At 68.5% G+C, this 56,863-nt stretch carries 48 protein-coding genes, 1 tRNA gene and 2 rRNA genes (2 of these 51 cut by a window edge); 34 read left to right on the top strand and 17 right to left on the bottom strand.

The features are described 5' to 3' along the window. Both WG903_RS01895 and rrf read left to right on the top strand, forming a co-directional pair. Nucleotides 1–873, top strand: a 23S ribosomal RNA gene (locus WG903_RS01895); it begins 2,003 nt to the left of the window's first position. 119 nt (nt 874–992) lie between these two features. Then, nucleotides 993–1,105: ribosomal RNA gene (gene rrf / locus WG903_RS01890) — 5S ribosomal RNA — on the top strand. 83 nt (nt 1,106–1,188) lie between these two features. Here rrf and WG903_RS01885 read toward each other — a convergent pair. The 4 genes from WG903_RS01885 to WG903_RS01870 are packed head-to-tail and all read right to left on the bottom strand — an operon-like array spanning nt 1,189 to nt 6,184. Further along, nucleotides 1,189–2,760: a thioredoxin family protein gene (locus WG903_RS01885; RefSeq protein WP_340072496.1), complete on the bottom strand. Its 1,572-nt coding sequence runs from the start codon at nt 2,758–2,760 to the stop codon at nt 1,189–1,191. Nucleotides 2,761–2,786: 26 nt separating this feature from the next. Further along, nucleotides 2,787–3,713, bottom strand: coding sequence for an MBL fold metallo-hydrolase (locus tag WG903_RS01880; RefSeq protein ID WP_340072495.1), 927 nt, complete (start codon nt 3,711–3,713; stop codon nt 2,787–2,789). Beyond that, complete coding sequence (locus WG903_RS01875) at nt 3,710–5,395, bottom strand: AMP-binding protein (protein WP_340072494.1); 1,686 nt, start codon at nt 5,393–5,395, stop codon at nt 3,710–3,712. The genes WG903_RS01880 and WG903_RS01875 overlap by 4 nt, the downstream gene beginning before the upstream one ends. Before the next feature lie 51 nt (nt 5,396–5,446). Beyond that, entirely contained in the window at nt 5,447–6,184 is a 738-nt protein-coding gene (locus tag WG903_RS01870; RefSeq protein ID WP_340072493.1) for an FFLEELY motif protein, read from the bottom strand. A gap of 67 nt (nt 6,185–6,251) precedes the next feature. On the opposite strand from WG903_RS01870, the gene WG903_RS01865 reads away from it, so the two are divergent. From WG903_RS01865 to WG903_RS01825, 9 genes are all read left to right on the top strand, one after another. Further along, the gene (locus WG903_RS01865) at nt 6,252–6,749 is read left to right on the top strand and encodes a hypothetical protein (RefSeq protein WP_340072492.1); all 498 of its coding nucleotides are present in this window, start codon (nt 6,252–6,254) and stop codon (nt 6,747–6,749) included. Nucleotides 6,750–6,756: 7 nt separating this feature from the next. Beyond that, nucleotides 6,757–8,370 (top strand): GMC family oxidoreductase, encoded by a 1,614-nt coding sequence (locus WG903_RS01860; protein WP_340072491.1) that lies wholly within the window; start codon nt 6,757–6,759, stop codon nt 8,368–8,370. After that, entirely contained in the window at nt 8,370–9,275 is a 906-nt protein-coding gene (locus WG903_RS01855) for an esterase/lipase family protein (protein WP_340072490.1), read from the top strand. The genes WG903_RS01860 and WG903_RS01855 overlap by 1 nt, the downstream gene beginning before the upstream one ends. An 86-nt stretch (nt 9,276–9,361) precedes the next feature. Beyond that, nucleotides 9,362–10,018, top strand: coding sequence for a helix-turn-helix transcriptional regulator (locus tag WG903_RS01850; protein ID WP_340072489.1), 657 nt, complete (start codon nt 9,362–9,364; stop codon nt 10,016–10,018). A gap of 44 nt (nt 10,019–10,062) precedes the next feature. Continuing rightward, complete coding sequence (locus WG903_RS01845) at nt 10,063–10,722, top strand: Crp/Fnr family transcriptional regulator (RefSeq protein WP_340072488.1); 660 nt, start codon at nt 10,063–10,065, stop codon at nt 10,720–10,722. Continuing rightward, entirely contained in the window at nt 10,719–11,741 is a 1,023-nt protein-coding gene (locus tag WG903_RS01840) for a M4 family metallopeptidase (RefSeq protein ID WP_340072487.1), read from the top strand. Before WG903_RS01845 ends, WG903_RS01840 begins: the two co-directional genes overlap by 4 nt. Nucleotides 11,742–11,835: 94 nt before the next feature. Next, on the top strand, nt 11,836–14,973 hold the full coding sequence (locus tag WG903_RS01835; RefSeq protein ID WP_340072486.1) for an ATP-binding protein: 3,138 nt from the start codon (nt 11,836–11,838) through the stop codon (nt 14,971–14,973). Nucleotides 14,974–15,114: 141 nt separating this feature from the next. Continuing rightward, nucleotides 15,115–15,630 carry a sigma-70 family RNA polymerase sigma factor gene (locus WG903_RS01830; protein WP_340072485.1) on the top strand — a complete coding sequence of 172 codons (516 nt, stop codon included), beginning with the start codon at nt 15,115–15,117 and terminating at the stop codon, nt 15,628–15,630. Nucleotides 15,631–15,636: 6 nt separating this feature from the next. Continuing rightward, a tRNA-Met gene (locus WG903_RS01825) sits at nt 15,637–15,713 on the top strand. 35 nt (nt 15,714–15,748) lie between these two features. Here the strand turns inward: WG903_RS01825 and WG903_RS01820 are convergent. Together WG903_RS01820 and WG903_RS01815 are read right to left on the bottom strand one after the other, a co-directional pair. After that, on the bottom strand, nt 15,749–15,997 hold the full coding sequence (locus tag WG903_RS01820) for a hypothetical protein (protein WP_340072484.1): 249 nt from the start codon (nt 15,995–15,997) through the stop codon (nt 15,749–15,751). Nucleotides 15,998–16,158: 161 nt separating this feature from the next. Continuing rightward, nucleotides 16,159–16,413: a GlsB/YeaQ/YmgE family stress response membrane protein gene (locus WG903_RS01815; RefSeq protein ID WP_340072483.1), complete on the bottom strand. Its 255-nt coding sequence runs from the start codon at nt 16,411–16,413 to the stop codon at nt 16,159–16,161. 132 nt (nt 16,414–16,545) lie between these two features. Between WG903_RS01815 and WG903_RS01810 the strand changes: the two genes are divergently transcribed. Both WG903_RS01810 and miaB read left to right on the top strand, forming a co-directional pair. After that, nucleotides 16,546–16,950, top strand: coding sequence for a hypothetical protein (locus WG903_RS01810; RefSeq protein ID WP_340072482.1), 405 nt, complete (start codon nt 16,546–16,548; stop codon nt 16,948–16,950). 4 nt (nt 16,951–16,954) lie between these two features. Next, nucleotides 16,955–18,307, top strand: a complete 1,353-nt coding sequence (miaB, locus tag WG903_RS01805; protein ID WP_340072481.1) for a tRNA (N6-isopentenyl adenosine(37)-C2)-methylthiotransferase MiaB — start codon at nt 16,955–16,957, stop codon at nt 18,305–18,307. Here the strand turns inward: miaB and WG903_RS01800 are convergent. Further along, nucleotides 18,304–19,500, bottom strand: coding sequence for a serine hydrolase domain-containing protein (locus WG903_RS01800; protein ID WP_340072480.1), 1,197 nt, complete (start codon nt 19,498–19,500; stop codon nt 18,304–18,306). The genes miaB and WG903_RS01800 overlap by 4 nt on opposite strands. A gap of 5 nt (nt 19,501–19,505) precedes the next feature. After that, the gene (gene ffh / locus WG903_RS01795; protein WP_340072479.1) at nt 19,506–20,870 is read right to left on the bottom strand and encodes a signal recognition particle protein; all 1,365 of its coding nucleotides are present in this window, start codon (nt 20,868–20,870) and stop codon (nt 19,506–19,508) included. A 56-nt stretch (nt 20,871–20,926) separates the two neighbouring features. Between ffh and WG903_RS01790 the strand changes: the two genes are divergently transcribed. The 11 genes from WG903_RS01790 (at nt 20,927) to gndA (ending at nt 33,401) form a co-directional block, all read left to right on the top strand. Further along, nucleotides 20,927–21,715 (top strand): cytochrome C assembly family protein, encoded by a 789-nt coding sequence (locus WG903_RS01790; protein ID WP_340072478.1) that lies wholly within the window; start codon nt 20,927–20,929, stop codon nt 21,713–21,715. Beyond that, nucleotides 21,712–21,945, top strand: a complete 234-nt coding sequence (locus tag WG903_RS01785) for a PP0621 family protein (protein ID WP_340072477.1) — start codon at nt 21,712–21,714, stop codon at nt 21,943–21,945. Before WG903_RS01790 ends, WG903_RS01785 begins: the two co-directional genes overlap by 4 nt. Nucleotides 21,946–21,947: 2 nt before the next feature. Next, entirely contained in the window at nt 21,948–23,654 is a 1,707-nt protein-coding gene (locus WG903_RS01780; RefSeq protein ID WP_340072476.1) for a sensor histidine kinase, read from the top strand. Next, nucleotides 23,654–25,093, top strand: coding sequence for a sigma-54-dependent transcriptional regulator (locus tag WG903_RS01775; protein WP_340072475.1), 1,440 nt, complete (start codon nt 23,654–23,656; stop codon nt 25,091–25,093). The genes WG903_RS01780 and WG903_RS01775 overlap by 1 nt, the downstream gene beginning before the upstream one ends. After that, nucleotides 25,080–25,658, top strand: coding sequence for a 1,6-anhydro-N-acetylmuramyl-L-alanine amidase AmpD (gene ampD, locus WG903_RS01770; protein WP_340072474.1), 579 nt, complete (start codon nt 25,080–25,082; stop codon nt 25,656–25,658). Before WG903_RS01775 ends, ampD begins: the two co-directional genes overlap by 14 nt. A 331-nt stretch (nt 25,659–25,989) precedes the next feature. Next, on the top strand, nt 25,990–28,920 hold the full coding sequence (locus tag WG903_RS01765) for a ribonucleoside-diphosphate reductase subunit alpha (RefSeq protein ID WP_340072473.1): 2,931 nt from the start codon (nt 25,990–25,992) through the stop codon (nt 28,918–28,920). 135 nt (nt 28,921–29,055) lie between these two features. After that, a complete protein-coding gene (locus WG903_RS01760; protein ID WP_340072472.1) occupies nt 29,056–30,264 on the top strand; it encodes a ribonucleotide-diphosphate reductase subunit beta in 1,209 nt (402 codons plus the stop codon). Nucleotides 30,265–30,434: 170 nt separating this feature from the next. Continuing rightward, a complete protein-coding gene (locus WG903_RS01755; RefSeq protein ID WP_340072471.1) occupies nt 30,435–30,863 on the top strand; it encodes a histone in 429 nt (142 codons plus the stop codon). Between the two features lie 153 nt (nt 30,864–31,016). Next, on the top strand, nt 31,017–31,364 hold the full coding sequence (locus WG903_RS01750; protein ID WP_340072470.1) for a hypothetical protein: 348 nt from the start codon (nt 31,017–31,019) through the stop codon (nt 31,362–31,364). Nucleotides 31,365–31,374: 10 nt separating this feature from the next. Further along, the gene (locus tag WG903_RS01745; protein ID WP_340072469.1) at nt 31,375–31,959 is read left to right on the top strand and encodes an alpha-ketoglutarate-dependent dioxygenase AlkB; all 585 of its coding nucleotides are present in this window, start codon (nt 31,375–31,377) and stop codon (nt 31,957–31,959) included. A 20-nt stretch (nt 31,960–31,979) separates the two neighbouring features. Continuing rightward, entirely contained in the window at nt 31,980–33,401 is a 1,422-nt protein-coding gene (gndA, locus tag WG903_RS01740; RefSeq protein WP_340072468.1) for an NADP-dependent phosphogluconate dehydrogenase, read from the top strand. Here the strand turns inward: gndA and WG903_RS01735 are convergent. Further along, the gene (locus WG903_RS01735; RefSeq protein ID WP_340072467.1) at nt 33,398–34,039 is read right to left on the bottom strand and encodes a TetR/AcrR family transcriptional regulator; all 642 of its coding nucleotides are present in this window, start codon (nt 34,037–34,039) and stop codon (nt 33,398–33,400) included. The genes gndA and WG903_RS01735 overlap by 4 nt on opposite strands. Nucleotides 34,040–34,115: 76 nt before the next feature. Between WG903_RS01735 and WG903_RS01730 the strand changes: the two genes are divergently transcribed. After that, nucleotides 34,116–34,832, top strand: a complete 717-nt coding sequence (locus tag WG903_RS01730) for a DAPG hydrolase family protein (protein ID WP_340072466.1) — start codon at nt 34,116–34,118, stop codon at nt 34,830–34,832. A gap of 1 nt (nt 34,833) precedes the next feature. On the opposite strand, the gene WG903_RS01725 is transcribed toward WG903_RS01730, so the two are convergent. From WG903_RS01725 to WG903_RS01715, 3 genes are read right to left on the bottom strand one after another with little or no spacing between them, the layout of a single operon-like run. Further along, a complete protein-coding gene (locus WG903_RS01725) occupies nt 34,834–35,487 on the bottom strand; it encodes a hypothetical protein (RefSeq protein ID WP_340072465.1) in 654 nt (217 codons plus the stop codon). 19 nt (nt 35,488–35,506) lie between these two features. After that, nucleotides 35,507–36,433, bottom strand: coding sequence for a pyridoxamine 5'-phosphate oxidase family protein (locus tag WG903_RS01720; protein ID WP_340072464.1), 927 nt, complete (start codon nt 36,431–36,433; stop codon nt 35,507–35,509). Between the two features lie 3 nt (nt 36,434–36,436). Next, nucleotides 36,437–37,075: a glutathione S-transferase family protein gene (locus tag WG903_RS01715; protein WP_340072463.1), complete on the bottom strand. Its 639-nt coding sequence runs from the start codon at nt 37,073–37,075 to the stop codon at nt 36,437–36,439. A gap of 75 nt (nt 37,076–37,150) precedes the next feature. Between WG903_RS01715 and WG903_RS01710 the strand changes: the two genes are divergently transcribed. From WG903_RS01710 to WG903_RS01700, 3 genes are all read left to right on the top strand, one after another. Next, nucleotides 37,151–38,044 carry a LysR family transcriptional regulator gene (locus WG903_RS01710; RefSeq protein WP_340072462.1) on the top strand — a complete coding sequence of 298 codons (894 nt, stop codon included), beginning with the start codon at nt 37,151–37,153 and terminating at the stop codon, nt 38,042–38,044. A 127-nt stretch (nt 38,045–38,171) separates the two neighbouring features. Then, nucleotides 38,172–40,484 (top strand): DUF6600 domain-containing protein, encoded by a 2,313-nt coding sequence (locus WG903_RS01705; RefSeq protein WP_340072461.1) that lies wholly within the window; start codon nt 38,172–38,174, stop codon nt 40,482–40,484. A gap of 74 nt (nt 40,485–40,558) precedes the next feature. Further along, nucleotides 40,559–42,478 carry a DUF6600 domain-containing protein gene (locus WG903_RS01700; protein WP_340072460.1) on the top strand — a complete coding sequence of 640 codons (1,920 nt, stop codon included), beginning with the start codon at nt 40,559–40,561 and terminating at the stop codon, nt 42,476–42,478. 62 nt (nt 42,479–42,540) lie between these two features. Here WG903_RS01700 and WG903_RS01695 read toward each other — a convergent pair whose 3' ends face one another. After that, nucleotides 42,541–42,801, bottom strand: coding sequence for a hypothetical protein (locus WG903_RS01695; RefSeq protein ID WP_340072459.1), 261 nt, complete (start codon nt 42,799–42,801; stop codon nt 42,541–42,543). Nucleotides 42,802–42,971: 170 nt separating this feature from the next. On the opposite strand from WG903_RS01695, the gene WG903_RS01690 reads away from it, so the two are divergent. Continuing rightward, nucleotides 42,972–44,465 (top strand): AMP nucleosidase, encoded by a 1,494-nt coding sequence (locus tag WG903_RS01690; RefSeq protein ID WP_340072458.1) that lies wholly within the window; start codon nt 42,972–42,974, stop codon nt 44,463–44,465. A gap of 3 nt (nt 44,466–44,468) precedes the next feature. Here the strand turns inward: WG903_RS01690 and WG903_RS01685 are convergent, their stop codons facing one another. Next, nucleotides 44,469–44,915 (bottom strand): VOC family protein, encoded by a 447-nt coding sequence (locus tag WG903_RS01685; RefSeq protein ID WP_340072457.1) that lies wholly within the window; start codon nt 44,913–44,915, stop codon nt 44,469–44,471. Between the two features lie 34 nt (nt 44,916–44,949). Beyond that, entirely contained in the window at nt 44,950–45,810 is an 861-nt protein-coding gene (gene asd / locus WG903_RS01680; protein WP_340072456.1) for an archaetidylserine decarboxylase, read from the bottom strand. Nucleotides 45,811–45,846: 36 nt separating this feature from the next. Here asd and WG903_RS01675 point away from each other — a divergent pair, with 36 nt between their 5' ends. From WG903_RS01675 to WG903_RS01665, 3 genes are read left to right on the top strand one after another with little or no spacing between them, the layout of a single operon-like run. Further along, nucleotides 45,847–46,773: an ATP-binding cassette domain-containing protein gene (locus WG903_RS01675; protein WP_340072455.1), complete on the top strand. Its 927-nt coding sequence runs from the start codon at nt 45,847–45,849 to the stop codon at nt 46,771–46,773. Next, on the top strand, nt 46,770–47,564 hold the full coding sequence (locus WG903_RS01670; RefSeq protein ID WP_340072454.1) for an ABC transporter permease: 795 nt from the start codon (nt 46,770–46,772) through the stop codon (nt 47,562–47,564). Before WG903_RS01675 ends, WG903_RS01670 begins: the two co-directional genes overlap by 4 nt. Next, the gene (locus tag WG903_RS01665; protein WP_340072453.1) at nt 47,561–48,763 is read left to right on the top strand and encodes an SMP-30/gluconolactonase/LRE family protein; all 1,203 of its coding nucleotides are present in this window, start codon (nt 47,561–47,563) and stop codon (nt 48,761–48,763) included. Before WG903_RS01670 ends, WG903_RS01665 begins: the two co-directional genes overlap by 4 nt. A gap of 3 nt (nt 48,764–48,766) precedes the next feature. Here WG903_RS01665 and WG903_RS01660 read toward each other — a convergent pair whose 3' ends face one another. After that, nucleotides 48,767–48,976, bottom strand: a complete 210-nt coding sequence (locus WG903_RS01660; protein WP_340072452.1) for a hypothetical protein — start codon at nt 48,974–48,976, stop codon at nt 48,767–48,769. Then, entirely contained in the window at nt 48,973–49,170 is a 198-nt protein-coding gene (locus WG903_RS01655) for a hypothetical protein (protein WP_340072451.1), read from the bottom strand. The genes WG903_RS01660 and WG903_RS01655 overlap by 4 nt, the downstream gene beginning before the upstream one ends. A 261-nt stretch (nt 49,171–49,431) precedes the next feature. Here WG903_RS01655 and WG903_RS01650 point away from each other — a divergent pair, with 261 nt between their 5' ends. Together WG903_RS01650 and WG903_RS01645 are read left to right on the top strand one after the other, a co-directional pair. Further along, entirely contained in the window at nt 49,432–56,595 is a 7,164-nt protein-coding gene (locus WG903_RS01650; protein WP_340072450.1) for a HAMP domain-containing protein, read from the top strand. A 9-nt stretch (nt 56,596–56,604) separates the two neighbouring features. Further along, nucleotides 56,605–56,863, top strand: the start of a protein-coding gene (locus WG903_RS01645; RefSeq protein WP_340072449.1) for a response regulator. It continues 1,469 nt past the right edge of the window; the window shows 259 of its 1,728 coding nt (coding positions 1–259); it begins with the start codon at nt 56,605–56,607; the stop codon falls past the right edge of the window.

Below are 56,863 nucleotides of genomic sequence, written 5' to 3'. Positions count from 1 at the left end.
TGATGCAATCTCCCCGCGGAAAGACGGAAAGACCCCATGAACCTTTACTGTAGCTTTGTATTGGACTTTGAACGGATCTGTGTAGGATAGGTGGGAGGCTTTGAAGCCGGGTCGCTAGATCTGGTGGAGCCAACGTTGAAATACCACCCTGGTGCGTTTGAGGTTCTAACCTAGGCCCGTTATCCGGGTCGGGGACAGTGCATGGTAGGCAGTTTGACTGGGGCGGTCTCCTCCCAAAGCGTAACGGAGGAGTTCGAAGGTACGCTAGCTACGGTCGGACATCGTGGCGATAGTGCAATGGCATAAGCGTGCTTAACTGCGAGACTGACAAGTCGAGCAGATGCGAAAGCAGGACATAGTGATCCGGTGGTTCTGTATGGAAGGGCCATCGCTCAACGGATAAAAGGTACTCTGGGGATAACAGGCTGATACCGCCCAAGAGTTCATATCGACGGCGGTGTTTGGCACCTCGATGTCGGCTCATCTCATCCTGGGGCTGTAGCCGGTCCCAAGGGTATGGCTGTTCGCCATTTAAAGAGGTACGTGAGCTGGGTTTAAAACGTCGTGAGACAGTTTGGTCCCTATCTTCCGTGGGCGCTGCAGATTTGAGGAAGCCTGCTCCTAGTACGAGAGGACCGGAGTGGACGCACCTCTGGTGTACCTGTTGTCACGCCAGTGGCATTGCAGGGTAGCTAAGTGCGGAAGAGATAACCGCTGAAAGCATCTAAGCGGGAAACTCGTTTCAAGATGAGATCTGCCGGGGCCTCGAGCCCCCTGAAGAGTCGTTCAAGACCAGGACGTTGATAGGCTGGGTGTGGAAGCGCAGTAATGCGTTCAGCTAACCAGTACTAATTGCTCGTGCGGCTTGACCCTATAACTTTGATCGGACAGATCAAGGCGTTATGCCAAGGGTTGAACGCAATCAAGACAGCTGATTCGAAGCTCTATGAATTGGTCTTGCCAGCCGCTGGCTGGTGAGGCGACAAGTTAAGCCTGATGACCATAGCGAGGTGGTCCCACTCCTTCCCATCCCGAACAGGACAGTGAAACGCCTCTGCGCCGATGATAGTGCGGATTCCCGTGTGAAAGTAGGACATCGTCAGGCTATTACAGCCCGCAAACGCCGCCCTCTGGGCGGCGTTTGTCTTTGACAAGGCCCGACTGGAAGCAGTCGGGCCTTTGTCTTTTCTACGATTCGTTTTTCAGTGCGGCTGCGAAGACACTCTCGCAGTTCGCGCGTCCCGTGTCGCCTTTCGGCAGGCGCGCGCACTTGGCCAGGAGTTGCTGCTTCACACGCGCAACGACTTTCGCGCGCGACGTGTCGGCGCCCTCCCATTTCAGCAGGTAGCCTGCCATCTTCTGAAGCGACCGCTGGTTGCGCTCGAAGAACGTCTCGGCCTTCGGCTCGAGCTCGCCGATGACGGAAGCGGATGCCGAGGAAATCCTCGCGACCTCGGCCGGCGCCAGCGCCGTGAGTTCGCGCAGGTAGCCCGCTCCCCATTGCAGCCGCGTGGCCGGGCCTTCCGATTTCCGCCAGGCCAGCTCGTACCAGCGCAGCGCTTCCGCCTTGTCGCCACGCTTTTTTGCGTTCGAGGCGAGCCCGAGCATGTGGTAGTACGGAGAGACTGCCCGCGGCAACTCCGCACGCAGAAGGGCGTCCGACTCTGCCAGCAATCCTGCCGAAGCCAGGACATGCGCGGCGGAGGGCACGACGGCCTGCCGTTCGTAGCGGTCGGTCGACTGCGCCACGAGGCGCAGCGCCTCCGACCGAACCACGTCGCGTCGCGCCGGCGCCAGCTGTTCCGACCGGTCCATGGACTTCCACAGGTCCACGCGCGCATCCAGCGCATCGAGCGCATCGATCCGCGAGAGCGCGGTCACCGCCAGCATCTTCGCCAGTGCGGCATCCCATGCGGTCGCCAGTTGCGCGCGCCCATCGGGACTCGGCGCCAGGTACTTCACCAAGGAATCGGCAAACAGGACCAGCAAGTCACGCTGCTCGATCACGGAAGGCGCGTCGGCGAGCAACCGGTCCACCAGCGCGCGATCGGCCGCGCGCACTGCGTCAGCGGACGCGGGCGTTTCCTGCTGTGCCCGTGCCGCCGCTGCCTTCAGCGCCAGCCGGTCACGAAGGGTGCCCGCCGGTGCGAGCGCAGACAACTCGGAAAGACGCGCACCGAGCTCCGTCGACTTGAACACCTGCTGCTGGTCCGTCTCCCAAGAGTAGAAAGCGAGCAAACGCCATTGCTGCTCCGTGAGGGGCCGGCGCGCGAGTGCCTGCGCCACCAGCTGCTTGACCGACGCGTCCGCCTCCAGCCCCGCGGTCAGGGTCAACAGGTACCGTTCGGGATCCACTTCACCCGGCAGCCGCGTGACCTCCGTGCCATCGGGGCGGAACAACACCATCGTGGGGTAACCCGTGACGTTGAAACGCGCCGCGACTTTCTGCGCGCCGGGCTTGTCGCCGTCGACGTAGACGGGCACGAGCGTGCGAGACCGCTCGATGAAGTCCGCGCGCGAAAACAGCGTGGCCTTGACCTGGTTGCACGGCGGGCACCACACCGCGCCCCAGTAGAAGAAGAGCGGCTTGCCTTGCTGCCGCGCCAGCGCAAAGGCGCGGTCCACATCCGCATCCGTCGAGGCCAACTGCCAGGCGATGCCTGCGCGCGCATCAGGAGTCGCGGCAAATGCGCAAAGCCCGAACATCGCCGCCGTCGCGAGCGACAGCGCCATCAAACGCACCGTGGTGACCGGACGCATCGGCAACCTCCGTTGTTCGGAATCCCTCAGATGTTATAGAGCATCGCGCCTTCGCGCCGCGCTGCGCTGGCCCGCTCGAGCTCTGCGGTGAGCATCTGCAGCCATTCCTCGAAGGCAATTGAAGACGCAAACCGGCGATGCACCCTGGCCATGTAAGGCATGGAGCGCGCCCAGCCGAGGAGGTCGCTCCAAGCGATCGACTGCCACTCCAGCAGCTTGAACTTGATCAGCACCTTCATCGCATGGGCCGCGTGACGCTCCGGGTGAGCGACCTGCCCTGCCAACCGGCTGCGCGCGCGGGCCAGCGAAGCTGCCACCTGGGCACCGCCGAACGGCGTGCCATGGCCGGGGATCACGGTGCGCGGCGCGAGCGATTCGATGAGATCGAGCGTCGCGCCGACCTCCGCAAAGCCCTCTTCGCCATCGAGCTCGGGAAACACGACGCCAAAACCGTTCTCCCACAGCGCGTCCGCGGAAATGAGCGTTCGCGACGCCGGCTCGAACAGGATGACAGAGTGCGGGTCGTGGCCCGGCGCCGCATGGACCTGCCAAGCCGACTCGCCTAACCGGATGTCTTGGCCGGGCCGCAGCAGCGCATCAAACCCGAAACGGTCGCAAGACTGCCCCGTGGCGGTGTACGTCAGCACGGACTCGTCCCAGCGCGCCACGGCATCGGCGTGTCCCGGCGGGATCAGTGTGCGAGCCGACGGATATGCGGCCTTCAGCGTGGCGTTGCCGCCGCAATGGTCGCTGTGCAGGTGCGTGCTGACGATCAATTGCAGCGGCGCCGCGCCGAGCAGGTTGCGCACGAGCGCCAGCGTCTGCGCCGCATGAGCCACGTAGCCGGTGTCCACGACGGCGGTCACGCCCGTGGTGAACACCACGTTGTTCGACGACAGCCAGCCGCGCTCGAGGACGGCGACGCCGGCGGGAAGGACTGCCGCAGCGGTCATCGCGCAGTGCGCAGCTCCCGCCTCAGGATCTTGCCGACGTTGGTCTTGGGCAGGTCGTCGCGAAACTCGATGTACTTGGGCACCTTGTATCCCGTGAAGTTCTGCCGGCAGTATTTCATGACATCCTCTTCCGTGAGGATGGGGTCGTTCTTCACCACGAAGACCTTGATGGCTTCACCCTGCTTCTCGTCGGCCACGCCGATGGCGGCGCACTCGACCACGCCCGGGCACAGCGAGATCACATTCTCGAGTTCGTTCGGGAACACGTTGAAGCCGCTCACCAGGATCATGTCCTTCTTGCGGTCGACGATCTTGGTGTAGCCGCGCTCGTTCATGACGCCGATGTCGCCCGTGCGCAGGAAGCCGTCGGCGGTGAAGGCCTTCGCGTTCTCCGCAGCCTGGTTGTAGTAGCCGCGCATCACGTTCGGGCCGCGGATGCAGATCTCGCCGGACTGCCCCAGCGCGACGTCATTGCCGTCGTCGTCCTTGATGGCGATGTCGATGCTGGGCAGCGGCAGGCCGATGGTGCCCGTGAACTCGCTGCTGGTGACGATGTTGTTGGTGCCGATGGCGCAGGTCTCGCTCATGCCCCAGCCTTCCACCATCGGGCAGCCGGTGAGCTTGTGCCACTGCTTGGCCGTCCCTTCCGACGCCGCCATGCCGCCGGCCTGCGTCAGGTACAGCTGCGAAAAATCCAGGCTGCGGAACTGCGGGTGCTGCATCAGCGCGTTGAACAGCGTGTTCACCGCCGGGAACACGTTGAACGGGCGGCGCTTGAGCACGTCGACGAAGCGACCGAAGTCGCGCGGGTTCGGGATCAGCGTCATCCACGAACCCCAGCGGATCGACAGCAGGCAGATCGTCAGCGCGAAGATGTGGTACAGCGGCAGTGCCGCGATGGCGTTGGTCTTGGTCGGGTCGCCGATGCGTTTCACGGCTGGCGTGAACCAGGCCTCGGCCTGCAGGATCGCCGCGACGATGTTGCCGTGCGTCAGCACCGCGCCCTTCGACAGGCCGGTCGTGCCGCCCGTGTATTGCAGGAAGGCGACCGAATCGAGCGTCTGCTCGGTGGGCTTGAGCGACATCGACGTGCCTTCGGCGACCGCGCGGTTGAAAGCCGTGACCTTGCGGCCGTCGCCCAGCGGGATGCGGAAGGGCGGGACCATCTTCGCGAGGTGGCGCACGGCGAATGTGATCCAGGTGCCGTAGACGAAACCCAGCAGGTCGCCCATCGACGCCAGCACCACGTGCTTGACCGGCGTGCGTTCGATCACCTCGGACAGCGTCTTCGCGAAGTTTTCCAGGATGACGATCGCCGTGGCGCCGGAGTCCTTGAGCTGGTGCTCGAGCTCGCGCGGCGTGTACAGCGGATTGACGTTGACGCAGGTGTAGCCCGCGCGGAGGATTGCGGCCATTGCGACGGCGAACTGCGGCACGTTGGGCAGCATGATCGCGACGCGCGCGCCGGGTTCGAGCCCCTGCGCCTGCAGCCAGGCGCCCAGCGCGGCCGACAGCCCGTCGAGCTGGCCGTAGGACATCCACCGCTCCATGCAGACGGAGAAAGGCCGCGAGGCGTTCTTGCGGAACGACTCTTCGAGCAACTGGGTGAGCGAACGGTACTGCGAGGGATCGATCGCGTGCGGGACTTCCGCCGGGTAGCTGGCCAGCCAGGGCTTTTGCATGTCTCGGGACTCTCCTTGCCGCGCGATTCTCCGGGTGGGCGGCCCGCTCGGTTAGGGTGCTTGTCCTAAGGTGCGCGCGAGCTGCGTCTCGCAGGCGACAGCCGGCGCGTCGAACAGGTCGGCGATCAGGCGCGATTCGCGCTCCTCGATGATGCCCAGGAACGTGCGGGCGCCGTCGCCCCGCGCCATGGAGGCGAAAGTGTCGAAGCCCGCTTCGAGAAAACCCTGAAGCGATGCCAGCCCCGCGGCATGGGCGGGGCCGCGCATCATGCGCAACATCGTGCGCAGCCCGGGCGTGCGCGTGAGCCGCGCCATCTCGCGGCCGATGGCGAGCACGTCGGACAACTGCGCCTCGCGCTCCGGCCGCTTGCCCACTTCGCGCCAGGCCGCGATGTAACGAGCGGCTTCCGGCAACGACGCGTCGAGCCCCAGCCAGGCCACGCCCATGCCGTGGTCCAGCGCCTCGGTGAGCGCATGAAGGGACGCCAGGTTGACCGCCGTCTGCGCCACCTGCGACGGGAAGAAGCGTTCGATCGCTCCGGCGATGCGCGCGAACTGCGCGTCGCGCTCGGCAAAGTCGCGCTCGCTGTACAGCTCCTCGAGGAAGAAGGTCGCCGCCGCGCTGTAGGGGCCGCGGGCCATGATGTCCTCGTACGTGCCCGAGAAGCGCCGCGCCTGCAAGGCCTTGATACCGATCACCGCTTCCCGCAGGCCGGGCCGGGCGGCTTGCGCCTCGCGCAACTCCCCCACGCGGGCGACGGCATTGCGGATGGTCTGGGCGGCCTCCATGGGCTGCACAGTCTATCTAGGCTTGCGCCTCTAGTGACGAAGCGCGGGCCCATGCGATAGTGCCCGCATGCGAAGAAGGACATGGCTCGGGCTGGGCGCGGCATCGGCCCTGGTGCTGGCCGCCGGTGGCGGCGCAGTGGCGTTGCTCTCTGCCCCCGGCCTGGAGGACGGCAAGCTGTCGGCGAGCTCGCGGCGCGTGTTCGCGGGCGCAGCGCGAGGCTTGCTCGACGGGACCCTCGCCCAGGACCCGCCGCCTGCATCCGCGCTGCTCGATCGCATCGACGCCCTGGTGGGGAACCTGCCGCCCCACGCGCAGGCAGAGCTCTCGCAGCTGCTCGCCTTGCTCGCCAGCGCACCCGGCCGGCGCACGTTCGCGGGCCTGGCCCCGGATTGGCCCGAGGCCAGCGTCACCGAGATCCAGCAGGCGCTGCAGGGCATGCGCCTGTCGCAACTGGCGTTGCGGCGGCAGGCCTACCACGCGCTGCACGACATCGTGGGCGCTGCCTACTTCTCCGAGCCCGCGACCTGGGCGGCGCTCGCATACCCCGGCCCCATCGCCCTGTAGGAACGCCATGAGCCAGATCCCCGATCCGATCCGGGAAGGCCTCGCGCGCGGCTGGCACGTGCGCGGCGGCCCGTACGGCGACCCGCCGGCGCGCATCGAATGCGACGTCGCCATCGTCGGCTCCGGCGCGGGCGCGGGCATCACGGCGGAACTCCTGGCGAACGCCGGCCTGAAGGTCGTGATCGTCGAGGAAGGGCCGCTGCGCAGCAGCACCGACTTCCACCAGCGCGAGTCCGAGGCCTATCCCTCGCTGTACCAGGAAAGCGCGGCACGCAAGACCGCCGACAAGGCAATCAACATCCTGCAAGGGCGCTGCGTGGGCGGCTCCACGACGGTGAACTGGACCAGCTCCTTCCGCACGCCGGTGGAGACGCTGGAGCACTGGCGCAAGCACTTTGCGCTGACCACTTACGACAACGATTCGCTCGCGCCCTTCTTCACGCAGGCCGAGCGGCGGCTGAACATCGCCCCGTGGCTGCCGCCGCCCAACGAGAACAACGACCTCCTGCGGCGCGGCGCCGCGAAGCTCGGCATTCCCGCGGCGGCCATCGCGCGCAACGTCAAGGGCTGCTGGAACCTCGGCTCCTGCGGCCTGGGCTGCCCGACCAACGCCAAGCAATCGATGCTGGTCACCACCATCCCCGCGGCATTGAACCGCGGCGCGATGCTGCTGGTGGAAACGCGCGCCGAGCGCTTCGACATCGCGGGCGGCCGCGTGCGCGCGCTGCGCTGCGCCGCCGTCGGCGCCAACGGCCGTCCGCGCCACGCGCCCGCCGTGGAAATCTCGGCGCGCCACTACGTGCTGGCCGCCGGCGCGATCAACTCGCCGGCCGTCCTGCTGCGGTCGGAGGCGCCGGACCCGTTCGGGCGCCTGGGCAAGCGCACGTTCCTGCACCCGGTCGTCCTGTCGGCCGCGACGATGGAACAGAAGGTCGAGGGCTGGCAGGGCGCGCCGCAATCGATCTACAGCGACCATTTCCTGCATACGCAGGCGATCGATGGCCCCATGGGCTTCAAGCTCGAGGCGCCGCCGCTGCACCCGGTCATCTTCGCGTCGACCGTGACCGGCTACGGCGAGCAGCATGCCCGGCTGATGCGCGGCTTCGCGAACACGCACGTGCAACTGGCGCTGCTGCGCGACGGCTTCCATCCCGAGTCGCCCGGCGGCAGTGTCAGCCTGCGCAGCGACGGCTCGGCCCTGCTCGACTACCCGCTGAACGACTACGTCATGGAAGGCGGGCGCCGCGCCCTGCTGGCGATGGCCGAGATCCAGTTCGCCGCCGGCGCCCGCGAAGTGGTGCCTGTGCACGAACTGGCGCGGCCGTACAACTCCTGGCGCGAGGCGCGCGAAGCGATCGCGCAATTGCCGATGAAACCCTTGCTCGCCAAGGTGGTCAGCGCGCACGTGATGGGCGGCTGCGGCCTGGCCGGTGAGGAGCGCCTGGGCGTCGTGCGACCCGACGGCGTGCATTGGCAGCTCGACAACCTCTCGGTACACGACGGCTCGCTGTTCCCGACCAGCATCGGCGCCAACCCGCAGCTGTCGATCTACGGCATCGTGAACCGGCTGGCGCAGGGACTCGCGCAACGCCTCGGCGGCGGCAATGTGATACTCGCCTGATGCCATCGCATTCGGCCCTGGCCCGGCTGCAGCAGGTCATCGCGGTCGGCCTCCTCGCGGTCGCGCTCGCGTGGTTTGCGTGGCGCTGGCCCGCATCGCCGGCGTGGGCCGTGCTGGGTGCGCTGGCGATCGTCTTCTCCTATTCGTTCTTCCTGGCAGCCGAATTCGTCCTGCTGAAGACCGTCGGCGCGCGCGACCCGGCGCCGCGGCCGTCCTGGGGCGATGCCGTGCGCGCCTGGTGGGGCGAGACCTGCACCACGCCACGTGTTTTCTTCTGGCGCCAACCCTTTCGCTGGCGCGCCGAACCCGACTTCCTCGAAGAGACCGCGCGTGGCAAGCGCGGCGTGGTCTTCATCCACGGCTTCGTTTGCAACCGCGGCTTCTGGAACCCGTGGATGGCGCAGTTCCGCGCCGCGGGCATCCCGTTCGCGGCCGTGAACCTCGAGCCCGTGTTCGGCTCGATCGACGCCTACCGGCCCATCGTCGACGAAGCCATCGAGCGCGTGCGCGCCGCGACCGGGCTCGCACCCGTCCTGGTGTGCCACAGCATGGGCGGCCTCGCGGCACGCGCATGGCTGCGTGGCGCGGGGGATGCCGGCCGCGTGCACCACGTCGTCACCATCGGCACGCCGCACCACGGCACATGGCTCGGGCACTTCAGCCACACGGGCAACGGGCGGCAGATGCGGCTGGATGGCCCGTGGGTCGAACAGCTCGCGCAAGCCGGCGTCGCCGCGCCCTTCACGTGCTGGTATTCCAACTGCGACAACATCGTGTTCCCCGTGTCCACCGCCACGTTGCCGGGCGCCGACAACCGGCTGGTGCCCGGCATCGCGCACGTGCAGCTCGGCTTCCGCCCCGAGATCGTTGCGGCGACGCGCGAGCTGCTGGCTGCGCCAAGTTAATTTCTCACACGAAAGCGCGGCCCGTTTTCATACCGGCGGCGCGCCCTCCGTTCCTATGCTCGGGCCCATTACACATGGGAGCGCACATGGAACTGGTTGCAGAGAAGGGGGAGCAGGGGGGCGTAGCCGCTGTCGCAGGCGCGGCCGGGCCTGAATCGGGCCTGGCCGCGCTGGTCGACGAACTGGCGCACGGCGTGCTCCTCACCACTTTCGACGCGCGGCTGCTGCATGCCAACCAGGTGGCGCGCCACGAGCTGGTGCGCGGCGGCGCCATCGGCCTGTGGGACGGCGGCTTCGTGCAGGCCTGCCGTGCCGAAAGCGACCGCGAGCTGCAATCGGCACTGGCCCGCTCCGCGCACGGCAAGCGCTCGCTCGTGCACCTCGAATCGATGGAAGGCGCGCCGCTGCCCGTCGCGGTGGTGCCGATCAAGCCCGTGCCCGGCGATCCCGCGCGCTGCGCCATCCTGTTCTCGCGCCGCACCGTCTGCGACGCGCTGATGCTCGGCTTCTTTGCGCGCCGCCACGGCCTGACGCCGACGGAGGAACAGGTGCTGGCCGTGCTGTGCGAGGGCCTGTCGGCGCCGCAAGCCGCGCTGCGCATGAACGTGGCGGTGTCAACCATCCGCAGCCACGTGCGCAGCATCTGCGCCAAGACCCGCGCCAGCGGCGTGCGGGAGATCGTACGACGTGTGGCGGTGCTGCCACCGGTGGCCCCCGCATTCCCGCACCAAGCCGTTCACTGAGCTCATCCGTCATGCTAGAGTGACCCCCGTTAGGGGAGTCACCAATGGTCTTGCCGAGCCCGCCGGCCGCCCACGAGAAGCTGGTCGCCGCACTGAGCCCGAGCCTGCGCGCGCTGGCGCTGCGCGGCACGTTCCGCACCTACCGCAAGAACAGCGTCATCATCAACGAGGGCGAGATCGGCGATTCGCTGTTCGTCCTGCTGGAAGGGCGCGTCAAGGTCTACTCGACCGACGCCGACGGCAAGGAGATCACCTACAACATCGTCGACGCCGGCGACTACTTCGCCGAGATGTGGCTCGATGGCGGCCCGCGCTCGGCCTCGGTGATGACGCTGGAACCCAGCGTGTGCTCGGTGGTCAGCCGCAACGCGCTGCGCGACCACCTGGCCGACGAACCGGAGTTCGCCCTGGAGCTGGTGTCGCAGGTGATCCGCCGCGCGCGCGCGGCGACGGAGACGGCGCGCAACATGGCGCTGCTCGACGTGTACGGCCGCGTGGTCGCCACGCTCGAAAGCCACCAGGGCTCCGCCTCGGCCGAGAACCCCATCACGCTCACGCAGATCACGCACCAGCAGATCGCCAGCCGCGTCGGCGCCTCGCGCGAGATGGTCAGCCGCCTGCTCAAGGACCTGGAGAAGGGCGGCTACATCGAGCTGGGCGTCAAGCGCATCACGCTGCGCAAGAAGCTGCCCGCGCGCTGGTGAGCGCGCGCCTGCGCTGCGTCTGCTGCGCGCTGCCCAGGCGAGCCCTCGAGCACGTGGGCCTGGGCCACCACCACGCCGCCACCGAGCGCCTGCGCAGCGAGCGCCATGCGCACACCGTCGACCTGCGCGCGGCAGCGGCCAATGGCAAGCGCGAGCGCTTCGTCTTCGACGCGGCCGGAACCGAAGCCTTGCCCGGCACACTCGTGCGGCCCGAGGGCGCGCGCGCCGTGGGCGATGCCGCCGCCAACCAGGCCTACGAGAACGTCGGCATCACGCTGGACTTCTACGCCAAAGTGTTCGGCCGCGACTCGCTCGATGGCGCCGGCATGGACGTCAGCGCCAGCGTGCACTGGGGCGAAGGCTTCGCCAACGCGATGTGGACCGGCAAGCAGATGCTGTTCGGCGATGGCGACGGCGTGCGCGTGCGCGGCTTCACGCACTGCCTGGACATCGTGGCGCACGAGCTCACGCATGCGGTCACGCAGCACGCCGTGCGCGGCGGCCTGGGCATCGTCAAGCGCAAGGGCAAATTGGACCTCGCGGGCGAGGCGGGCGCGCTGAACGAATCGATCTCCGACGTCTTCGCCTCGTTGGTGAAGCAGTGGCACCGCAAGCAGGACGTGAAGCAGGCCGACTGGCTGGTCGGCGAAGGCGTCTTCGCGCCCGAGATCGGCCGCGCCGTGCGCTCGTTGAAACAGCCGGGCGACGACCGGCTGACGTACGGCGGCGACGACCAGGCCGGCGACATGCGCGGCTTCGTGCCCGGTGGCGACGTGCACGCCAATTCCGGTATCCCCAATCGCGCGTTCTACCTTGCGGCTACCGCGCTGGGCGGCCGCGCGTGGGAGCATGCCGGGCGCATCTGGTACGACAGCGTCCCGCGCTTGAAGCCGAAGGCGACCTTCGTCGATGCGGCACATGTAACGAGCGAAACCGCGGCACGCCTTTTCGGCATTGCATCGCGCGAGCAACACGCCGTGCAGGCGGCGTGGCAAAAAGTCGGGGTGCTGCCCGCCTAGGGCGACACCTTTGTTATCCTTTGCCGTCGCACCCCCCGGGTGCGCGCATTTGGAAAAGCGGAGGCGAGGGCAAGGCATGCGCTGCCGGTCCTGCATGACGGTCAACCCCACGGGGAACAGGTACTGCGAGCAGTGCGGGAAGCAGCTGCAGCTGGCCTGTGCCAGGTGCGGGCACGACGTCGCGCTCTTCGCTCGCTTCTGTGGCAACTGCGGCAGCGGCGTGCAGGCCGCCGAAGCCGGGCACGCCACGCCCAAGTGGGGCGAGCTCAAGCAGGCCACCGTGCTCTTCGCCGACATCGTCGGCTCCACCGAACTCGTCGCGCACATGGACCCCGAGCAGGCCATGGCGCGCCTGCGCCCCGCCGTGCTGCGCATGCGCCATTCGGTCGAGCGCTTCGGCGGGACCGTGGTGCGCACGCTGGGCGACGGCGTCATGTCCATGTTCGGCGTACCGCGCGCGCTCGAAGGCCATGCGCTGCTGGCGTGCCAGTCGGCCTTGCACATGCAGGCCGCGTTCGGCCATGGCGGCGACGGCCTGAAGATCCGCATCGGCCTGCACTCGGGCCAGGTCGCATCGGACCCGGAAGACGCCGAGGACGGCCGCGGCGGCGGCGCGCACGGCCTGACCATCCACCTGGCCAGCCGCGTCATCGGGCTGGCGCAACCCGGCGGCGTCACGCTCACCCTGGCGTGCCGCCGCGAAGCGGGCCCGGGCTGCCTCACCACGTCCATGGGCATGCACCGCCTCAAGGGCATCCCCGAGCCGGTGGAGATCCTCGCGCTGGAAGGCGTGGAAGCGGCGGCGCGGCGCAACGCCACGGCGCGCCTGGTGCAAACGACGTTCCGCGGCCGCACCCACGAGCTCGCCTTGCTCACCCGCACGATCGCCGAGGCCGGCACGCCGCAGGCGCTCAACGTGCTGGGCATCGCCGGCGAGCCGGGCGCGGGCAAGAGCCGCCTGTGCGAAGTGTTCACGCAGCAATGCATGCTGCAGGGCATCCCCGTCTTCGACGTGCGCGCGCAGCTGTACGGCCATTCGCTGCCGCTGCAGCCGATCCTGGAGCTGTTCCGCACGCACTTCTTCGGCATCGCGCCCGGCAACGACGCTTTCACGGCCCGTGAGCACATCGCCGGCGCGTTCGAGCCGCTCGCCACCGACGACACGGACCTGCAGCTCCTCTACGAGTTCTTCCGCGTCGCCGACCCCGACATGGCGCCGTTGGCGCTCAGCCCCCGCGCGCGCCAGTCGCGCGTGGCCGGCCTCATGCGCCAGCTGGTGCGCCACGACGCCGGCACGCGCCGCGTGATCCTCATCGAGGACCTGCACTGGATCGACGACGCCAGCGAGGAGTTCGTCGCCACCATCGCCGACGCGGTGGCCGGCACGCAAACGCTGCTGCTCCTGAACTACCGCCCCGCGTACCGCGCGCCGTGGCTGCGGCAAGGCAGTTTCCGCCAGCTGGAGCTGGGCGAGCTGCCGCCGGCCGACATGGATGCGCTGGTGGGCGAGCTGCTCACCGACACCACGTCGCTGCCCGACATCTGCCGCCTGGTGTGTGAGCGCGCCGGCGGCAACCCGTTCTTCGCCGAGGAACTGGTGCGCACCATCGTCGAAAGCGGCCTGATCGACCCCGCCACGGGCCTGCCGGTGGGCGGCCTGCAATCGGTGGAGCAAGCCTTGCCCGCCACGCTGCAGGCGGTGATCGGCGCGCGCCTGGACCGCGTGGGCGAGCCCGAGAAAACGCTGCTGCAGATGTGCGCCATCATCGGCAAGGAGATCCCGCTGGCCGTGCTGGAGCACGTGGCCAGCCCGCTGGCCGCACAGATCGAGCACGGCCTGGACGGCCTGTGCCAGGCCGGCCTGATCCTGCCGCAGCACACGCCCGGCGGGCGCACCTTCGCCTTCCGCCACCCGCTGATCCAGGAGGTGGCCTACACGACGCAGCTGAAGGTGCGGCGCGGCCAGGTGCACGCCAGCGTGGCGCAGGCCATGGAGCTGTACTACGCCGGGCAGGTGGACGAATTCGCGGGCCTCATCGCCTACCACTTCGAGCAGGCGGGCCAGCCGCGCCCGGCCGCGCGCTACAACGCGCGCGCGGCCGACTGGGTGGCGTCGGCCGATTCGCGCCGCGCGATGGCCAGCTGGCGCAAGGTGCGCGAGCTGCTCAAGACGGTGCCGGCCGACGCCGAGAGCGACAGCCTGCAGGTGCTGGCCTGCGCCAAGATCGCCTGGCTGTCGTGGCGCGAAGGCACGCCGATGGCCGAGGTGATGCCCTTCATCCGCGAGGCGCGCGAGATCGCCGGCGACGGCGACGCGCGCATCCTGCGCCTGCTGCTGTTCCTCGAAGGTCGCATGCTGCAGGCCAACGGCGCGTCGGTGGACCGCTATGCGGAGCTGGTGAGCGAGGCGCTGGCCATGATGGACCCGCAGGCCAGCGCCGGCAGCAAGATGCTGCTGCACACGGCGCTGTGCCAGGCCTACGGCTGGGGCGGCGTCTTCAGCAAGGCGCTGGCCGCGAGCGAAGCCGCCCTGGCCGGCGCCGACGAGGTGGACCCGATCGACCAGCAGTTCATCGGCTACAGCCTGCGCCAGTGGATCCTGGTGCTGCGCGGCCGCCTGCTGGCCCGCCTGTCGCGGCTGGACGAGGCACGCGGCTGCCTGCGCGAGGTGACCGACACGCCTGCGAGCCAGGTGGACCCGGTGCTGATGCAGATCGCGCACTACGGCCTGACCGAGGTGGCGTGCATGGCGCGCGACGCCGAAGCCGCCGAGCACCACGCGGCGGTGGTGGCGCAGATCGCCAAACGCCAGGAGAACGCCTACCTCAACGCCTTTGCCAATGCGTGCCGGGCCATGGTGCACCAGCTGCAGGAAGAGTTCGAGCCGGCGCGCGCGAAGTTCCGCGAGGCGCTGGCGCTGGTGCGCACCCACAACGTGGCCAAGGAGTTCGAGACCGAGCTGCTCGCGTGCCTGGCCGAGTGCAGCTATGCGCTGGGCGATCTCGCGATCGCGCGGGCGCACAGCGTCGAGGCGATCTCGCTCTGCCACGAGCGCAACAACCGGCACCAGCATGTGCGGGCGCTGGCGATTGCGAGCGCGATCGCGCGCGGCGAGGGCGATGCCGGCCAGGCGGACGCGCTGCACGCGCAGGCCCGGCGTCTGGTCCGGGACAGCGAGGCGGGCGGGCTGGCTTTCCGAGTGGCAGTACTTCCGGAACTGGTCTTCGACTGAGAAACCGTCCGATCGGTTTATTAATCTATTAATACCCACTGGAGCAGTGGAAATGGATTAATTTGCCTTAATTTCGGCACAATCCACCCAAGTCACACAGGCGATCGCGGTCACGCACCGTGTTCGGGGAGGAGGGGGTCGGTGGATAGGCGTGACGCGTTGATCGCGCAGCACGTTGCGGATGCGCGCAAGCTCGCCCAGGCGATTCACGCGCGGGCCGCGAGCCAGTCGATCGCGCTGGACGAATTCGAGCAACAAGCTTGCCTTGTCTTGCTCGAAAGGCTGGACGGAGGAGCCCAGGAAGAAGAGCTTGGGGACGAAGCCACGGCGCACATCGAGCGCGCATTGCTCCATGTGCTCGAAACGCTGGCGTCCGAGGAGGCGATGCAGCCCACCGCCGAATTCCGGTTCGACGAGGAGCAGTGGACGGAACTGAGAAGCCTTGTCGACGCACTGCCGGGCCAGGAGTGCCTCGTGATCGAGCAACACTATTTCCACGGGCGCCAGCTGCAGCACATCGCCAACGACATGGGCCTCACGAAAGGCCGTGTCTCGCAAATCCACCAGCGCGCCCTGGAACGTTTGCGCGAAGGCCTGGAGGCTTTGAGGGAAGAGGCGCACGCCGCAGCGACCCCTTGCAGGGCGTTTATAATCTAGGGCTCTGGCGCTTTAGCTCAGTCGGTTAGAGCGATGGAATCATAATCCACAGGTCCGCGGTTCGAGTCCGTGAAGCGCCACCAAATCAAGGGGCCAGCGTGCAAACGCTGGTCCCTTTTCACTTGCTCGGGTCCGGGTCCGTCGAATCCCTGCGCCGGGCCGCGCCCATCATCAGCATCGCCGCCGTCAGCCGGTCGTTGGCCACGGCGCGCAGCTGCGACACTTCCTGGATCAGTTCGGCGCTGGGCGGCACCGTGCGCGCGCCGAAGTACTCGTCCCAGGCCTTGGCGAGGCGGGATTCGGCCTGGCGTGCACGCGCATCGGCCTGCTTCCATTCCTCGTAGGCCTGTCGGGCTCTTTCTGTCACGGGCGCATGGTAATGGCATGTTAACCACGCGTGTTGCCGCGATGCATGGCTGAGTTGCTTTGCCGCCAATGAAAAAGGGGCCCCGTTGCCGTGGCCCCTCGGGTGCGTGACAGCCCTCTCGGCGCTGTCTCCGTGTTGCAGCGGGTGTGCTCTTCCTTGCCTTACAGGCGGCGCGGCCCGCGCACCAGGCCGTAGATCACCAGCAGGATGATCGCGCCGATCACCGATGCGATCCAGCCGGCCGCGTCGTTCGGGCCGTACAGGCCCAGCGCCTGGCCGGCGAACTTGGCGATGAACGCGCCGGCAATGCCCAGCAGCGTGGTCAGGATGATTCCCATGCGGTCGTCGCCCGGCTTGAGGGCGCGCGCGAGCAGGCCGACGATGAAGCCGACGACGATGGTGCCGATGATGGACATGTGCGTGATCTCCCTGTGGATGTCGGATGGTGTGCGTTTCACTCTAGCGTCGCGCGGCTCAGGCATGTGGCTCAGCCGGAGCAACGCGCTGTTAAAATTCGCGCCTTCATCGACAGCCTCTGGCTCTACACCATGAACCGCTGCCAACCCAGGTGGGCGCACTTCGCGCTCGCGGCACTGCTTGCCCTTCCGCTTCTTGCCACCGCGCAAGAATCCATCCGCCGCGAAGCGCCCAAGGACGTCACGCTCGCCAGGATGACGGTGGAGCTGCCCCCGGTCATCCAGATCGACGGCAAGGCCGATCGCCTCTCACCCGGCTCGCGCATCCGCGACACGCGCAACATGCTGGTGCTTTCGGGTTCGCTGGCGGGCCAGACGGTGCCCGTGGTCTACAAGCGCGACTCGGCCGGCCTGGTGCACGAGGTGTGGATGCTCTCGGCCGATGAATACAAGCAGCTCGCGGGCGCCTCGGGCGGCTCGCAGGGCGTGCAGCAGTTCCTCGACATGCTGGCGCTGATCTTCGGCGCGCGCAGGTAACGCCATGGCCGCCTCCGCCCCCAAGAAGGTCTTCATCAAGACCTTCGGCTGCCAGATGAACGAGTACGACTCGGACAAGATGGCCGACGTGATGAACGCCGCGCAGGGCTACGAGCCCACGCAGGACGTGGAAGAAGCCGACCTGATCCTCTTCAATACCTGCTCGGTGCGCGAGAAGGCGCAGGAGAAGGTGTTCTCCGATCTGGGTCGCGTGAAGCACCTCAAGAGCAAGGGCGTGCTGATCGGCGTGGGCGGCTGCGTCGCCTCGCAGGAAGGCGCGGCCATCATCGAGCGCGCGCCGTACGTCGACGTGGTCTTCGGCCCGCAGACGCTGCACCGCCTGCCGCAACTGCTCGAGGCGCGCGCGCGCCAGCAGCGCCCGCAGGTGGACATCAGCTTCCCCGAGATCGAGAAGTTCGACAACCTCCCGCCCGCGCGCGTGGAGGGTGCTACCGCCTTCGTCTCCATCATGGAGGGCTGCTCCAAGTACTGCAGCTACTGCGTGGTGCCTTACACGCGCGGCGAGGAAGTGTCACGCCCCTTCGAGGATGTGCTGACGGAAGTTGCGGGCCTGGCCGGGCAGGGCGTGAAGGAAGTGACCCTGCTCGGGCAGAACGTCAACGCCTACCGCGGCAAGATGGGCGATACGGCGGACATCGCCGATTTCGCGCTGCTGATCGAGTACGTCGCCGAGATCCCGGGCATCGAGCGCATCCGCTACACCACGTCGCACCCCAACGAATTCACCGCGCGCCTGATCGAGGCGTACGCCAAGGTGCCGCAACTCGTGAACCACCTGCACCTGCCGGTGCAGCACGGCAGCGACCGCATCCTGATGGCGATGAAGCGCGGCTACACCACGATGGAATACAAGAGCACCGTGCGCAAGCTGCGCGCGGTGCGCCCCGGCATCTCGCTGTCCACCGACTTCATCGTCGGCTTCCCCGGCGAGACGGGCGAGGACCACGCGCGCACGATGAAGCTGATCGAGGACGTGGGCTTCGATTCCAGCTTCTCGTTCGTCTTCAGCCCGCGCCCGGGCACGCCCGCGGCCAACCTGCAAGACGACACGCCGCAGGCCGTCAAGCTCAAGCGCCTGCACGTGCTGCAGGAGGCGATCGAGGCCAACGCCCGCCGCATCTCCGAAAGCCGCGTCGGCACGGTGCAGCGCATCCTGGTCGAAGGGCCGTCGCGCAAGGACGCCAGCGAGCTCATGGGCCGCACCGAGTGCAACCGCATCGTCAACTTCCCGGGCCCCGCTCGCCTGGCGGGGCAGATGGTCGACGTGACGATCACCGAGGCCTTGCCGCATTCGATGCGCGGCGAGGTGGTGATCCGCGAAGAAGCGGCGGCCTAAAGCCCCGGCCCGCTGCGCGCAGCGGCGCGCACGATCTCGTTCAGCTCGGGCTGCCACATGGCCGACTGGTCCACGGCCGTCTGCACCACGACCGTCTGCGTCGCGCGCTCGACGATGACGCGCTGGCCGTCGTGGCCCACCATCATCATCCAGTTGCCGTCGGCGCGGCCGTGCCAGAAGAAGAACTTGTAGCCGAAGGTCGGCCCGGCGCGGCCGAAGCGCGCCTGCGCGTCGGCCTCGGACCAGGAGGCGCACTCGTCGATCCATCTGGCGCTGACCACCTGACGGCCGTCGATGGCGCCGCGCTGCGCCACCATCTGGCCGAGCCGTCCCCAGTCGCGCAGCCGCGCGCCGAAGCCGATGCAGTTGAACTCGCGGCCCTGGCCGTCGCACAGCCAGCTGGCGTCGCCCTCCGCCCCGAGCGGCTGCCACAACGCTTCTTCGCAGAAGGCGGCCAGCGTCTTGCCGGTTGCGCGGCGGATCACCATGCCGATGGTCAGCGGGCACAGCTCGTTGTAGTTGTAGCGCGTGCCCTGCGGTTCGGCCGACGCGTTCCAGCCGCGCACCGCCGCTTCCAGGTCGGAGTTGTGCCGCGTGAAAGCGCGCGGGTACAGCTCGGGGTTGTCGCGGTCGTGCACGATGGCCGCGCCGCTGGACATGTTGGCCAGGTTGCGCAGGGTGATGCCGCCGTGCAGCGTGCCGCGCAGCTCCGGCACGTAGTCCTCGGCGCGGTCCTCCAGCGACTTCACGAGGCCCCGGTCCACGCAGATGCCCAGCAAGAGCGAGGTGACGCTCTTGGCCATCGACCAGCTCGTCATGCGCATGTCCGGCGTGCGGCTGAACTGGTAGGACTCGAACAGCACCGTGCCCTTGCGCGCGATCAGCATGCCCGAGATGGGCCAGGCCTTCATGTACGCCGACGCGCGCTGCGCCACGGGCGCGAAGGACGCGGCTGCGTCTTCCGAAAGCGGGGCCAGGGGCGAGGCCGAAGGTGGCGCGATGATCCTGCGTGCCCGGAACATCTGCTCGAACCCGCCCGAGTAGTTGCCGATCCGGTGTTCCTTGTCGGTCCAGCCGGCCGGCCCCCAGCCGGTGGGATAGCCCCAGCGGCGCTCCCAGTCGGAGGCTGCCGCTTCGGCGAGCGGGGAAACGAGGGCGCCGGCAACACAGGCGAGCGCTTGGCGGCGCCGCATCGCCGCTAGAACGGCAACTTGGGCATCCCGCCCTTGCCGCCCATGCGCTTCATGAGCTTCATCATGGCGCCGCCCTTCATCTTCTTCATCATGCCCTGCATCTGCTCGAACTCGTTGAGCAGGCGGTTCACTTCCTGGACCTGCACGCCGGCACCGGCGGCGATGCGGCGCTTGCGCGTGGCCTTGATGATCTCGGGCTTGCGGCGCTCCTGCGGCGTCATCGACTGGATGATGCCTTCCTTGCGGCGCACGTCGCGCTCGGCCTTGTCCATGTCGACCTTGCCGGCCTTGGCCTGCATCTCCGCCGGCATCTTGTCCATCAGCGACGACAGGCCGCCCATCTGCTTCATCTGCTGGATCTGCGACAGGAAGTCGTTCAGGTCGAAGCCCTCGCCGCTCTTGACCTTGTTGGCCAGCTTCTGCGCCGCGGCCATGTCGACGTTGGCCGAGACCTGCTCCACCAGCGCCACGATGTCGCCCATGCCCAGGATGCGGCCGGCATGGCGGTCGGCATCGAACACTTCCAGGCCGTCGATCTTCTCGGACACGCCCGCGAACTTGATCGGCGCGCCCGTCACCTGCCGCACCGACAGCGCCGCGCCGCCGCGCGAGTCGCCGTCCATCTTGGTCAGGATGATGCCGGTCAGCGGCAGCGCCTCCTTGAAGGCCTTGGCCGTGTTCACCGCGTCCTGGCCCTGCATCGCGTCGACGACGAAGAGCGTCTCCACGGGCTTCAGCGCGGCGTGCAGGTCCTTGATCTCCTGCATCAGCGCCTCGTCGATCGCGAGGCGGCCGGCCGTGTCGACCAGCAGCACGTCGAAGTACTGCTTCTTCGCGAAGTCGAGCGCCGCGCGTGCGATGTCCACCGGCTTCTGCTCGGGCGTGCTCGGGAACCACTCGGCCCCGGCCTGCTTGGTGACCGTTTTCAATTGCTCGATGGCGGCGGGGCGGTAGACGTCGCCCGACACGGTCAGCACTTTCTTCTTGCGCTTCTCGATCAGGTGCTTGGCCAGCTTGGCGGTGGTGGTCGTCTTGCCCGCGCCCTGCAGGCCGGCCATCAGGATCACCGCGGGCGGCTGCGCGACGAGGTTGATGTCCGACACGCCTTCGCCCATGGTCTGGGCGAGTTCCTTGTGCACGATGCCCACCAGCGCCTGGCCGGGCGACAGCGAGCCCATCACCTCCTGCCCCAGCGCCTTGTCCTTCACGCGCGCGATGAAGTCGCGCACGACGGGCAGGGCCACGTCGGCCTCGAGCAGGGCCATGCGCACCTCGCGCAGCATGTCCTGCACGTTCGATTCGGTGATGCGGGCCTGGCCGCGAAGTTCCTTCGCGAGGCGCGACAGTTTGTCGGTGAGGGCGGAAGCCATTGGGAAGAAGGGGACGGCGCGGCTTCACGGATGAGAAGCACGGCTACACTTTGCGCATGATTCTAGCCACCGGCTCCGACGTCATCGCCGCGCTGGCTGTCCTCGCCGCGCTGGCCTATGCCGTCTCGGCCGCCGGCGCGTCGCGCCTGGGGGAGCGGGGCGCATCGCTCGCGCTGGGCGCGGCGTGGCTGATGCACCTGGGGGCCATCGTGCTGTCGCTGCTGGCCAGCCCCCCGCGTTTCGGTTTCGCGCCCGCGCTGTCCATGACGGCCTGGCTCGTCGTCACCGTCTACGCCATCGAAAGGCAGATGTTCCCTCAGCTGGTGGCGCGCTGGGCCTTCGGTGTCGCCTGCGCGCTCGCGGCGTTGCTGCCGGTGGCTTTTCCCGGCGACCCGTTGCGGCTCGCATCGGCGCTGGGGCCCTTGCACCTGGCACTGGGCGTCGCGTCCTACGGCCTCTTCGGCGCGGCCGCGGTGCATGCTTGGCTGATGATGCGCGCCGAGCAATCGATCCGCGCCGGCGCCGACGGGCAGGCCGGCCTGCCGCTGCTCACGCTCGAGCGACTGACTTTCCGCTTCGCCGGCGCAGGCTTCGCCGTGCTGTCGGCCACGCTGCTGGCGGGCATCGTCTTTCGCGAACACCTGGGCGCCTGGCGCTGGGACCACAAGACGGTGTTCTCGCTGCTGGCCTGGGCGGTCTTCGCCGCCCTGCTGCTGGGGCGCGCACGCTTCGGCTGGCGCGGCCGCAAGGCGGTGCGCGTGCTGTACACAGGCGCCTTGCTGCTGCTGCTGGCCTATGCCGGCTCGCGCTTCGTGCTCGAGGTCATCCTGAGGCGCAGCGCATGATCAAGATCCTGCTCGTCATCGCCGTGGTGTTCGCCGTGATCTGGTTCCTGCGCGGCGCGCGCACGGCCTCGCGCGGCGAAGGCGAGCCGAAGCGCCCCGCCGCGCCGCCCGCGCCGCAGGACATGGTGGAGTGCCCCGTGTGCCGCGTGCACCTGCCGCGCGCCGACGCGCTGCCCGGCCCCGACGGGCAGCTGTACTGCTGCGCCGAACACCGGCAACGGGCGGGGTAACCATGGCCGGCTTCGACGCACCGCGCAGCACGCTCGAGGAGCTGGCGCGCGATTCGGCGTTCGCGCGCCTGTGGCGCGGCTTCATGGCCGCCCGCAGCACCGTCGCGCTCGTGCTGCTGGCCGTGCTCGGCGCCCTGCACACGCTGGCGCCGACGCTGGGCGTGAGCGAGTGGCTCGTGGGCCTGGCGGGCACCTACCTGCTCGCCGCGGTGGCCGTGCACATGGTCAGCCAGCCGCGCGGGCCCGGCCCCAGCTTCGACTCGCAGTGGGTCTCCACCATCGGCGTGGACCTGATCGCCTTCTCGGCGCTGCAGTTCCTGCAGGCCGCGGGGCTGAACTACTCGCCGCTGTTCGCGCTGCCGGTGCTGATGGCGGCGGTGCTGGGGTCGACGCTGCTCGCGTTGGGCACGGCGGCGGGCGTTGCGCTGCTGCTGCTGGCGGACGCGTGGGTGCAGGTGCTGCACCTGGCCGGCGATGCCGCATCGCGTTTCCTGCAGGCGGGGTTGACGGCCACGGGCTACTTCGCGCTGGCCTTCGTCGTGAACCAGCTGGCCGGCCGCCTCGCGCGCGAGGAGGAAGCCGCGCGCTTCGGCCGCCGCGCCGCCCGCGCGCAGGCGCAGGTCAACGAGCTCGTGATCGACGTGCTGAGTGAAGGCGTGATCGTCGTCGACGCGCACGGCGGCGTGCAGGCCGCCAACCCGGCCGCGCGCATGCTGCTGGGCTTCGTCGAGGTGCACGACAAGCAGCCGTTCTCGCTGGCGGCGCAGGCGTCGTGGCAGCCGCTGACGGAGCTGGCGCTGCGCACCTTCAACGAACGCAAGCCGCAGTGGGCCGAGCTCGCGATCGAGGAGGAGAGCGCGAGCCCCCGCCGCATCCACGTGCGCACGCGCCTGACGGCGGCCGAGGAGCACCCCGCCGAAGGCATCTGCGTGATGTTCCTGCAGGACCTGCGCGAGATGGAGGCGCGCCTGCGCACCGAGAAGCTCGCCGCGATGGGCCGCATGTCGGCCGCCGTGGCGCACGAGATCCGCAACCCGCTGGCCGCCATCGCCCAGGCCAACGACCTGATGGAAGAGGACCTGAAGGAGCCGGGCCTGAAGCAGCTGTCGGGCCTCGTGCGCAAGAACACCCAGCGGCTGCAGCAGATCGTCGAGGAAATCCTGGACGTTTCGCGTGCGCGCCAGAGCGCCAACGCCGCGGCCGACATGCTGCAGCTCGACGCGTCGGTGGCCGCCACCTGCAACGACTGGGCGTTGCAGTCGCGCGCCGCCGCGCGCCTGCAATTGGCGCTGGCGGCGCCGGACATGATCGTGCGCTTCGACGCCGACCACCTGCGCCGCGTGCTGGTCAACCTGCTGGACAACGCGCTGCGCTACGCCGGCGACAAGCCCGATTCGATCCGCGTGGCCACGCGCACGCTGGCCGGCCAGGCCAGCCTGCACGTGTGGAGCGACGGCGCACCGCTGGAGCCATCGGTGCAGCGCCACCTGTTCGAGCCGTTTTTCTCGTCGGAAAGCCGCTCCTCGGGCCTGGGGCTGTACATCTGCCGCGAACTCTGCGAGCGTCACGGGGCCACGATGGTCTACGAGCGCGCGACGGCCGGGTCCGCCAGCAACGCGCGCGAAGGCAACGAATTCATGGTGATGTTCGCGCCCGGCGCCCAGCCTCCGGTTGCGGGCCAGCCCTCGTTTGACAGAATAGCCGCCTGATGTCCCAAGCCACAGCGTCCGCGCAGGTCCTGGTCGTCGACGACGAACCCGACCTGCGTACCCTGTACGAGCTCACGCTCCTGCGCGAGGGCTACAGCGTGGACTCGGCCGCGACGCTGGCCGAAGCCTGCGCGCAGCTGGCCGCCAAGAAGTTCGACGCGGTGATCACCGACATGCGCCTGCCCGACGGCCAGGGCACGGAGCTGCTGCGCCGCATGGCCGCGGAGCAGCGCAGCGAGCGCTGCATCGTCATGACGGCCTACGGCTCCGCCGAAAACGCGGTGGAGGCGCTGAAGGCCGGCGCCTTCGACTACCTGACCAAGCCGGTGGACCTCAAGCAGTTCCGCGCCGTGGTCGCCTCGGCCATCCAGGAGGCCGTGCCGGCCGTTCCGCGCGCGCGCGCCGCCCGTGCCGCCGTCCAGAACGAGCGCGCCGCCGCCGCGCAGTCGGCGCTGCAGCGCCTGGTGGGCGAATCGGCGACCATGAAACTGGTCAAGGAGCGCATCGCCAAGGTGGCGCGCAGCATGGCGCCGGTGCTGGTGCGCGGCGAATCCGGCACGGGCAAGGAGCTGGTGGCGCGCGCCGTGCATTCGTGCAGCCACCGCGCCGAAGGGCCCTTCGTCGCGGTCAATTGCAGCGCCATCCCCGAGACGCTGCTCGAAGCCGAGTTCTTCGGCGCCAAGAAGGGCTCGTACACCGGGGCCAACGCCGACCGCGAAGGCTATTTCCAGGCAGCGCGCGGCGGAACGCTGTTCCTCGACGAGATCGGCGACCTGCCGCTGCCCATGCAGTCCAAGCTGCTGCGCGCGATCCAGGAGAGGCACGTCCGCGCGCTCGGCTCCACGCAGGAGGACAACGTCGACGTGCGCATCGTCAGCGCTACGCACCGCGACCTCGGCTCCGACGTGCTCGCCGGCCGCTTCCGCCAGGACCTGTACTACCGCCTGAACGTCATCGAGATCATGGTGCCGCCGCTGCGCGAGCGCCGCGAGGACCTGCCGGCGCTGTGCGACGCGCTGCTCGCGCGCATCGCGCAGGAGTCGGGCATGCCCACGCCCCAGCTGTCCGAGTCGGTGATGCAGCAGCTCATGGCGCACCCCTTCACCGGCAACGTGCGCGAGCTGGAGAACCTGCTGCACCGCGCGGTGGCGCTTTCGGACGGCGAGGAGCTGCACATCGACTTCCAGGCGGCGCAGCCCGCGCCCGCGGCCGCGGCCGGCCCCGCGCCCGCCGCGCCGCCCGTCGTGCCGCAGGACCTGCAATCCTGGCTGGACCAGCAGGAGCGCGACATCCTGGTCAAGGCCTTGCAGGAGACCAACTTCAACCGCACGGCGGCGGCGCAGCGCCTGGGCCTGTCGCTGCGCCAGATCCGCTACCGCATCGCGCGGCTGGCGATCACGATCCCCGGGGGCGGGGACGACCCGCATGACGAGACCTGACACCCACGCGCAGTGGGACGGCGGCTGGTACCGCTTCGCGCGCCGGCTGGATTCGCCCAACTTCGGCCCGCGCCCCGAAGGCGCCGCCATCGACCTCGTCGTCGTGCACTCGATCAGCCTGCCGCCCGGCGAGTACGGCGGCGACGGCGTGCAGCAGCTCTTCACCAACACGCTGGACTGGGACGCGCATCCCTACTTCAAGTCCATCGAAGGCATGGAGGTGTCCTCGCATTTCTACGTGCGCCGCGGCGGCGAGCTGTGGCAGTTCGTCGGCTGCGACGACCGCGCCTGGCATGCCGGCGCCTCGCAGTGGCAGGGGCGCGACAACTGCAACGACTATTCGATCGGCATCGAGCTCGAGGGCCTCGAAGGCCACGCGTTCGAGGCGGCGCAGTACGAGACGCTGGTGGGGCTGGTCGCGGCCATCGCGCAGCGCTATCCCATCGCGCAAGTGGCCGGCCACGAGCACGTCGCGCCGGGGCGCAAGCAGGACCCCGGGCCCGGCTTCGACTGGGCCTTGCTGCGGCGCGAACTCGCGTGGCCGCGCGAGCGCTTCGCGGCATAGGCCGCGCGCCTGTCGCTTTCCACCGACATTTCATCCACCGCCAGGCACTCGCGCGCAGCACGCGAGCGACGGTGCGCGCCGCGGGGCGATTTCGCTTCGCAACCCGCATGGATGCTGGCCTGTGGACGGTGCGGCCCATGTACACGGGCGTCCCAGCCCGGCCGCAGCGCGTTGCCAACACGCTTTCCACAAGCTGCTCACAGCTTGGTACAACCACTAGATGTAGGGACCTTGACACCTGTCAGACCCCATATATAGTGCCTCCGTGGCTCAGGCGCGATACACTCCGCGCCTCCCGAAGAACAACCACAGCCGAGGAAACGCAGCCGTCATGCAATCTGTAGCAAGCATCACCCCCGCCGGCCAGCCCGCCGCCCTCTACACCGCTTCCACCGACGCCCAGCCGGGCGCCAACCCCCTCGCCAACTACCAGATCATCCGCCGCAACGGCTCGGTGGTCCCCTTCGAGCCGAACAAGATCACCGTCGCCATGATGAAGGCCTTCCTGGCCGTGCATGGCACGCAGGGCGCGGCTTCCGCGTCCGTGCGCGAGACGGTGGAACAGCTCACGCAGGCCGTCATCCGCGCGCTGGTGCGCTCGCGCCCGGGCGGCGGCACCTTCCACATCGAGGACGTGCAGGACGCGGTGGAGCTGGGCCTCATGCGCGGCGGCCAGCACGACGTCGCGCGTTCGTACGTGCTTTATCGCGAGCGCCGCGCGCAGGAGCGCGCCAAGCAGTCCAAGGACGAAACGCCGAAGCAGCCGCAATTGCACGTCGTGGACGGCGGCCAGCGCGTGCCGCTCGACCTGGACGCGCTGCAGCGCCTGATCGTCTCCGCCTGCGAAGGCCTGTCGGCCGACGTCAAGCCCGACCCGATCGCGGCCGAGACCATGCGCAACCTGTACGACGGCGTGCCGATCGACGAGGTCTACAAGGCCTCGATCCTCGCGGCCCGCACGCTGATCGAGAAGGACCCGGACTACACCTACGCCACGGCGCGCCTGCTGCTGCACACCATCTTCAAGGAGGTGCTGGGCCGCGATTCGAAGACGCCGCAGGAAGCCGCCGCGAGCTACGCCGACTACTTCCCCGGCTTCGTCAAGACGGGCGTGGAGGCCGAGCTGCTCAACCCCGAGCTGCTCAATTTCGACCTCAAGCGCCTGGGCGCCGCGCTCAAGCCCGAGCGCGACCTCAAGTTCGATTACCTGGGGCTCCAGACCCTCTATGACCGCTATTTCCTGCACAAGCGAAAGAAGCGCATCGAGCTGCCCCAGGCTTTCTTCATGCGCGTCGCGATGGGCCTGTCGCTCAACGAGATCGACCGCGAAGCCCGCGCCATCGAGTTCTACGAGGTGCTGTCCACGTTCGACTTCATGTCGTCCACGCCGACGCTCTTCAACAGCGGCACGCTGCGCTCGCAGCTGTCGTCGTGCTACCTGACCACGGTGCCGGACGACCTGGACGGCATCTACGAGTCGATCAAGGAAAACGCGCTGCTCTCCAAGTTCGCCGGCGGCCTGGGCAACGACTGGACGCGCGTGCGCGCCCTGGGCTCCCACATCAAGGGCACCAACGGCGAGTCGCAGGGCGTCGTGCCCTTCCTGAAGGTCGTCAACGACACGGCCGTGGCCGTCAACCAGGGCGGCAAGCGCAAGGGCGCCGTCTGCACGTACCTTGAGTCCTGGCACCTGGACATCGAGGAGTTCCTGGAGCTGCGCAAGAACACGGGCGATGACCGCCGCCGCACCCACGACATGAACACGGCCAACTGGATCCCGGACCTGTTCATGCGCCGCGTGATGGAAAAGGGCGAGTGGACGCTGTTCTCGCCGTCCAACGTGCCGGACCTGCACGACAAGTGGGGCACCGAGTTCGAGAAGGCCTACGTGGCCTATGAAGAGAAGGCCAAGCGCGGCGAGATCAAGCCCACCAAGACGGTGCCGGCCACCGACATGTGGCGCAAGATGCTCTCGATGCTGTTCGAGACGGGCCATCCCTGGATCACTTTCAAGGACGCCTGCAACCTGCGCTCGCCCCAGCAGCACGTGGGCGTGGTGCACTCGTCCAACCTGTGCACCGAGATCACGCTGAACACCAGCGACGCCGAGACGGCCGTCTGCAACCTGGGTTCCGTGAACCTGGTCCAGCACCTGAAGGACGGCGGCATCGACCACGACAAGATGAAGCGCACCATCGCCACGGCGATGCGGATGCTCGACAACGTGATCGACATCAATTACTACGCGGTCAAGAAGGCGCGCGACTCCAACATGCGCCACCGCCCGGTCGGGCTGGGCATCATGGGCTTCCAGGATGCGCTGTACGAACTTCGCATCGCCTACGCGTCCGAAGCGGCCGTGGACTTCGCCGACAAGTCGATGGAGGCCGTCTGCTACCACGCCTACTGGGCGTCGACCGAGTTGGCCCGCGAGCGCGGCCGCTATTCCAGCTACCGGGGTTCGCTCTGGGACAAGGGCATCCTGCCCCTGGACACGCTGGACCTGCTGGCGCAGCAGCGCGGCGGCTACGTCGAGGTCGACCGCTCGGCGTCGCTGGACTGGGACGCCCTGCGCAAGAAGATCGCCGCCGACGGCATGCGCAACAGCAACTGCATCGCCATTGCGCCCACGGCCACCATCTCCAACATCATCGGCGTGGACGCCTCGATCGAGCCGTGCTTCGGCAACCTGTCGGTCAAGTCCAACCTGTCCGGCGAGTTCACGGTGATCAACCACTACCTGGTGCGCGACCTCAAGCGCCTGGGCCTGTGGGACGACGTGATGGTCATGGACCTGAAGCACTTCGACGGCTCGCTGCAGCCCATCGACCGCGTGCCGGACGAGGTGAAGGCCCTGTACGCCACCGCCTTCGAGGTCGAGCCGGTGTGGCTGGTGGAAGCCGCCGCGCGCCGCCAGAAGTGGATCGACCAGGCGCAGTCGCTCAATATCTATATGGCGGGCGCCTCGGGCAAGAAGCTGGACGAGACCTACAAGCTCGCCTGGCTGCGCGGCCTGAAGACCACCTACTACCTGCGCACGACCAGCGCGACGCAGGCCGAGAAGTCCACCGTGCAATCGGGGCGCCTGAACGCGGTGTCGAACGGTTCGAGCAACGGCGCGAGCATGAGCGCGCTGGAGAAGGCCGCGGCCGCCGCGCAAGCGCAAATGGCTGCTGCATCGACGGCGAGCGTGAGCGCCGCGCCGGCCACCGACATCAAGTTCTGCGCGATCGACGATCCCGGTTGCGAGGCATGTCAGTGACGATCAAAAGGGACGATGTGTCGATGTTCTCCGACAAGAACGCGATGCATAACAGCAACACAATCGGGCGCTGATGTGAACGGACACTTTGCAATTCACATCGGCGCTCATATCATCGCGAGCATTGGATAACTTATGTTGACCTGGGACGACGAAGTCACGCCCTCATCGCCAGCAAACAGCAACAGCGGTTCATACAAGAACGAGAACCGCGAGGCCACCTTCTCTCCTGAAGTTTCGCTGGCACCGGTCACTCCCGCTACCGCACCCCGCAAGTTCGACGACGTGGCGCTGTCGCCCGCGCAGCCTGCGGCCGTGCGCTCCACGCGCCGCGTCACGGTGGCCGACAAGCGGATCATCAACGGCCAGACCGACGTCAACCAGCTCGTCCCCTTCAAGTACAAGTGGGCCTGGGAGAAGTACCTGGCCACCTGCGCCAACCACTGGATGCCGCAGGAAATCAACATGAACCGCGACATCGCCCTGTGGAAGGACCCGAACGGCCTTTCCGAGGACGAGCGCCGGATCATCAAGCGCAACCTCGGCTTCTTCGTGACGGCCGACTCGCTCGCGGCCAACAACATCACGCTGGGCACCTACCGCCACATCACGGCGCCCGAGTGCCGCCAGTTCCTGCTGCGCCAGGCGTTCGAGGAGGCGATCCACACCCACGCCTACCAGTACATCGTGGAGTCGCTGGGCCTGGACGAGAGCGAGATCTTCAACGCCTACCACGAGGTGTCGTCGATCCGGGACAAGGACGAGTTCCTGATCCCCTTCATCGACGCCATCATGGACCCGCACTTCCACACCGGCACGCCGGAGGACGACCAGAAGCTGCTCAAGTCGCTGATCGTCTTCGCCTGCCTGATGGAGGGCCTGTTCTTCTACGTGGGCTTCACGCAGATCCTGGCGCTGGGCCGCCAGAACAAGATGACCGGCGCTGCGGAGCAGTACCAGTACATCCTGCGCGACGAGTCGATGCACTGCAACTTCGGCATCGACCTGATCAACCAGATCAAGCTCGAGAACCCGCACCTGTGGACGGCCGAGTTCAAGGAGGAGATCAAGGGTCTCTTCCAGAAGGCGGTCGAGCTCGAATACAAGTACGCCGAGGACACCATGCCGCGCGGCGTCCTGGGCCTCAACGCCTCCATGTTCAAGGGCTACCTGCGCTACATCGCCAACCGGCGGGCCACGCAGATCGGCCTCGAAGCGCTCTTCCCGAACGAGGAAAACCCGTTCCCGTGGATGAGCGAAATGATTGACCTGAAGAAAGAGCGCAACTTCTTCGAGACTCGAGTCATCGAGTACCAGACGGGGGGCGCGCTTTCCTGGGACTGAATCGCCTGCCTTGATCGACCAGCCGGCTGAAGACCGGCGACCAAGGCGGGCACTGGTGTTCATGGCGCTGGGCATTCGGCCCAACTCCATGGATCGCTCCGTGCGAACCAACATTGGCATGGGGTGCTTTCATTGGTTGATGTTGATCAACTTGAACAGGAGATAGAGCAATGGCAACTGCGAAGAAATCGGCCAAGAAGGCCACGAAGAAGTCCGCCGCCAAGCGCCCCGCCGCCAAGAAGTCGGCAGCGAAGCGCCCGGCAGCGAAGAAGTCGGCCGCCAAGCGCCCCGCCGCCAAGAAGACGGCGAAGAAGGCTGCGAAGCGTCCGGCGAAGAAGACGGCGAAGAAGGCAGCCAAGAAGAAGACGGCGAAGAAGTCGTCGGCCAAGAAGGCCGCCAAGAAAAAGGCGCCAGCGAAAAAGGCCGCGAAGAAGAAGGCGCCAGCGAAAAAGGCTGCCAAAAAGAAGGCTCCGGCAAAGAAGGCTGCGAAAGCACCTGCTGCCAAGCCGGCTGCTGCGAGCATGCCGGCGGCCCCTGCGGCTCAGACAACGCTGAACCCGCAAGCGGCCTGGCCGTTCCCGACGGCGAGCAAGCCCTAACCGGCGTAGCTCGTCAAGAACCCGGCACTTCGGTGCCGGGTTTTTTATTTGGCTGTGTCACATCCGGCCGACGTCCATCCTCATCCCTCGCCGACCCAGTGCCCGCGCGCTTCGGAACCCAATGAGGGTACGCACAACCCTTGGGAGAATGCGATGACACGAGCATGGACACTTGCACTGGCGACCACGGCCCTCGCGACGGTCGCCGCGGCCGCCTCGGCACAGGCGGTGCGCGTGGAGCGCTATGTCTACGAACAGCCGCGCTACTACGCGCAGGGCGAAACCCACGAGTCCTACGAGCCGGGCTACCGCCACGACCACCGCCGCTACGACTGCCGCGCGCCGCGCTGGGACCCCAACGCGCGCTACATGCCGGGCCAGGCGGTCTGGCGCAACGGCAAGTTCTACGTGGCCACCGACGTCTCGGCGAGCGTCTACAACGTGAACAGCCCGCCGGAATGGACACCCAACTACTGGGTGCAGGTGCGCTGCCGCCGCTGATGCGGCGCCCATGAGCGGCCAGGACGACCTGTTCGGCGCTCCCGCCGTGGCGCTGCCCGCGGGCATGCGCTACGAGACCGGCTTCCTGTCGCCCGAAGAAGAGCGGCACTGGATCGCCTTCGCGCAGTCGCTGCCGCTCAAGGAGATGGACTACAAGGGCTACACGGCCCGGCGCCGGGTCGTGAGCTTCGGGGGCAAGTACGACTACGTGCGCAACCGCCTCGGTGAAGGTCCGCCGATCCCCGCCGAACTCGATCCGCTGCGTGGCAAGGTGGCCGCGTGGCTGGGGGTCGAACCCCAAGACTTCACGCAGGTGCTCGTCGCCGAATACCGCGAAGGCACGCCCCTGGGCTGGCACCGCGACGTGCCCGACTTCGAGGACGTCATCGGCGTCTCGCTGCTCTCCGAAGCCGTGATGCGCTTCCGCCCCTACCCGCCCGACGCGCCGAAGAAGGCCGACATCCTGAAGATCGCCGTCGCGCCGCGTTCCATCTACCTGTTGCGCGGCCCCGCGCGCTGGGAGTGGCAGCACAGCGTCGCGCCCACGCCCACCCTGCGCTACTCGATCACCTTCCGCACGCCGCGCCCGCGCTGAACCGCCGCACAATCGCGGGCATGGCATCCCCGCAGCTTCACGACCTGGCCATCGTCGGCCTCGGCGTCATGGGCGAGAACCTGGCGCTCAATTTCCGCCGCCAGGGCTTCGCCGTCAGCGGCTTCGACGTCGACGAGGGCAAGCGCGAACGCTTCGCGCAGCGCACGGGCGGCAGCGCCCCGCGTTCGCTGCAGGAGCTCGCAGGCGCATTGCGCACGCCGCGTGTGCTGCTGCTGATGGTGCCGGCAGGCGCGGCAGTCGATGCGGTGCTGCAGGACTTGCGGCCGTGGCTGGCCGCCGGCGACATCGTCATCGACGGCGGCAACACACGCTACACCGACACCGAGCGGCGCCTCGCCGAGCTGCAACACGTGGGCATCCTGTTCGTCGGCGCGGGCGTCAGCGGCGGCGAGGAGGGCGCGCTGAACGGCCCGGCGATCATGCCCGGCGGCGCGCCGGACGCCTGGCCGCGCATCCGCCCGCTGCTGCAGGCGATCGCCGCGCGCGCCGAGGATGGGCAGCCGTGCTGCGAGTGGATGGGGCCGGGCGCGGCGGGCCACTACGTGAAGATGGTGCACAACGGCATCGAGTACGCCGACATGCAGGTGCTGTGCGAGGCGTATTTCCTGATGCAGGAGCTCCTGGGGATGTCCCCGCGCGAGATGTCCGAGGTGTTCGCGCAGTGGAACCGGGGCGAGCTCGCGAGCTACCTGGTCGGCATCACCGCGGACATCCTGACCCGCGTGGACCCCGAGACCGGCCGGCCGCTGGTGGACCTGATCGTCGACACCGCCGAGCAGAAGGGCACCGGCAAGTGGGCGAGCCAGGCCGCGCTGGACCTGGGCGTGACGGCGCCGACGATCGCCGAAGCCGTGTTCGCGCGCACGGTGAGCGCGGTGCGCGAGCAGCGCGCGCAGGCCGCGCAGGTCCTGGCCGGCCCCGCCCGCGAGTTCCAGGGCGACCGCGCGGCGTTCGTGCAGGTGATCGAACGAGCGTTGCTGGCAGCCAAGGTGTGCGCCTATGCGCAGGGCTTCGGCCTGCTCGCCGCCGCCGACCAGGAATACGGCTGGCAATTGCCCATGGGCACCATCGCAGCCACCTGGCGGGCGGGCTGCATCATTCGCGCGAAGCTGCTGGAGGACATCCGCGGCGCCTATGCACGCGATCCGAAGCTGGCCAACCTGATGTTGGCCCCGCACTTCGCGGACGTGATGGCCGGATCGCACGGCGCCTTGCGCGAGGTGGTGGCGAGCGCTGCGAGGAACGGCATCGCCATCCCGGCCTTCATGAGCGCGCTCGCCTACTACGACGCGTACCGGTCGCAGCGCCTGCCGGCCAACCTGCTGCAGGCCCAGCGCGACTACTTCGGCGCGCACACCTACCAGCGGCTGGACCGCCCGGGCAAGTTCCACACGAAGTGGAACGAGGAGCGGCGCGACTAGCCGGGCGCGGCGCCGCGCGCGAAGAACGAAGCGACGGCGGCGAGGTCCTTTGCGCCGTCCCACTGCGCATCGGGCGCCAGGATGTGCCGCGCCACCAGGTGGCCGACGTTGAGCGACAGGAACATGCGCACCAGCGCCTCGGCCCCGATGTCGCGGCGCAGGCGCCCTTCGCGCTGCAGCTTGCGGAACAGGGCCAGCAGCGGCTCCCACACGGCGGCCAGCCATTCCTTCGCGAACTGCTCGCGCAGCTGTTCGTCCCGCAGCAGTTCCACCAGCAGCAGGCGCGTGAACTCGACGTTTTCCTCCAAGCTGGCCGAGCGCGCCTTCAGCAGTTCCGCGTGCCAGCCTTCGAGGTCGTCCGCACTGGCCTCGATGGCGCGGCGCAGCGCCTCCAGCGATGTCGGTGCGATGTGCGCGACCACCGCCTCGGCGATCACGGCGTGCACCAGTCCTTCCTTGCTGCCGAAGTGCTTGAACAGCGTGCGCTCCGTCGTGTTGGCGGCCGCCGCGATCTCGCGCGTGGTGCTCCCGGCCACGCCCCGGCGGCTGAACAGCTGCGCCGCGGCCCACAGGATGTCCAGGTGCTTGGTCGGCGCGGGACCGCGGCGGGCCGGCAGGGGAGTGACGGGGTCGTGCATGGGGTTATTGTATAGCAAACACTTGACTGATCTCAGTCATGTGTATAGCATTCGCTATACCATTGAAAGGAGACCCATGAGCACCCTTGCCCTTCCCCTGCACATCGGCCGCGGCGCACCCCGCGACTTCCCCGCCTATCCGGACGACCGGCCCATGCCGGCCGACCCGGCGACCGTCCCGTGGCCGATGAAGTCGCTGGGTTCCGCCGAGTGCGGCGCCGAGCGCCTGCCCGACGGCCGCCTGAGCTACTGGATCCGGCACGACATCCTGCGCGGCGTCACGCCGCGCATGCTCGCGTGGTGGTTCGCGCACCTCGAGGGTGACGTCGTCGTCGACGGCCAGCGCATCAACCGCTACCGCGCCTGGCACCCGTATGACCACGTGCATGCGAGCTATGCGCGGCGCCTGCCCGACGGCACCGTCGGCCCCGGCGCGCAGATCCGCCTGCGCGAGTACCTGGGCGGCCAGCGCTGCTACAGCGTCGACGTGGTGAGCGACATCGAGAAGCTCGACGAGGAAGGCTTCATCCACAACCCGCGGCTGTTCGGCATCCCGGGCATCGTGCGGATGGAATACGCCTTCAAGCGCGTGCCCGAAGGCACCCTCTACGAGAACCGCCTGCTGGTGGGCGGCGTGTCCGGCTGGCGCGCCGCGCTCACGCCGCTGATCCAGCGCTTCGGTTTCGACCAGCGCCACGGCCTGGCCTGGCTTCGTCACAACATCGAGGAGGTGGGCCTCTTCGAGCACTTCCTGCCGCAGCTGTATCGGCAGGAAACCGGATTGCCGGGCTGACCTAGTGCGCCTCGCCGACCTGCGAGATGCGGCGACGGATGCGTTCGGCTTCGTCGCGGTGTCCCGCGCGGTCCGCGCGTTGCGCCTGCACGTTCAGCCATGCCAGCAGCGCCCGGCGCCAGCCTTGCTGCGACGCTGTGTCCACGGCGACTTGCACCACTTGCGGCGTGGCCCGCCCGGTGCGCAGCAGCACGCCGGCGGCGACAAGGCGTGACGCGGGGTCGCGGATCGCCTGCAGCGTGCCGGCGTCTTCGCGCCCCGCCGCGATGGCGCGGTGCTGCTCGGGTACCAACGGCACGTCGGCCGGTGTCACGCGTCCCGCGACGTAATCGGCATAGGCGCGGTCGGCCGGGGCCGCATCGCGGCGCAGCCGGTCGAAGCCCTGGCAGGCCTCGAACACGAGGCTCGCGACCTGCAGCGCGCAGCGCGTGACCTCGATGCGCGCGGCGACGACGGGCGTCACGCCGGGTTCGGTCCGCGCGCGCTCCAGTTCCATGGCTTCCGTGCGCGCGTCGCCTTTCAGGTAGGCGTTGGAGTAGCGCTGCAGCGGGTCGCCGCCGCTGCCGCGCCCGCCAGGCGCGGTCCCGGTCCCGGTGGTGCCGCAGCCGGCCAGCAGCGCGGCGATGGAGAGCAGGAGGATCCGCAGGTGGTTCATGGCGCGGATCATAGCCACGCTACCAGTGGCCTGTATCCGCGAGTACGGGCGACAGCTCGGCCTTCGTCCAGCGCAGCGGCAAGGCCTGTTCCGCGCGGATCGCCGAGGTGACGTGCAGCCGCAGAAGGCGCAGCGCGCCGCGGAACGACGCCAGCTCTGCGCCTTCGGTGACGATCTCCGCGCGCGCCGCCACTTGCAGCGTGCCGCCCTGCTCGAAGTCGAGGAACAGCAGGCCGCAGCGCGGCTCCAGCACCAGGTTGCCGAGCGTGTTGAAGAAGGAGTTGCCGGTGAAGTCGGGCACCGTCAGCACACCATCGTCCACGCGCACGAAGCCCGGCTTGCCGCCGCGGTGCGACACGTCCACGCCCTGTTCGCGGCTCGCGCTCGAGCGGGCCTGCGGATGCGCCGTCGCGATGAAGAAGGTGTCGGCCGAACGCACCAGCTGCACGGCGGCGTCGTCGAGCCGCTCGAGACGCGTGGCGGCCGGAGCGGACGCCGGTCCCGTGTAAGTCGCCTCGCGCGCCTGGATGTACTTGGGGCAGTTGCCGAAGCTCTGGTCGACCGACACCAGGAAGCCGCTCGCGTCGGCGGCGGCGACATGGCCGTTCAGCCGGTTGCGCCGGCGCGTGTGCGGCTGGATGCCCAGCAGCCCCAGCGCCGCGCCCGCCTGCAGGTTCGCCGACAGGGGATCATGCGCCGCCGGTTGGGCGCGCACGGACAACAGGCGCGGATCGGGCGACTGCACGAAGCCCACCGGCCCGGTGAGCACCGATGCCCAGGGCTGGCCGTCGGCGGCGATGCTGCCCGCCAGGACGAAAGGCAGCAGCGCGAAGAAGTCGCAGTGCTGCTGCGGCATGTGGTCGCGGATGAAAGGCCCGTCGCCCAGCCGCTCGCGCACCCCCGCGCGCACCTGCAACGCGAGCTCCCCGTCGTGGAAGGCGCCCACGGTTCAAGCGGCGGCGCGCAGGCCGACGTTGGAGCGCGGCATCGGGATGAAACCCGGCAGCGCCTCGATGCGGGCGAGCCAGGCACGCACGTTCGGATAGGGCTCGAGCGACACGTTGCCTTCGGGCGCGTGCGCGATGTAGCTGTAGTTCGCGATGTCGGCCAGCGTCGGCTCGGGGCCCGCGAGCCACGGCCGCTGCGCGAGCTCCTGCTCCATCACGGCGAGCAGCTGGTTGGCGCGCGCGATGAACGGCGTGCAGTCGTCGCTGCGCCCGAACACCACCACGGCGCGCGCGGCGGCGGGCCCGAAGGCGACTTGGCCCGCGGATACGGACAGCCAGCGCTGCACGTGCGCCGCGCGCAGCGGGTCGCGCGGGAGCCACGAGCCCGGCGCATATGTCCCTTCGAGGTACACGAGGATCGCATTGGAGTCCGCGAGCGTCACGTCGCCGTCCTCGATCACCGGCACCTGGCCGAAGGCGTTCTTCGCCAGGTACTCGGGCGTCTTGTGCTCGCGCTGGCGCAGGTCGACGTCCACCAGCTCGTAGGGCAGCCCGAGCAGGCGCAGGAACAGCTCGACGCGGTGGCAATGGCCCGAGAGGGCGAAGCGGTACAGCCGGATCGGTTGGGCGGGTCGGTTCATGCGGCGGATTCTGGGCAGGGACGCCGCTGGAATAAATGCCGCCCCCTGCAGGAGATTGCTGCAGAATGTGCAGCAATGGACCGCTTCAAGGCCCTGCAGACCTTTGTCGCGATCGCCGACGAAGGCAGCCTCACGCGTGCGGCGCGCACGCTCGACCTGTCGCTGCCCGCCGTCGTGCGCTCGCTGGCCGGCTACGAGGCCGAGCTCGGCGTGCGCCTGTTCCACCGCACCACGCGCCGCATCGCGCTCACCGAGGACGGCAAGGTGCACCTGGCGAGCGCGCGCCAGATCCTCGCCGCAGTGGAGGAATCCGAGCTGGCGCTTTCCGCGGGCGCGCGCGAGGTTGCCGGCCACCTCACCATCACCGCCCCGGTGCTCTTCGGCCAGATGCACGTCGCGCCGGCCGTCACGCGCTTCCTGCGCGAGCATCCGCACGTGCTCTGCAGCGTCGTGCTGCTCGACCGCGTGGTCAACCTCGTCGACGAAGGCATCGACGTCGGCATCCGCATCGGCCACCTGGAAGATTCGTCGCTCGTCGCGACGCCGCTGGGCCGCGTGCGCCGCGTCGTCTGCGCGACGCCCGCGTTCCTGCGCAAGCACGGCGTGCCTAGGCATCCGCGCGACCTGCTGCGCTTCAACTGCATCCGCACCATGGGCGGGCCCACCGGCTTTGGCGAGTTCCAGGAAAAGGGCCGGGCGTTCCGCGTCGACGTGGCGGGCAACGTCGAGTTCAACCACGTGCTGCCCGCCGTGCAGGCCTGCGCCGAAGGGCTGGGCTTCGGCATGTTCTTCTCGTACCAGGTCGCGCCGTTCATCGCGAGTAAGCAACTGAAGGTGGTGCTGGAAGCGTTCGAACGGCCGCCGCGGCCGATCCAGGCCGTCTACCCGCATGCGCGGCTGTTGCCGGCGCGCACGCGTGCATTCATCGACTGGATGCGCGGCGAGTTGCGGGCCTTCGCCAGCGCGTGAATTCTTCACGGCGGCTGGCTCGTCTTTACAGCGGATTACAAAATAGCGCGGAACACCCGCAGCGCTTTACCTCCCGTTATCCCTATGCACCCCAGCTCAGGCGTTCTACTCGCAGGAGGTGGTCCTCATGCGCGCGCGCCCTTTTTTCCTCTCGATCCGCATCTCGGCAGCGATGCTGCTGGGTGTGCTCGCCAGCACAGTTTTCGCGCAGGGCGGTGACCCGCCGGGCCGCATCGGCCGCATCAACTACAGCGAAGGCGCGGTGAGCTTCGCGCCGTCCGGTGATGACGAATTCACCGACGCCGACCTGAACCGCCCGCTGTCGCCCGGCGACAAGCTCTGGACGGACAAGGGCGTGCGCGCCGAGTTGCAGGCGGGCTCCGCCGCGGTGCGCATGGACGGCCGCACGCACGTGACGGTGCTGGCGCTGGACGACCAGTCGACGCAGCTGTCGGTCACGCAAGGCACGGTGTACCTGCGCGTGCGCTCGCTGCCCGAAGGCGAGAACTTCGAGGTCGACACGCCCAACCTCGCGTGGCGCGCTTCCTATCCCGGCGACTACCGCATCGACGTCGATGCGCAGCGCGGCACCACGCGCGTGACCATCCATTCCGGCACCGGCGCCGTCTACGGCGAGAAGGGCCAGGCCCTGCCCATGGGCGGCGGCCAGCAGATCATCTTCAAGGGCCGCACGCTCGCGCAGGTCGATTCGCACGAGCAGCCGCCGCAGGACAACTTCGACCGCTGGGCCGCGGAGCGCAACCGCCGCGAGGACCAGTCGGTGGCCGCGCGCTACGTGCCGCGCGAGGTGGTGGGCTACCAGCTGCTCGACACCACCGGCCAGTGGCAGCAGGACGCCACGCACGGCGTGGTGTGGTACCCGCAAAGCGTCAAGGCCGAATGGGCGCCGTACCGCAACGGCCGCTGGGAATGGCTCGCGCCCTGGGGCTGGACCTGGATCGACGAAGCGCCGTGGGCCTTCGTGACGTCGCACTACGGCCGCTGGACGCTCGTCGGCAAGAAGTGGGGCTGGGTGCCCGGCCGCATGGGCCTGCGCCCGATCTATGCGCCGGCGCTGGTGGCTTTCGTCGGCCACGGCGCTGCGCCGCTGGCCGTCGGCGGCAAGCAGACGGTGGCGTGGTTCCCGCTGGCGCCCGGCGAGGCGTGGCAGCCCACGTACAAGGCGACGCCGCTGTACATCAGCAGCGTCAACGCCAACATGCCGCCGCTGGCCGACGGCAGCTATGCCTACCAGCGCAAGCCCGAGGCCCTCACGGCGGTCGCGATGGAGGATTTCCAGCGCGGCAAGCCGTCCAAGGGCAGCTGGCTGCGCGTGGCCGCGAACGCGCTGACCAACGCGCAGGTGGTGGCCCCGCCCGCGATGCCCGAGCGCGCGAAGACGATGGTGGCGCGCGCGTCCAACCCCGAAATCAAGCCCGCGGTCAACAAGGGACCGACGGCGGCGCAGCAGCTCGAGATGCAGCGCCAGGCCGATGCGGCGAAGCAGCTGGAGGCGCAGAAGACCGCCGAAGCGCAGAAGCTCGCCGAGGTGCAGAAGAAGCAGGCGGCCGAGGCGCAGAAGCAGGCCGAAGCGCAGGCGCGCGCCGAACGCGAACGCCTGGCGCGTGACGACCAGCAACGCAAGGAACGCGAGCAGGTCGCGAAGGCGGAAGAGGCCAAGCGCTCCGGGCAGGCGAAGGCCGCGCGCGAGCAGGAACGCGCCGTCGCCGAACGCGAGCGCGCCGCCGCGGAGCAACAAGCGCGCCTCGCGCAACAACAACAGCAGCAGCGGGCGCTGGAGCAATCGCGGGTGGCGCAGGACAAGCGCGCCGCCGAGCAGGCACGGCGCGCCGAAGTGGCGAAGCAGCGCGAAGTGCGCGAACAACGCGAGCAGCTGGCCAAGGCCGAACAGGCCAGGCAATCCCGCGCGGCGCAGCAGCAGCAACAGCGCGCCGCCGCCGAACAGGCGCGCCGCGAGCAGGTCGCCAAGCGCGAACAGGCCAAGCGCGACCAGGTTGCGAAGGCACGCGTGGAGCGCGAGCTGCAGGCCAGGCGTGCGCAGGAAGCCAAGCGCATGGCCGTGGCCGCGAAGAAGGACGACGAGGCGCGCCGCATCGCCCACGCGCAGGAAGTGGAGCGTTCGCGCCGCGCCGCCGAGCGCGAGGCCCAGGTGCTGCAGGCGCAGCGCACGCAGCGCGAAGAGGCCTTGCGCCGCGTCTCCGAAGAGAAGGAAAAGGAGCGGGCGCAGCGCGAAGCGTGGGCGCGCCAGCAGCAGCTGCTCGCCGAGCAGTGGAAGCGCGACCAGCAGGCGTTCGAGGAGCAGCAGCGTGCGCGGGCGCAGACACGCCAGCGCCCCGACCTGCGCCGTTCGCAGCCGGCCGCGGAGCCCGAGGTGTGGCAGCGCGGCGTCCCCATCCTGAACCCCGGCCGCACCAGCTGATCCATTTACGAGCTTTACCTGCGCTTTGCGGCTCTTTTGGTCCAAGGCGCGTTCTAACGGGGAGGAGGCCCTCCATGAAGATGCATCGCAGTACCGCATTTCCCTCTTTCCTGGCGCGCTGCCTGGCGCTGCTGGTGTTCGCCTTCGCCGGCGCCGCCATGGCCCAGCAGCAGGCCGTCGTCGCCCCCTCGCAGGGCGCGGACCCGCCCGCGCGCGTGGGCACCATCACGGCCCTCGAAGGCTCGGTGGTGTTCGCACCGGCCGGCGAAACCGACTGGACCGAAGTGCCGCGCAACCGGCCGCTCACGCGCGGCGACCGCCTGTGGACCGACGAGGGCGCGCGCGCCGAGGTGCACTTCGGCTCCGCCGTGGTGCACATGGACAGCCGCACCTTCGTGGAAGTGATGGCGGTGGACGAGGACGTGGTGCAGCTGCGCGTCAACGAGGGCGTGGTGAATGCGCGCGTGCGCGAGATGCGCGGCGGCGACAACTTCGAGATCGACACGCCGCAGCTGGCGCTGCGCGTCACCGAGCCCGGCGACTGGCGCATGGACGTGGACGCGCAGCAGGGCTTCACGCGCGTGGCCGTGCGCAGCGGCTCGACGGCCGTCTTCGGCGCCAACGGCGGCGCGCAACAGATCACCGCGGGCCGGCAGGCCGCCTTCGCGGGGCGCGACCTCGCGCAGCTGGCCAACCCGCCGCAACTGGCCGACAACGGCTTCGAGCGCTGGGCCCTGGACCGCAACCGCGCCGAGGACCAGTCGATCGCCGCGCGCCACATCCCGCGCGACGTCGTGGGCTACCAGGAGCTGGACAACCACGGCCAATGGTCGCAGGACCCGGAGTACGGCGCCGTGTGGTACCCGCAGGTGAGCGTGGCCGACTGGGCGCCGTACCGCTACGGCCGCTGGGAATGGATCGCCCCCTGGGGCTGGACCTGGATCGACGACGCGCCCTGGGGATTCGCGCCCTTCCACTACGGCCGCTGGGCCACCATCGGTTCGCGCTGGGCGTGGGTGCCCGGCCCGATCGGCCGCCGGCCCGTGTACTCGCCCGCGCTGGTCGCCTTCGTCGGCGGCGGCAGCGGCGTGAGCTTCTCGTTCTCCAGCGGCCCCGGCATCGGCTGGTACCCGCTGGCCCCCGGCGAGATCTGGCAGCCCTTCTACGCGGCGAGCCCGGTGTACGTGCGCAACGTCAACCGCTACGTGGTGGTGGGCAGCCGCTCGTACAACAACGGCCCGCACCGCTTCCTGTCGCGTCCCGATGCCATCACCGCCATGCGCACCGACGACTTCAACCGCGGCCGCCACGTGCCCGGGCGCTGGAGCCGCGTGAACGCCAACGACATCGCGCGCGTGCAGCAGGTCACGCCGCCCATGCCGTCGCGCGAGTTCCGCCGCGAGCAGCGGGAGCAGCACGTGCGCGCCGCGCCGCCGCCGGTGCAGCGCTTCACGCCGCCGCAGCAGCAGCGCGAACAGGCGCGCGGCATCTTCCAGCCGCCCGAGCGCCGCGACTTCTCGCAGCGCGAGGTGCAGCGCGAGCGCCACGAAGCCCAGCGTGAGCAGCGCGACACGATGCGCGAGCAGCAGCGCGCCGCGCAGCAGCAACGCGAGCAGCAGGTGCGCGACATGCAGGCGCAGCGCCAGCAGCAGCAATGGCGCGAGCAGCAGCAGGCCGTGCAGGCCCAGCGCCAGGAAGCGGCGCGCCAGCAGCACGAGATGCAGCAGCGCCAGCACCAGGAAGCGCAGCGCCAGCAGCAGGCCGCGCGCGAGATGCAGCGCCAGCAGGCGTGGCAGGCGCAGCAGCAGCAGGTGCAGCAGCAGCGGGCCTGGGCGCAGCAGCAACAACAGCAGGCGCCACAGCAGCGCGAGGCGCACCCGCAGCAGCAGGTGCAGCGCCGCGAAGCGCAGCAGCAGCGCCGCGAGGAGCGCAGCCAGCAACGCCAGGCGCAGCGCGAGGACGAAGGCCGCGGCCGGGGCCGCCGCTACGAGTAGCGCACGGCCGCCCCAAGCAAAACGCCCGCATCAGCGGGCGTTTTTCATGGATGGGGTGGGCCTCAGTTGATCGACTTGCCGTAGGTGCGCGCGGTGGGCTTGGCGGTCTCTTCTTCCGGCGGCAGGTACACGGTGGTGCGGTCGATCTTGGCGTCGTAGGCGGCCAGCTCGGCGCTGGCGCTGCGGATCACCGCACGGTCGAGCGGATGGCATTGCCGCTGGCTCAAGCGCCGCAGCGCATCGGAACGTTCGACCGTTTCGCGCACGGCGGCGGGGTCGGTCATCAGCGCAAAGGGGTTGCCGGCCATCGTTGCAGTCGTCATTCGCAGGTGCTCCTTTTTTTCTGCACAACGGGTCGCGTTGGGCGATGCAGAGACTGTCGCCGACGGTCGGGATTTGTAACGTCAGGGGCTTTCGTTACACCTTGTAGGACGTATTCCCGGCACCGCAGGGCTGCGAATCGGCGTCACACGGGATGGGCACAATAGGCCACATGCCCTACATGCCGCCCTTCATCGCGCCCACCCGACACGGCGATGCCGAGAGTGCGCTGGCGCAGGTCCGCTTCATCTACGACCAGCAGATCGCGCACCTGCGCGAGGCCATGCAGCGCTTCGTCGCGGGCGATACGCTGCCCGGCCACGTGCGCGCCTGTTACCCCTTCGTGCGCATCCATACCGACAGCGCCGTCAACCAGAATCTGCTGGAGAACCAGGGCCTGTCGTACGGCTTCGTGTCGGGCGCGGGGCGCTTCGAGACCACGCTCACGCGGCCCGACCTGTACGCCAACTATTACCTGGAGCAGTTCCGGCTGCTGCAGCGCAACCATGGCGTGGACCTGGAAGTCGGCACCAGCACCCAGCCCATCCCCGTGCACTTCTCCTTCGCCGAGAACGAGCACATCGAAGGCTCGCTCGCCCCCGAGCGCCGCATGCTCATGCAGGACGTGTTCGACCTGCCCGACCTGCACAACATGGACGACGGCATCGCCAACGGCACCTGGCGCCACCGCCAGGGCGAGCCGCATCCGCTGGCGCTGTTCACGGCCGCGCGCGTGGACTACTCGTTGCACCGCCTGCGCCACTACACCGGCACGGCGCCCGACTTCTTCCAGAACTTCGTCCTGTTCACCAACTACCAGTTCTACATCGACGAGTTCGTGCGCCTGGGGCACGAGGAGATGGCCAACCCCGACAGCCCCTACATGGCCTTCGTCCAGCCGGGCAACGTGGTGACGCGCCGCGCCGCCAGCGCCGCCGAGGCGGGCGACGAGCGCGGCACCATCCCGGCGCGGCTGCCGCAGATGCCGGCCTACCACCTGATGCGCCCGGGCCACGGCGGCATCACCATGGTGAACATCGGCGTGGGCCCCGCCAACGCGAAGACCATCACCGACCACATCGCGGTGCTGCGACCGCATGCGTGGATGATGCTGGGCCACTGCGCGGGCCTGCGTTCGAGCCAGCAGCTGGGCGACTACGTGCTCGCGCATGCCTACGTGCGCGAGGACCACGTGCTGGACGAGGAGCTGCCGGTGTGGGTGCCGATCCCGGCGCTGGCCGAAATCCAGCTGGCGCTGGAGAAGGCCGTGGCCGACGTCACGGGCTTCGCGGGCGACAACCTCAAGCGCATCATGCGCACGGGCACGGTGGCCAGCACCGACAACCGCAACTGGGAGCTGCTGCCCGGCAACGAGCCGCAGCGGCGCTTCTCGCAAAGCCGCGCCGTGGCGCTGGACATGGAAAGCGCGACCATCGCCGCCAACGGTTTCCGCTTCCGCGTGCCCTACGGCACCCTGCTGTGCGTCAGCGACAAGCCGCTGCACGGCGAGATCAAGCTGCCGGGCATGGCCAACCAGTTCTACCGCGACCGCGTCGACCAGCACCTGCGCATCGGCATGCGCGCCATCGAGATCCTGCGCGAGCAGGGCAGCCAGCGCCTGCACTCGCGCAAGCTGCGGGCGTTCGACGAGGTGGCGTTCCAGTAAGCCTTACTTCGCAAACAGCTTGCCGATGTCCGCGAACGCCTTCACCTCGATGGCGTTGCCGCTCGGGTCGAGGAAGAACATCGTGGCCTGTTCACCGGGCTCGCCCTTGAAGCGCGTGTAGGGCTCGATCACGAAGCTCGTGCCATGCGCCTTCAGGCGCTGGGCCAATGCGTCCCACTCGGCCATCGGCAGCACGATGCCGAAGTGCCGCACCGGCACGCCGTGGCCGTCCACCGCGCTCTTGCGCGCCTCGCCCGTCTCGTCGGGGGCCAGGTGCGCCACGATCTGGTGGCCGTAGAAGTTGAAGTCCACCCACTCGTCGCTGGAGCGGCCCTCGGGGCAGCCGAGCAGGTCGCCGTAGAAGCGGCGCGCGGCAGCGAGGTCGTGCACGGGAAACGCGAGGTGGAACGGGGAGAGCGGTGCGGGGTTGGTGGTGGGGGCGGTGTGCATGGCAGCATGCTAACGGCTGCCGGCGACCGCCGCCTTACACGGGGCTCTCGGCCCCGCGCAGCGTCGCCATCGCCTCGCCCAGCCGCACCGGTCGCGTCGCCGCCCAGTCCGGGTGGAACACCACGACGTTCTTGGGGAACAGCATCACCACCGTGGAGCCGAGCAGGAAGCGCCCCATCTCCTCGCCCTTCTTCAGGCGGATGTCCTGGTCGTCGTAGCGCCACTCGCGGATCTTTCCCGGCCGCGGCGGGTTCACCACGCCGTGCCACACGGTGGCCATGCTGCCGACGATGGTCGCGCCGACGAGCACGTTGACGAACGGCCCGTACTCGGTGTCGAAGACGCACACCACGCGCTCGTTGCGCGCGAACAGGCTGGGCACGTGGCGCGCGGTGAGCGGGTTCACCGAGAAAAGCGCGCCGGGGATGTAGATCATTCGCGTCAGGCGCCCGTCGCACGGCATGTGGATGCGGTGGTAGTCCTTGGGCGCGAGGTACAGCGTGGCGAAGTGCCCATGGTCGAACTGGTGGGCGAGCTGCTGGTCGCCGCCGACCAGCGCGCGCGTCGAGTAGCTGTGGCCCTTGGCCTGGAAGATCTGGTCGTGCTCGATCGGCCCGAACTGGCTGATGGCGGCGTCCACCGGGCAGACGAAGGGCGCGCCGGCGATGGGCCGCGCGCCTTCGCGCAAGGGCCGCGTGAAGAAGTCGTTGAAGGTCGCGTAGCTCTCGATGTCGGGGTTGGCGGCCTCCGACATGTCCACCTTGTACTGGCGCACGAAGCGCCGGATGAGCGCATGCGTGAGCGCGCCGCCGTGCAGGTTGGCGACGACCCCCGCCATCTGCGTCATCAGCAGCTTGGGCAGGACGTACTGCGGCGTGACGAGGAAGCGCGACATGGCGGTCGATTCTAGTTGGGCACAATGGCCCCCGGCATGGACGACACGCTCTTCGAGGCCCGCAACCTGACCAAGCGCTACGGCGCGCAGGAGGTGGTGCGCGACCTGTCGTTCTCGATCGCGCGCGGCGAGTGCCTGGGCGTCATCGGCCCCAACGGTGCCGGCAAGACCACCACCATCCGCATGTGCCTGGGCCTCACCGTGCCCGACGCGGGCGAGGTGCAGGCGCTGGGGCTCACGATGCCGCGCGACGCGCTGGCCATCAAGGCGCAGCTGGGCGTGGTCAGCCAGTTCGACACGCTGGACCCCGACTTCACGCTGGCCGAGAACCTGCTCGTCTATGGCCGCTACTTCGGCATGAAGGATGCGCACATCCGCAGCCGCATCCCGCAGCTGCTGGAGTTCGCGGCGCTCTCGCACAAGGCGGATGCCAAGCCCGGCGAGTTGTCCGGGGGCATGCGGCGGCGCCTGTCGCTGGCGCGGGCCCTCGTGAACGATCCGAAGCTGCTCATGCTGGACGAGCCGACCACGGGACTCGACCCGCAGGCGCGTCACCTGATGTGGGAGCGGCTGCAGCTGTTGCTGCAGCAAGGCAAGTCGATCCTGCTGACCACGCACTTCATGGACGAGGCCGAGCGCCTGTGCTCGCGCCTGCTCGTCATCGACCACGGCAAGAAAATCGCCGAAGGCAAGCCGCGCGACCTGATCGCGGAGTACCTCGAGCCCGACGTGGTCGAGGCGTACGGCAACGGCGCACTGGCCCTGGCCGACTCGCCGCTGAAGCAGATGGCCTCGCGCGTCGAAGTCAGCGGCGAGACGGTCTTCTTCTACACGCAGGACGCCAAGCCGCTGCTCGATGCCTTCGGCCGCGACCACCCCAAGCTGCGCGTGCTGCACCGGCCGGCCAACCTCGAGGACCTGTTCCTCAAGCTCACGGGCCGGCAGATCCGGGAGGAAGGATGAACTCGATCTGGCGCGCCCCCGACCTGTCGCCGCGCTGGTGGCCGGTGTTCCTGCGCAACCTGCTGGTGTGGCGCAAGCTCGCGATCCCGAGCCTGGTGGGCAACATCGCCGAGCCGCTCATCTGGCTCGTGGCCTTCGGCTACGGCATGGGCGCGCTGGTGGGCACCGTGCAGACCGGCGGCGAGAAGGTGCCGTACATCCTGTTCCTGGCAAGCGGCGCCATCTGCATGAGCGCGATGAACGCCGCGTCCTTCGAGGCGCTGTACTCCGCGTTCTCGCGCATGCACGTGCAGAAGACCTGGGACGGCATCATGAACGCGCCGGTCAACCTGGACAACATCGTGATGGCCGAGATGCTGTGGGCCGCGTTCAAGTCGCTGTTCACGATCACCGCCATCCTCGTCGTGATGCTGGGCCTGGGCATCACGCACAGCCCCAAGCTGCTGGCGGCGTGGCCGGTGCTGCTGGGCGTGGGCATCACCTTCTCGTGCATCGCGCTCATCTTCAACGCGCTCGCCAAGGGCTACGACTTCTTCACCTACTACTTCACGCTGTTCCTCACGCCCATGATGTTCCTGTCGGGCGTGTTCTTCCCGCTGGACCAGCTGCCCGCGCCGCTGCGCTTCGTCTCCAGCTGGCTGCCGCTGACCAACGCGGTGGAGCTGGTGCGGCCCATGTTCCTGGACCGCTGGCCCGAGCATCCGGTTCGCCACGCGCTCGTGCTCGTGGCGTATGCCGTGGTGGCGTACTGGGTGGCGCTGGCGCTCACGCGCAAGCGGTTCCGCGCATGAGGTGGCTCGCTGCGTTGCTGCTGGCGTGCGCCGCCTGCGCCCACGCGCAGGATGCCGACCCGCAAGCCGCCTTGAAGGCGCAGCTCGCGCGCATCCAGGAGCTGCGCCAGGCGCGGCCGGGCGACGGGCTGCTCGCGTATTTCCAGGCGTTCACGCACGCGGGGCTGGGGCAGAAGGACGAAGCCATCGCGCAGCTGCGCTCGCTCAAGGGCCGGCGGCTGGGCATCGTGCCGGCGCGGCAGATGTTCGAGCCACTGTGGGCGGACGCCTCGTTCCAGGCCGTCGTGCGCGAACTGGCCGACGAGGAGCCGCGCACCGCCGACGCCCCGGTGGTGCTGCGCCTGGCCGATGCGCAACTCGTGCCCGAAGGCATCGCCTACGACGCACGGCGGCGCGTCCACTACATCGGCAGCATCGCGCAGCGCAAGATCGTCGCGGTGGACGCGCAAGGCCGCGCACGCGATTTCGCGACCGGCCTGGACCGGGTGCTCGGCCTCGCCATCGATGCGAAGGGCGACTGGCTGTGCGCGGTCAGCACCAACGGCTTCGAGGACGGCGCCAGCAAGGAAAGGCGCAACGCCGTGGTGTGCTTCGCGCTGGCGAGCGGCCGGCGCCTCGCCCGCATCGACGTGCCCGACGCGATGCAGCTGAACGACCTGGCACTGGCCCCGGACGGCAGCTGGTACGTCACCGATTCCGCGGCCGGGCGGCTGTACCGCATCGCACCGGGCGCTTCGTCGGCGCAACGTGTCGGCGAGACCGGCCTGCCCGGCGCGAACGGGGTGGCGGTCTCGCCCGGGGGCATCGTCTACGTCGCCCTGAACACCGGCATCGCGCGCATCGACCCGGCCACCGGCGCGGCCGCCCGCATGGCGCAGCCCGACGACGTGGTGACGGGCGGCATCGACGGCCTGTACTGGCACGAAGGCGCGCTCGTCGGCGTGCAGAACGTGAGCAACCCCGGGCGCGTGGTGCGCGTGGAGCTCGATGGAGCCGCGCAGAAAGTGACCGGCGTGCGCGTGCTGCAAGCCAGCCGCCACCCGGAGTTCGCCGAGCCGACAACGGGGACGATCGTGGGTGGCGCGCTGCACGTGATCGCGAACTCGCACGTCGCGCACTTCCAGCCCGACGCAACGCTGCGTGACCCGGGCCGCTTGCGGCCCACGGCCATCGTGGCCGTGCCGCTCGTTTCGCAGTAGGGCCTAGCCGGCGCCGTTCGACCCGCGGCCGCCGCGCTTGCCGCCGGTGCGCGCCTGGTTCTGGTTGTTGCCGCCGATGTGCGACTCGCGGTCGTGCCGGCTTTGCGGCGTGCGGCGGCCTTCGTTCTTCTGCGTCGGCGCCTGCTCGCCGGCCTTGTTGCGGTCGTTCTCGACCTTGCCGGTCTGCGGCGCCTGCTTGTCCTTCGGGTTCATCCCAGTTCTCCTTCGAGGTGTGCGGAGCCGAAGCTCGCGTCGTTCACTGCCGCGAGCAGGCCGGCGGCCAAGTCCAGGGTGCCGGCGAGGCCGCCGTCGCCGACGCTGCTGGTGAGCACCGCGCCTTGCAGGTCGGTGAGGATGCCGGTGACGGCCCAGGCGCCGCCGTCGGCCAGGGTGAGTTCGTCTTTCATGGTGGGTACTGCCTCGTTTGTCGCACCCATCTTGGGACGCCCCAACGGCGCGCCGGGTAGGAGCGCCCCGACGCCGGGCCGTCGCATCGGGACGACGGACATGAGAACGTTATGTAAAGGTTCTTGCTGCTCAGCCGTAGGCTGGCAGAGCTTGTCGGAATCGTCCTACGTCCGCTGGGGGAATTGAGGAAGACACTGCCCTTTCTGCCTGCCCATCCGCGGGTCCCGAATTCCCAAAAAAACCCGGAGGCGTCGAAGCCCATGGACCAGTCCGTTCATCCCCAGGCGCGCAAGAAAAACGGTGCCGCCAAGACCCGCGGCACCCCGGCCGCCAACGCCAAGGTCAAACCGATCCAGACACGCGAACCCGCGGCCGCCGATGTCGAGCAGGCCCGCCAGGTCCTCGCGGCGCTGAAGGCTTTCGCCGGCGGCGATTTCGCGACGCGCCTGCCCGCCACGTGGAGCGGCACCGAAGGCGGCATCGCCGAAGCCTTCAACCAGTGCATCAGCAACGCGCAACGCATCACCGAGGAAGCCGCGCGCCTGTCGAACAACGTCGGCAAGGAAGGGCGCCTGACGCAGCGCCTGTCCACGCCGGGCGTCGCGGGCGCCTGGGCCGAGCAGGTCGATTCCTTCAACACGCTGATCGACGACCTGGTGCGCCCGACCAATGAAATCGCGCGGACCATCGGCGCGGTGGCCAAGGGCGACCTGGGCCAGTCGATGGACCTGCAGGTGGACGGCCGCCCGCTCAAGGGCGAATTCCTGCGCTCGGCCAAGCTGGTGAACACCATGATCGAGCAGCTCTCGGTCTTCACCTCCGAAGTGACGCGCGTGGCGCGCGAAGTGGGCACGGAAGGCAAGCTCGGGGGCCAGGCCCAGGTGAAGGGTGTGTCGGGCGTGTGGAAGGACCTCACCGACTCGGTCAACCAGATGGCCGGCAACCTGACGGCGCAGGTTCGAAACATCGCCGACGTGACGATCGCCGTGGCCAACGGCGATTTGTCCAAGAAGATCACGGTGGACGTGCGCGGCGAAATCCTGCAGCTGAAGGAAGCCACCAACACCATGGTGGACCAGCTGCGCTCCTTCGCCTCGGAAGTGACGCGCGTGGCGCGTGAGGTGGGTACCGACGGCCGCCTGGGCGGCCAGGCCGTGGTGCCCGGCGTAGCGGGCACGTGGAAGGACCTGACCGACTCGGTCAACTCCATGGCCAACAACCTCACCTCGCAGGTGCGCAACATCGCGACGGTGACCACCGCGGTCGCGCGCGGCGACCTCTCGCGCAAGATCACCGTGGAGGTGAAGGGCGAGATCCTGGAGCTGAAGGAAACCATCAACACGATGGTGGACCAGCTGAACGCCTTCGCCTCGGAAGTGACGCGCGTGGCGCGCGAGGTGGGCACGGAAGGCAAGCTCGGTGGCCAGGCGCAGGTGTCGGGCATCGCCGGCACGTGGAAGGACCTGACGGACTCCGTGAACTCGATGGCCTCCAACCTCACGGGCCAGGTGCGAAACATCGCCGACGTGGCGACCGCCATCGCGAAGGGCGACCTCTCGCGCAAGATCACGGTGGAGGTGAAGGGCGAGATCCTCCAGCTCAAGCAGACCATCAACACCATGGTGGACCAGTTGAACGGCTTTGCCGGCGAAGTCTCGCGCGTGGCGCGCGAAGTGGGCACCGAAGGCAAGCTGGGTGGCCAGGCGGTGGTGGAAGGCGTGGCCGGCACGTGGAAGGATTTGACCGACAACGTGAACTTCATGGCGAACAACCTCACCGGCCAGGTGCGGAACATCGCCGAGGTGACGACGGCCGTGGCCAACGGCGACCTCTCCAAGAAGATCACGGTGGACGTGCGCGGCGAGGTGCTGGAGCTGAAGAACACCATCAACACGATGGTCGACCAGCTGAACGGCTTCGCGTCCGAAGTGACGCGCGTGGCGCGCGAAGTGGGTACCGAAGGCAAGCTCGGTGGCCAGGCGCAGGTGCCCGGCGTGGCCGGCACGTGGAAGGACCTGACCGACTCCGTGAACTTCATGGCCGGCAACCTGACGGCCCAGGTGCGGAACATCGCGGAAGTGACGACCGCCGTGGCGCGGGGCGACCTGTCCAAGAAGATCACCGTGGACGTGCGCGGCGAAATCCTGGAGCTGAAGAACACCATCAACACGATGGTCGACCAACTGAACGGCTTCGCGGGCGAGGTGTCGCGCGTGGCGCGCGAGGTGGGCTCCGAAGGCAAGCTGGGCGGCCAGGCGCAGGTGCCCGGCGTGGCCGGCACGTGGAAGGACCTGACCGACAACGTGAACTCCATGGCGTCGAACCTCACGGCGCAGGTGCGCAACATCGCGGACGTGGCGACCGCCGTGGCCAGCGGCGACCTCTCCAAGAAGATCACCGTGGACGTGAAGGGCGAAATTCTTGAACTCAAGAACACGCTCAACACGATGGTGGACCAGCTGAACTCGTTCGCCTCGGAAGTGACGCGCGTGGCGCGCGAAGTGGGCACGGACGGCAAGCTGGGCGGCCAGGCCGTGGTGCGCGGCGTGGCCGGCACGTGGAAGGACCTGACCGACAACGTCAACTCGATGGCCAACAACCTGACGGGTCAGGTGCGCAACATCGCGGAAGTGACCACCGCCGTGGCCAAGGGCGACCTGTCGCGCAAGATCACGGTGGAAGTGAAGGGCGAAATCCTGGAACTGAAGAACACCATCAACACCATGGTGGACCAGCTGAACGGCTTTGCCTCGGAAGTGACGCGTGTGGCGCGCGAGGTGGGTACCGAAGGCAAGCTGGGCGGCCAGGCGGACGTACCCGGCGTGGCCGGCACGTGGAAGGACCTGACGGACAACGTGAACTTCATGGCGTCCAACCTCACGGGCCAGGTGCGCAACATCGCCGACGTGGCCACCGCCATCGCGCGCGGCGACCTTTCGCGCAAGATCACGGTGGACGTGAAGGGCGAGATCCTGGCGCTGAAGGAAACCATCAACACGATGGTGGACCAGCTGAACGGCTTCGCGTCCGAAGTGACGCGCGTGGCGCGTGAAGTGGGTACCGAAGGCAAGCTGGGCGGCCAGGCGCAGGTGCCCGGCGTGGCCGGCACGTGGAAGGACCTGACCGACAACGTGAACTCGATGGCGTCCAACCTGACGAACCAGGTGCGGAACATCGCCGACGTGACCATCGCCGTGGCCAACGGCGACCTCTCCAAGAAGATCACCGTGGACGTGCGCGGCGAAATCCTGGAGCTGAAGGAAACCATCAACACCATGGTGGACCAGCTGCGCTCGTTCGCCGCGGAAGTCTCGCGCGTGGCGCGCGAAGTGGGCTCCGAAGGCAAGCTCGGCGGCCAGGCGGTGGTGCCGGGTGTGGCCGGCACGTGGAAGGACTTGACCGACAACGTCAACTCCATGGCCAACAACCTCACGGCGCAGGTCCGGAACATCGCCGACGTGGCCACCGCCATCGCGCGGGGCGACCTCGGCCGCAAGATCACGGTGGACGTGAAGGGCGAGATCCTGCAGCTGAAGGAAACCATCAACACGATGGTGGACCAGCTGTCCTCGTTCGCGTCCGAAGTGACGCGCGTGGCGCGTGAAGTGGGTTCGGAAGGCAAGCTGGGTGGCCAGGCCGCGGTGCCGGGCGTTGCCGGCACGTGGAAGGACCTGACCGACAACGTGAACTCGATGGCGTCGAACCTGACGAACCAGGTGCGCAACATCGCCGAAGTGACGGTGGCCGTGGCGAACGGTGACTTGTCCAAGAAGATCACGGTGGACGTGCGCGGCGAAATCCTCCAGCTGAAGGAAACGATCAACACGATGGTGGAGCAGCTGCGAAGCTTCGCCTCGGAAGTGACGCGCGTGGCGCGCGAAGTGGGTACCGAAGGGCGCCTTGGCGTGCAGGCCGTGGTGCCGGGCGTCGCGGGCACGTGGAAGGACCTGACAGACTCGGTGAACACGATGGGCGCGAACCTCACCTCGCAGGTGCGCAACATCGCCGAGGTGACGACGGCCGTGGCGCGGGGCGACCTGAACCGCAAGATCACGGTGGACGTGAAGGGCGAAATCCTCGACCTGAAGAACACCATCAACACGATGGTCGACCAGCTGAACGCCTTCGCCTCGGAAGTGACGCGGGTGGCCCGCGAAGTGGGTACCGAAGGCAAGCTCGGTGGCCAGGCGCAGGTGTCCGGCATCGCGGGCACGTGGAAGGACCTGACCGACAGCGTGAACTTCATGGCCTCGAACCTGACCGAGCAGGTGCGCGGCATCGTGAAGGTGGTGACGGCCGTGGCCGACGGCAACCTCACGCAGCGCCTGACGGTGCAGGCCAAGGGCGAGGTGGCGGCGCTGGCCGACACCATCAACAACATGACCGACACGCTCGCGACCTTCGCCGACCAGGTGACCAACGTGGCGCGCGAAGTGGGCGTGGAAGGCCGGCTCGGCGGCCAGGCGCACGTGCCGGGCGCCGCGGGCACGTGGAAGGACCTGACCGGTAACGTCAACCTGCTGGCGGCCAACCTCACCACGCAGGTGCGAGCGATTGCCGAAGTGGCAACGGCCGTGACCAAGGGCGACCTGACGCGTTCGATCCAGGTGGACGCGCGCGGCGAGGTGTCCGAGCTCAAGGACAACATCAACACCATGATCTCGAACCTGCGCGAGACCACGGAATCGAACCGCGAGCAGGACTGGCTGAAGACCAACCTGGCGCGCTTCACCTCGATGATGCAGGGCCAGCGCGACCTGTCGACGGTGGGCAAGATGCTGCTGTCGGAGCTTGCGCCGCTGGTCAACGCGCACCAGGGTTCGATCTACCACAGCCGCGACACCGCGAACGAGGGCAAGCAGCTGCAGCTGCTCTCGACCTACGCGCAGGCGGGGAACGTCCGGCTGTCCGACACGCTGGAGCTCGGCGAGGGCCTGGTCGGCCAGTGCGCGGTCGAGAACCGCCGCCTGCTGCTCACCGACGTCCCGTCCGAGTACGTCACGGTCAGCTCCAGCCTGGGCGAAGCCAAGTACGTCAGCGTGGTGGTGCTGCCGGTGCTGTTCGAGAACCAGACCAAGGCGGTGATCGAGCTCGCCTCGCTGCACCCCTTCACGGCGGTCAACCTGAACTTCCTCGACCAGCTGGCGCTGGGCATCGGCGCGGTGTTCAACACCATCGAGGCCACCATGCGCACCGAGAACTTGCTGACGCAGTCGCAGCAGCTCACGGCGGAACTGCAGGCGCGCCAGATCGAGCTGGAGAACGCCAACGACGAACTGGGCACGAAGGCCCGCCTGCTGGCGCAGCAGAACGAGGAAGTCGAGCGCAAGAACGCGGAAGTGGAGCAGGCCCGCCGCGCGCTGGAGGAGAAGGCCTCGGAACTGGCGCTCACGTCCAAGTACAAGTCCGAGTTCCTGGCGAACATGTCGCACGAGCTGCGCACGCCGCTCAACTCGATCCTGATCCTGTCGCAGCAGCTCGCGGAGAACGCGCCGAACACGCTGAACACCAAGCAGATCGAGTTCGCGCGCAACATCAACTCCTCGGGCTCCGACCTGCTGAACCTGATCAACGACATCCTGGACCTGTCGAAGATCGAGTCGGGCACGGTGACGGTGGACGTCGAGGAGATCTCGTTCAACTGGCTGCGCGAATCGGTGGACCGCAACTTCCGCCACATCGCCGAGGCCAAGAACCTGCCGCTGGTGGTCAAGTTCGGCGAGCACCTGCCGCGCTCGATGGACAGCGACCCCAAGCGCCTGCAGCAGATCCTGAAGAACCTGCTCTCCAATGCGATGAAGTTCACGTCGCAAGGCCACGTGGAAGTGCGCGTCGGCTTCGCGGACGGCGGCTGGTCGCACGACCACCCGGTGCTGTCGCAATCGCAGCATGTGATCGCCTTCGAGGTGGAGGACACCGGCATCGGCGTGCCGCCCGAGAAGCAGCGCCTGATCTTCGAGGCCTTCCAGCAGGCCGACGCGGGCACGTCGCGCAAGTACGGCGGCACGGGCCTGGGCCTGGCGATCTCGCGCGAACTGGCCATCCTGCTGGGCGGCGAGATCCGCCTGCGCAGCGTGGCGGGCCAGGGCTCGACCTTCACGCTCTACCTGCCCCTGCACTACTCGGGCCCCGACTCGTCCACCGCGATGCGCCAGACCCGCGCGCCGCAGGACACCGCCGTGCCCATCATGGCGCTGCCCGTCGCGCGCGAGGAACACGTGCCCGACGACCGCGAGATGATCGAGGACGGCGACCCCGTGCTGCTGATCATCGAGGACGACCCGCACTACGCGCGCATCCTGCTCGGGCTGGCGCGCGACCGCGGTTTCAAGGGCCTGGTGGCGATGAAGGGGGCGATGGGCCTGTCGCTGGCGCGCCAGTACAAGCCCACGGCCATCTCGCTGGACATCTTCCTGCCCGACATGCTGGGCTGGACGGTGCTGAACCAGCTCAAGCTCGACCCCGAGCTGCGGCACATCCCGGTGCAGATCCTGACGCTGGAAGAGGAGCGCCAGCACGGCCTCGCGCACGGCGCCTTCTCGTACCTGCTCAAGGAGCCGACCACCGAGAACCTGGAAGCCGCCATCGACAAGCTCAAGGACTTCACGGTGCCGCGCACCAAGCGCCTGCTGGTGGTGGAGGACAACGAGATCGAGCGCGATGCGGTGGTGGAGCTGCTGGGCTACGACGACATCGACATCACGTCGGCCGGCAGCGGCGAGAACGCGCTGAACCTGCTGCGCAACCACCGCTTTGACTGCGTGGTGCTCGACCTGCGCCTGCCCGACATGACCGGCTTCGACCTGCTCGAGCGCATGAAGGAAGAGGCCGAGCTCGCGGCCGTGCCGGTGGTGGTCTTCACGGGCAAGGACCTGTCGCAGGATGAGCAGCAGCGCCTGAACACGATGGCCAAGAGCATCGTGCTCAAGGACGTGCAGTCGCCCGAGCGCCTGCTGGACGAGACCGCGCTGTTCCTGCACCGCGTGGTCACGCAGCTGCCGCAGGAGAAGCAGGCCATGCTGGAGCGCCTGCACAACTCCGGCGAGGTGCTGCACGGTCGCAAGGTGCTGGTGGTGGACGACGACGCGCGCAACATCTTCGCGCTGACCTCGGTGCTGGAGAACCACGACGTCGAGGTCATCAGCGCCACCAACGGCCGCCAGGCGATCGAGATGATCGAGAACACGCCCGACCTCGAGATGGTGCTGATGGACATCATGATGCCGGAGATGGACGGCTACGAGACGATGAAGGAGATCCGCAAGAAGCCCGAGTTCCGCACGCTGCCGATCCTGGCGCTCACGGCCAAGGCCATGAAGGGCGACCGCGAGAAGTGCCTCGACGCCGGCGCCAGCGACTACATCGCCAAGCCTGTGAACACCGACCAGCTGCTCTCGCTCATGCGGGTGTGGCTGTTCCGCTAAGGAAGGCGCATGGAAGACACCACAGCCTCGGGAATGCCGCTGCCGGACGCCGCATCGGTGCCCGTCAGCATCCTGATCGTCGACGACGAGCCGAAGAACCTCGCGGCGCTCGAATCCATCCTGGACGACCCGGGCTACCGCCTGGTGCGCGCCAGCTCCGGCGAGTCGGCCCTGCTGGCGATGATGGCCGAGGAGTTCGCGCTGCTGATCCTCGACGTGCGCATGCCGGGCATGTCGGGCTTCGAGGTGGCGCAGATGGTCAAGGAGC

The organism is Ramlibacter sp. PS4R-6 (genome assembly GCF_037572775.1).
Classification (GTDB): domain Bacteria; phylum Pseudomonadota; class Gammaproteobacteria; order Burkholderiales; family Burkholderiaceae_C; genus Ramlibacter.
This window is presented reverse-complemented; position numbering and strand designations above follow the sequence as displayed.

Bases quoted from the DNA above. Each gene is read 5' to 3' on its own strand.
- WG903_RS01885 (WP_340072496.1), bottom strand. From the start codon at position 2,760: ATGCGTCCGGTCACCACGGTGCGTTTGATGGCGCTGTCGCTCGCGACG.
- WG903_RS01880 (WP_340072495.1), bottom strand. From the start codon at position 3,713: ATGACCGCTGCGGCAGTCCTTCCCGCCGGCGTCGCCGTCCTCGAGCGC.
- WG903_RS01875 (WP_340072494.1), bottom strand. From the start codon at position 5,395: ATGCAAAAGCCCTGGCTGGCCAGCTACCCGGCGGAAGTCCCGCACGCG.
- WG903_RS01870 (WP_340072493.1), bottom strand. From the start codon at position 6,184: ATGGAGGCCGCCCAGACCATCCGCAATGCCGTCGCCCGCGTGGGGGAG.
- WG903_RS01865 (WP_340072492.1), top strand. From the start codon at position 6,252: ATGCGAAGAAGGACATGGCTCGGGCTGGGCGCGGCATCGGCCCTGGTG.
- WG903_RS01860 (WP_340072491.1), top strand. From the start codon at position 6,757: ATGAGCCAGATCCCCGATCCGATCCGGGAAGGCCTCGCGCGCGGCTGG.
- WG903_RS01855 (WP_340072490.1), top strand. From the start codon at position 8,370: ATGCCATCGCATTCGGCCCTGGCCCGGCTGCAGCAGGTCATCGCGGTC.
- WG903_RS01850 (WP_340072489.1), top strand. From the start codon at position 9,362: ATGGAACTGGTTGCAGAGAAGGGGGAGCAGGGGGGCGTAGCCGCTGTC.
- WG903_RS01845 (WP_340072488.1), top strand. From the start codon at position 10,063: ATGGTCTTGCCGAGCCCGCCGGCCGCCCACGAGAAGCTGGTCGCCGCA.
- WG903_RS01835 (WP_340072486.1), top strand. From the start codon at position 11,836: ATGACGGTCAACCCCACGGGGAACAGGTACTGCGAGCAGTGCGGGAAG.
- WG903_RS01815 (WP_340072483.1), bottom strand. From the start codon at position 16,413: ATGTCCATCATCGGCACCATCGTCGTCGGCTTCATCGTCGGCCTGCTC.
- WG903_RS01810 (WP_340072482.1), top strand. From the start codon at position 16,546: ATGAACCGCTGCCAACCCAGGTGGGCGCACTTCGCGCTCGCGGCACTG.
- miaB (WP_340072481.1), top strand. From the start codon at position 16,955: ATGGCCGCCTCCGCCCCCAAGAAGGTCTTCATCAAGACCTTCGGCTGC.
- WG903_RS01800 (WP_340072480.1), bottom strand. From the start codon at position 19,500: ATGCGGCGCCGCCAAGCGCTCGCCTGTGTTGCCGGCGCCCTCGTTTCC.
- ffh (WP_340072479.1), bottom strand. From the start codon at position 20,870: ATGGCTTCCGCCCTCACCGACAAACTGTCGCGCCTCGCGAAGGAACTT.
- WG903_RS01790 (WP_340072478.1), top strand. From the start codon at position 20,927: ATGATTCTAGCCACCGGCTCCGACGTCATCGCCGCGCTGGCTGTCCTC.
- WG903_RS01785 (WP_340072477.1), top strand. From the start codon at position 21,712: ATGATCAAGATCCTGCTCGTCATCGCCGTGGTGTTCGCCGTGATCTGG.
- WG903_RS01780 (WP_340072476.1), top strand. From the start codon at position 21,948: ATGGCCGGCTTCGACGCACCGCGCAGCACGCTCGAGGAGCTGGCGCGC.
- WG903_RS01775 (WP_340072475.1), top strand. From the start codon at position 23,654: ATGTCCCAAGCCACAGCGTCCGCGCAGGTCCTGGTCGTCGACGACGAA.
- ampD (WP_340072474.1), top strand. From the start codon at position 25,080: ATGACGAGACCTGACACCCACGCGCAGTGGGACGGCGGCTGGTACCGC.
- WG903_RS01765 (WP_340072473.1), top strand. From the start codon at position 25,990: ATGCAATCTGTAGCAAGCATCACCCCCGCCGGCCAGCCCGCCGCCCTC.
- WG903_RS01760 (WP_340072472.1), top strand. From the start codon at position 29,056: ATGTTGACCTGGGACGACGAAGTCACGCCCTCATCGCCAGCAAACAGC.
- WG903_RS01755 (WP_340072471.1), top strand. From the start codon at position 30,435: ATGGCAACTGCGAAGAAATCGGCCAAGAAGGCCACGAAGAAGTCCGCC.
- WG903_RS01750 (WP_340072470.1), top strand. From the start codon at position 31,017: ATGACACGAGCATGGACACTTGCACTGGCGACCACGGCCCTCGCGACG.
- WG903_RS01745 (WP_340072469.1), top strand. From the start codon at position 31,375: ATGAGCGGCCAGGACGACCTGTTCGGCGCTCCCGCCGTGGCGCTGCCC.
- gndA (WP_340072468.1), top strand. From the start codon at position 31,980: ATGGCATCCCCGCAGCTTCACGACCTGGCCATCGTCGGCCTCGGCGTC.
- WG903_RS01735 (WP_340072467.1), bottom strand. From the start codon at position 34,039: ATGCACGACCCCGTCACTCCCCTGCCGGCCCGCCGCGGTCCCGCGCCG.
- WG903_RS01730 (WP_340072466.1), top strand. From the start codon at position 34,116: ATGAGCACCCTTGCCCTTCCCCTGCACATCGGCCGCGGCGCACCCCGC.
- WG903_RS01725 (WP_340072465.1), bottom strand. From the start codon at position 35,487: ATGAACCACCTGCGGATCCTCCTGCTCTCCATCGCCGCGCTGCTGGCC.
- WG903_RS01715 (WP_340072463.1), bottom strand. From the start codon at position 37,075: ATGAACCGACCCGCCCAACCGATCCGGCTGTACCGCTTCGCCCTCTCG.
- WG903_RS01710 (WP_340072462.1), top strand. From the start codon at position 37,151: ATGGACCGCTTCAAGGCCCTGCAGACCTTTGTCGCGATCGCCGACGAA.
- WG903_RS01705 (WP_340072461.1), top strand. From the start codon at position 38,172: ATGCGCGCGCGCCCTTTTTTCCTCTCGATCCGCATCTCGGCAGCGATG.
- WG903_RS01700 (WP_340072460.1), top strand. From the start codon at position 40,559: ATGAAGATGCATCGCAGTACCGCATTTCCCTCTTTCCTGGCGCGCTGC.
- WG903_RS01695 (WP_340072459.1), bottom strand. From the start codon at position 42,801: ATGACGACTGCAACGATGGCCGGCAACCCCTTTGCGCTGATGACCGAC.
- WG903_RS01690 (WP_340072458.1), top strand. From the start codon at position 42,972: ATGCCCTACATGCCGCCCTTCATCGCGCCCACCCGACACGGCGATGCC.
- WG903_RS01685 (WP_340072457.1), bottom strand. From the start codon at position 44,915: ATGCACACCGCCCCCACCACCAACCCCGCACCGCTCTCCCCGTTCCAC.
- asd (WP_340072456.1), bottom strand. From the start codon at position 45,810: ATGTCGCGCTTCCTCGTCACGCCGCAGTACGTCCTGCCCAAGCTGCTG.
- WG903_RS01675 (WP_340072455.1), top strand. From the start codon at position 45,847: ATGGACGACACGCTCTTCGAGGCCCGCAACCTGACCAAGCGCTACGGC.
- WG903_RS01670 (WP_340072454.1), top strand. From the start codon at position 46,770: ATGAACTCGATCTGGCGCGCCCCCGACCTGTCGCCGCGCTGGTGGCCG.
- WG903_RS01665 (WP_340072453.1), top strand. From the start codon at position 47,561: ATGAGGTGGCTCGCTGCGTTGCTGCTGGCGTGCGCCGCCTGCGCCCAC.
- WG903_RS01660 (WP_340072452.1), bottom strand. From the start codon at position 48,976: ATGAACCCGAAGGACAAGCAGGCGCCGCAGACCGGCAAGGTCGAGAAC.
- WG903_RS01655 (WP_340072451.1), bottom strand. From the start codon at position 49,170: ATGAAAGACGAACTCACCCTGGCCGACGGCGGCGCCTGGGCCGTCACC.
- WG903_RS01650 (WP_340072450.1), top strand. From the start codon at position 49,432: ATGGACCAGTCCGTTCATCCCCAGGCGCGCAAGAAAAACGGTGCCGCC.